The organism is Nocardia sp. NPDC049526 (assembly GCF_044465765.1).
GTDB lineage: Bacteria > Actinomycetota > Actinomycetes > Mycobacteriales > Mycobacteriaceae > Nocardia.
Genome location: NZ_JBITMA010000012.1, coordinates 1 through 53916 on the forward strand (window position 1 = coordinate 1; position 53916 = coordinate 53916).

The following is a 53916-nucleotide window of genomic DNA, read 5'->3' on the forward strand; positions in this document are numbered from 1 at the left end:
GTCTGTCCACTCTCTCCCCACCCGCCCCCCACCGGAGCGTTTATTCAGGGCGACCGTTCGCGGCCCGTCTCGCGTCCGAGCCGTCGAAGCGCATGCGACGAAGTCGCGAGTCTCGACGGCTCGGACGCGAGACACCCGGGGGCCGCGAACACGCCGCGCCCGCGCGGCCAAAGATACAGTACTCTCGGAAATCGTGGATCTTGCGGTGACCAGGGCGGTGCTCGGCGGCGTGCGGATCGCCTATCGGGATTCCGTGGTGGGCGATGGCGTGCCGGTGGTGCTGGTGCACGGCATGGGCGGGGACGGGCACACCTGGGATCGGTTCGCACACACCTTGATGCGGGCCGGGCGCCGGGTCATTATTCCCGATCTGCGCGGGCACGGGCGCAGCGCGCACACCGAGTCCTATTTGTTCGCCGAATTCGGCGTGGACGTGCTGAATCTCTGTGATCGCCTCGAGCTGGATTCGGTGGATCTGGTCGGACATTCGCTGGGCGGCTACGCGGTTTCCTGTGTCGCGCAGGAACGACCCGAGCTGGTGCGGCGACTGGTCATCGAGGAGTGCCCGATGCCGCTGCGTTCCGGCGATGAAGAGGTGAAGCTGACCCGTCGCTTCCCGACCATTCCGGAACTCTGGCACGCCACCACCAGCCTGATCCGGCATCCGCGCGCGGTGCTCGCCTTCGATCGTTCGATGACGCGCACCGCGCTCGAACAGTTCCGCAAGCCGAATCCGGAGTGGTGGGATCGGCTCTCCGACATCACCGCGCCGACTCTGGTGCTGCGCGGTGGTCCCGGCGGCATGGTCGATCCGGAGAAGCTGGCGATTCTGCGCGACACCGTCCCGGACTGCGCGGTGACCGCCTTCACCTGCGGGCACAGCATTCACCGCGACCGCTACCGCGAATTCGAGGCAGCCGCGCTGCCGTTCCTCGCGACGCTCTCACCCGCGGCTATCTAGAGTGAAGCGGTGCCCGCGAAAGACCGTCCGGTTCTGTTCTTCCCCGACGAGCAGTCGTTCCGCGACTGGCTCCTGACCAACCATGCCTCGGTGGACGGGGTCTGGCTGCGCTTCGCCAAAAAGGGCTCCGGACGTGTTTCGCTGAACCATGCCGGTGCGCTGCGGCAGGCACTGTGCTTCGGCTGGATCGATGGGCAGGCGCGCGGTGAGGATGCGGAGTTCTGGCAGGTCGGCTTCACCCCGCGGCGCAAGCGCAGCCCATGGTCACTGCGCAATGTCGGCTTGGTCGCCGAGCTGATCGAGCAGGGGCTGATGCATCCGGCAGGCCAAGCCGAGATCGATCGGGCCAAGGCCGACGGCCGCTGGGACGTGGCGTACGGCGCGGATTCGGTGCCCGCGGAGTTTCTTGCGGCACTCTCGCGAAATCCCGAGGCCGAGGCCTTCTTCCAGACTCTCGGCAACCAACAGCGCGCCGCCGTCGGCTATTTGCTCGCCGACGCCGTGAAGCCCGAGACCCGGGCCCGGCGCATCGAGAAGTTCGTGCAGAAGTTCGCCGACGGGCAGACGTTGGGCTGATGACCGGATTCGAAGGGATGCTCTGCTCGGCGGCGGCCGCGGTCGATGTGCCCTTGCCCGGCACGGCAACTCGGGTGACGGGGTGGTTGTGCGTTGAGCAGCCGGGCGCGTGGGGTCGGGATGTGATCGGTGATGAGGTGCTCGGTCAGGAGATCACCGCCGAGCTCGCCGCTCGCACCTCCGCCGCGAAGGTTCGTCCGACGCTGATCCGGCGGCCGGGCCGCAACGAATTCACCGGTGTCCGAACAGTTTTGATCGCTAGCTCGCGTCCGCAGGACATCTGGTGCGAACGCTTCGAGATCACCGACCTGAAGCAGTTGCTCGACCTGGACTTGAACCTGCTGAACGGTGCACCGCCGGGAATCGGTGCACCCGTGCGCGATCCGCTGATCCTGGTGTGCGCGCACGGAAAGCGCGATCAGTGCTGCGCGCTGTTCGGCCGTCCGATCGCCGCGAATCTGGCCGCCGACTATCCGGACCGGGTCTGGGAGTGCTCACACACCGGCGGCCATCGCTTCGCGCCCGCCATGGTGTTGCTGCCCTCCGGACTGACCTACGGCCGCGTCGACACCGCAGCCGCCATCGCGGCGGTCGAAGCCGCGGGGCGCGGTGCGGTTTCGTTGGATGGGCTGCGAGGTCGCAGCGGTCATCATCCCGTCGAGCAGGTCGCGGAAATCGCAGTTCGCGAACAGGTTTCGGCGCGCCTCGACGATCTCACCGCCCACATCGAAAATGATTCCGCCACAACCGATTCCGTCTGGTCGGTGGTAACCCATCGCGATGGCCGCCGCTGGCGTGTGACCACTCGCACCGTCGAATTCCCACCACGCCAAGCCAGTTGCGGTGCCGCGCCGAAACCTGTCACCGCCGTTGTGGTCGATCAGATCCAGCCGTTGACCACGGGCTGACCGACGATGGCCGGGCCTGAACACCTTTCGATCCGGACTTGCGGTGCGGGCCGGCCCCGGCCTCGTCCTCGGCTGAGAACGACGAACGGGAAATGGTTGCGGCAAATCCACCGCAGCCATATCCCGCTCGCGGCGACCTTTATCGCCCCCTGCGGGATGAAGGTCGCGGGCTTACCAGTGGGTGCCCGGCACCCAGCGGGCGGCGCGGCGCAGTGCGGTGCCGCTGACTCGCCGGGCCGTCGACTGATGACGCGGTTCGCGCTGCGGCACAGGGGATTCCGCTGATTCCTCGGTATCTGCCTGCTCGCCCTTGGCGGCGGGGGAGTCGGGGAGGGCCCGGTAGTAACGGTGCAGGATGCGGTCGCGCAGCTTCGGGGTGAGCAGTGCGCCGTATTCGGCGAAGGTGCCGAGCGGGACATCGATGCGCTTGGGCCGCTCGCTCAGCGCGCGCACGATGGTGGCGGCCGCCCATTCGGGGGACTCCGACGGGCCCTGATCGCCGCTCGGGGTGATCATCGGGGTGCGCACCAGCGGCATGTGGATGGTGGTGAAGGTGACGCCGTCGGCCATGGTTTCGACCGCCGCGACCTCGGCGAACTTATCCAGCGCCGCCTTGCTCGCGAGGTAGGCGGCGAAGCGCGGCGTGGCCACCTGTACACCCGCACTGCTGATATTGACGATGTGGCCGAACTTGCGCTCGCGCATCTGCGGCAGCAGCGCCAGCGTCAACCGCACGGCGCCGAAGTAGTTGACCGCCATGGTGCGTTCGAAATCGTGCAGCCGGTCGGTGGAGCGATGGATGGCCCGACGGATCGAGCGGCCCGCATTGTTCACCAGCATATCGATGTGGCCGTGCTCGTCCAGGATGGTCTTGACGGCGTGGTCGACGGAGTCGGAATCGGTTACGTCGCACTGATATCCGTAGGCGCTGCCGCCCTCGGCCCGGATCTCTTCGACCACCGCCGTGAGTTCGTCGGCGCGCCGGGCGAGCAGGAACACGATGGCGCCCTTATCCGCGACGGCCAGCGCGGCGGCCCGGCCGATGCCGGAGGACGCGCCGGTAATGAGCACGTGCCGCCCCGTCAGGTCGCGGTTGCGGCGATTGCGCCGGATCTGCCCGCGCGGGTCGGCGTCGTCAGCGAAAGCTCGGGTCATCGCTGCTCCTTTGCAGGTCGAGTTGGCATGAACTTACTCTGAAGTAAGTTTACCTGCCAAGTGCGCTCTGTTCGATTGGCGGCATTCGCGGGCCCTCCGCGGTTACACAAGCTGATCGTTTCGGGCGACCTGCAAGCAGTCGCTACGGCTACGCCTCCGGGCCCTTCGCTCACGCCGCCGTGTCACGTCGAGCGTTCGAATCGAGCCACGCCGAGGTGTTCGAACCGGCCTCGAATCTATCGAACATATGTGCGATACTCTGCGCATGGCGGACGATCGGATGGCGGAAATCTTTGCCGCGGTGCGGCTCTCCGGCAGTGATCCGGAGGCGGCGCGGCGGATGCTGGCGGAACTGTGGGACGAGCTCGGCGACGGTGGAGATCCGTTGCAGCGCTGTGTGATTGCGCATCATCTCGCCGATCTGCAGGGCACGGCCGAAGGTGCGCTGCACTGGGATCAACGCGCGCTGGCCGCGGTGTTCGGCCCCGGCGTTCCGCTCGATGAGGGGCTACGCGGATTCCTGCCCTCGCTCTACCTCAATCTCGCCGACAGTCACCGCCGCGTCGGCGACTTCGATGTGGCCTATATGCAGCTGACCATCGCTCGCGGCCACCTCGATGTCCTCGCCAACGACGCCTATGGCGCAGTGATCCGCACCAGTCTGGACAAGGTCGAGGCCGCGCTGGGCGAGAAGTCGACGGATCCGCTCCCGGTCGCCTGATTCGGCGGGTATCCGCACCTCCTTCATGATTCGAATGTATGTTCGACTATGTGAGGAGGTGATGTGTCATGGGTTGGAGCAACGGCCCGCCGACCTGGGCGGAGTTGGAGCGGGTGCTGTCCGGTCGGCCGGGGCCGACGAATCCGGACGCGATGTATCCGGGCGACGGCGGCGACAGTCCGGCGTGGTCGCGCAAGCGCGGGGATTATCGGCCCGAACCGGTCGAACCGCCCGGTGTTGTTTCGAGCGACCTGCAAGCAGTCGCTAGCGGCGGGCCGGTGGTGCCGTATGCGGAGTTGCACGCGCATTCGGCCTACAGCTTCCTCGACGGTGCGAGTCAGCCGGAGGAGTTGGTGGAGGAGGCGGTGCGGCTCGGGTTGGAGGCGATCGCGCTCACCGATCACGACGGCTTCTACGGAACCGTGCGCTTCTTCGAGGCGGCCAGGGAATGGGGTATCCCGACGGTCTACGGGGCCGAATTGTCGCTGGGCACCGCGGAAGAAGCACCGCGCCTCGGGAATTCGCTCGGCCATGTCGGCGCACCCGATTCGGCGCCGCGTACCGGCTCACCGGACCCGGCCGGACCGCATCTGCTGGTGCTCGCGCGTGGTCAAGAGGGCTATCGCCGACTCTCCAGTGAGATCGCCGCCGCCCACATGGCCGCGGGGGAGAAGGGCATCCTCCGCTACGACTTGGACGCGCTCACCGCGGCGGCGGGCGGGCACTGGCACATTCTGACCGGATGCCGCAAAGGCCATGTGCGCCAAGCCCTCGACCGCGACCTGCAGGCGGGAGACACTCGTCTCGAGCGAGCCGAGGCCGCCCTGCGCGACCTGATGGAGCGCTTCGGCGCCGACCGGGTGAGCGTGGAACTCACCCATCACGGCATTCCGGAGGACGACGAACGCAACACCCACCTCATCGCCCTGGCCGATCGTCTCGGTCTGCCCGTGGTGGCCACCACCGGAGCGCATTTCGCCGCACCCGCTCAGCGCCGCCGCGCCATGGCGCTCGCGGCGATCCGGGCGCGCCGGAGCCTGGACGATATCGCGGGCTGGTTGGCGCCGACCGGTGGCGCACACCTGCGCTCCGGTGCGGAGATGGCGCAGTTGTTCGCCGCCTGTCCGGAGGCGGTGGCGAATGCGGTGACGCTCGCCCGCGAATGCGCCTTCGATCTGAAATTGATCGCGCCGAGCCTGCCGCCGTTCGACGTGCCCGACGGCCACGACGAGGCGTCCTGGCTGCGTGAACTCACCCTTGCGGGTGCGGCTCGGCGTTACGGTCCGCCGTCGGGAAATCCCGAGGCGTATCGGCAGATCGAGCACGAACTCGCGATCATCGACGAGATGAAGTTTCCCGGTTACTTCCTGGTGGTGCACGATATCGTCAGCTTCTGCAAGGAAAACGACATCCTCTGCCAGGGCCGGGGTTCGGCGGCCAATTCGGCCGTCTGCTACGCGATCGGCATCACCAATGTCGACCCGGTCGCCGCCGAGCTGCTGTTCGAACGCTTCCTCGCACCGGAGCGCGACGGCCCGCCCGATATCGACATCGATATCGAATCCGATCGCCGCGAGGAGGCGATCCAGCACGTCTACGCCAAATACGGTCGCGAATACGCCGCTCAGGTGGCGAATGTGATCACCTATCGCGGTAAGTCGGCGGTTCGCGATGCCGCACGCGCACTGGGCTTTTCACCTGGACAGCAGGATGCCTGGAGTAAACAGGTGAGCCGCTGGACCGGGGTCGGCGCCGAAACCGGCACCGATATTCCCGCGGAAGTGCTGGAGCTGGCCACCGAAATCGAGGGTCTGCCAAGACATCTCGGCATTCATTCCGGCGGCATGGTGATCTGTGACCGGCCCATCGCCGATGTCTGCCCGGTCGAATGGGCGCGCATGCCCGGCCGCAGCGTACTGCAGTGGGATAAAGACGATTGCGCCGCGATAGATCTGGTGAAGTTCGACCTGCTCGGTCTCGGCATGCTCTCCGCACTGCACTACATGATCGATATGGTGCGCGAGCACAAGGGCGAAACCGTCGAACTGCACAAGCTGGACCTGAAGGAAACCGCTGTCTACGAGATGCTCTCGCGCGCCGATTCGGTGGGGGTGTTCCAGGTGGAGTCGCGGGCGCAGATGGCCACGCTGCCCCGGCTGAAGCCGCGGGAATTCTACGACCTGGTGGTGGAGGTGGCGCTGATCCGACCCGGTCCGATCCAGGGTGGTTCGGTGCATCCCTACATCCGTCGCCGCAACGAGGACGAGGAAGTGACCTACGACCATGACGCGCTGAAGAATTCGCTGAAACGCACCCTCGGCGTGCCACTGTTCCAGGAACAGCTCATGCAGATGGCCATCGACGTCGCCGGTTTCACCGCCGCCGAGGCCGATCAGTTGCGCCGCGCCATGGGTTCCAAACGCTCACCCGAACGCATGGAGCGTCTCAAGGACAGGCTGTATCAAGGCATGCGTGATCTGCACGGCATTACCGGCGAAGTCGCCGACCGCATCTATGAGAAACTGTATGCCTTCGCGAATTTCGGCTTCCCGGAGAGCCATTCGCAGAGCTTCGCCTCGATCGTGTTCTACTCGGCCTGGTTCAAACTGCACTATCCGGCGGCCTTCTGCGCCGGATTGCTGCGTGCCCAGCCGATGGGGTTCTACTCCCCGCAGTCACTGGTTGCCGACGCCCGCAGGCACGGCGTCCGGGTGCACGGACCTGATATCAATGCCAGCCGCGCCGAACCCACCGTCGAAAACCATGGTGAGGAAGTGCGACTCGGCCTTGCGACCGTCCGTCACATCGGCGCCGACCTCGCCGAACACATTGTCGCCGCCCGCTCATCCGGCCCGTACACATCCTTCCTCGACCTGACCGGTCGCGTGGAACTCACCGTCGCCCAAGCCGAATCCCTCGCCACCGCAGGCGCTTTGGGTTGTCTCGGCATCACCCGACGCGAGGCGCTGTGGGCGGCGGGCGCCGCGGCGGGCGAACGTCGCGACCGACTTCCCGGCACCGGCGCCGCCACCACCGCCCCCGCCCTGCCCGGCATGAGCGAACTCGAACTGGCCGCCGCCGACGTCTGGGCCACCGGTATTTCCCCGGGCAGCTATCCCACCGAATTCCTACGCCCGCAACTGGATGCGCTCGGCGTCATCCCCGCCGCCGGCTTGCTCGACGTGCCCGACGGCTCTCGCGTTCTGGTCGGCGGCGCCGTCACGCATCGACAACGCCCCGCCACCGCCGCCGGTGTCACCTTCCTCAACCTGGAAGACGAAACCGGCATGGTGAACGTCGTCTGCTCGGTGGGCCTGTGGACCCGCTATCGCCGCCTGGCCCAGAGCGCACCCGCCCTGCTCATCCGCGGCCGGGTCCAGAATGCCGAGGGCGCGGTCAGTGTCGTCGCCGAATATCTGCAGCGCATGGACCTGCGCGTCGATTCGAAATCCCGCGACTTCCGTTGAGGTTCAGAACATTCCGTTCGCATTGGCGGCCTGCTCCGGAACCGGCTGGATGACATCCCAGTGTTCGACCAGCCTTCCGTCGGCGAGGCGGAAGATATCCATGATCGCCAGCCCGCGGTCGCCAGGTTCGCGCACGCCGTGCACATGGGCTACCACGTAATCACCCTCTGCCACAACACGTTTCACTTCGACACGGAGTTTCGGCGCGCCCTCCTTCAGGCCGGTGAGGCGTGCGAGTAGTCCGTCGAAATCATCGGCGATCTCCGGATTGTGCTGGATGTAGCGCGCGCCGAAGAACTCGGCGGTGGCCTCGAAATCCTTGGCATTGAACGCGGCTTCGTAGAACGCGAGGACGGTCTGCTTATTCGATTCGAGCTTCGGATCGACGAAATTGCTGGTCATGAGCATTTCTCTGATCTCTTCGTGCGATCTGCAAGCAGTCGCGAGGGCGATAACTGAACAGCTGTAGCGCTACAACTGTAGCGCTACGTGTGTCCGGCTACAATCCCTTGATGACCTCGGATGCGACGACCCGGCGCGGTCGCAATCCACGCGGCCACGGCGGCCGACTGCGTGCGGAGATCGTCGACGCCGCGATCCGGCTGCTGGATGAACTCGGCGATGATCAGGCGCTGTCCATGCGCGCGGTCGCGCGCGAAATCGGTAGTGCCGCAACGTCGGTCTACCTGCATTTCGCCGATCGAGACGCACTGGTGTCGGCCGCGCTGGAGCACTATCACGGCGATCTGGTGCGCGCGATCGATGACGCGGAGGCCGCCGTCGACGATCCAGTCGACAAACTGCGCGCTCGCATCCGCGTCCTCGGCGACTGGGCCTATCGACATCCGGGCATGTACAAGGTGCTGCACGAGAGCACCCTCAACCAGCGCGTGGCCATGCCGTTCAAGCGGGAGCTGACCGAACGCACCGCCGCCGCGATCCGGCGCTGCATGGATGCCGGTCTCGTACCCGTCGACGACCCGGTCTCGGTCATGCTCGACCTGCGCGCGGCGGTGCACGGCGCGGTGTCGATGCGACTCAACGAACCCGGCCAGACCTGGCCGCCGCTCGCCGATCAGATCGAACGATTTCTCGTGAAACTGGTCGGTGTCCCTTCGGCATTCGGGAATGGCCCGCGTCGAGCTTCGTGACCGAATTCGCCGCAGCGGCTAACCTGCGTCCATGCGGAAGCTTGCTGTCCTGGTGATCGGCCTGCTGGGTTTGACGTTGCTGGTCGGCTGTGGTGATGACAACGACGACAATGCCGGTCCGGGCCGGTCGAGCATGGCGACCGTCGCGCCGATGGCGCCGCCACCGAGTCTGCGCGAGGGCTCCCCGGCGAAGGGGGATACCGGCGGGACCACCGTCGAGGCCCGCAAGGAGGTCATCACCGGCAGCGTCGACATAACCGCGAATGATCCGATCAAGGCGGCCGGCCAGGTGACCGATCAGGTGCGCGAGGTCGGCGGCCGGGTCGACAGCCGCACCGAACAGCCGGGCACCGATGACACCGATCCGCAGGCCACGCTCACCGTGCGGGTACCCGCGGATAAGACGGACAAGTTCATCGACGGCCTCGGCGGGGTCGGCCGGGTCACCCGGATGAGTACCAACCGCGACGACGTCACCATGCAGTGGGAGGACCTCGACGCCAGGATCAAGGCGCTGCAGGCCTCGGTCGACCGGTTGCGCGCGCTCATCTCCGGTGCGACCAATACCGCGGATCTCATTGCCGCCGAACAGGCGCTGTCGAGTCGGCAGGGTGAGCTCGACAGCCTCACCGCGCAGAAGCGGCACCTCGACGATCAGGTCGCGCTGTCCACGCTCACCATCGACATCACCACCGAGGACAAGGATTCCGATGAGGGGCCGACCAATTTCTGGGACGGCATCGTCTCCGGCTGGCATTCACTGGTCGATTGGCTGAAAGACGCGGTGGTGTTCACCGGCAAGGCGATTCCATGGCTCGGATTCGTCGTGGTGATCGGCGCGGTGGTGTGGGGTGTCGTGCGAGTGGTGCGGGGTCGGAAGCATTCGTCGGGATCGGGAGAATCCGAGCAGGGCAAGGCCGCTGCGGTCGGTGCGCCGACCGGGGCGAGCGCGACGGCAGCAGAAGCTGCCGGTGCTGACGCAGGTGCAGGATCGGGTGCGGGGACCCGGACCGGTGCAGTTGCAGGTGCCGAGACCGGCACGGGTGCTGGAACCGGTGCAGGCGCGGGAACTGAGACCGGGAAAGGCGCTGGTACCGCGAAAGGCGCTGGGACGACGGGAGATACAGGTGCCGACGGTCGTGAGGGCGACGATCAAACCGAACAGTCGTAAGGGTCCACTCGTCGAAACCCTCGATGACGGCACCCTGCAGCTGTACGTCCGCGCCCCCGCCGTGGAGGGCAAGGCCAACAAGGCCGCCATCGAACTGCTCGCCGACCACTACGGCGTCCCCAAATCCGCCGTCCGCCTCGCCGCAGGCGCGACCTCCCGCTTCAAACGCTTCGAAGTAGACCTCTGAAACCCCGCACAAGAGGTCTCCAAGTCGAGCTGCGACCCCTTGTGTCAGCCGCACACCCTCTACAGCGAGCGTGCGGCCGGCAAAAGGGGGTGCGTGGGCTGAAGGAGGATGTGCCCGTGGCGATTTCGCTGGACCACGGTCACACGGCGCCGGGAAATCCGAACTGGCGCCAGGCCTCGTAGACGGTGACGGCGGCGGCGTTGGAGAGGTTCATCGAGCGGCGGCCGGGCAGCATCGGAATGCGCAGTCGATCGGTGATGTGCGGATCGTCGAGTACCTCCGGCGGCAGCCCCGTCGGTTCGGTGCCGAACAGCAGCACATCACCCTCGCGGTACGCCACATCGGTATACCGCGTGCTCGCTTGGGTCGTGAATGCGAACACGCGCTCGGGCCGCACCGATTCCCACGCCGCCGCGAGGCTCTTGTGCACCGTCACCGAGGCCAGGTCGTGGTAGTCCAATCCGGCTCGCCGTAACTTCGCCTCCGAAAGGTCGAACCCCAACGGCTCGACCAGATGCAGCTCACAGCCGGTCCCCGCGACAAGTCGAATCGCATTGCCGGTATTTCCGGGAATCGCGGGCTCGTGAAACATCAAACGGAACACCCGTGCAGTCAACCAGGTCGCTCCAGCTAGCCCGGAATGACATCGGGCAGGTGTTGCGCGCCAGTCACATGTTTCAGTTCGTTGACGGATTCTCGGATGAGTTGCGACAGCGTGCGCTCGCCGTCGACCCAGCTCTCGAAGGCGATCTTGAATACGGCGATCCCGGCCTCGGCGGCCAGGCTCGCGGCCGGATCGCTCACGCCGCGCCCGCGTAGCGCCTCGGCCAGCGCGGCGGCGAGTGTGGCGAGCTTGACCAACTCGCGCTCCTGAAGTTCGGCATTGGCCGCGATGACGGCTTGCCGCTGCCAGGCGAACTCGCGGCGCTGTTCGAATACGGTTTCGGCGACCTCGGTGAGCGCCGTGGCGATCGCCTCGATCGGCGGCATGGCAGCGGGCGCGTCGTGTACCCCGCGCACGAGGGCCTCTTGGAGCGCGCTCGCCCCGGCGAACAGGACCTCGCGCTTATCGGCGAAATGCCGGAAGAACGTTCGCTCGGTAAGCCCCGCACGCTTGGTGATCTCGGCGACGGTCGTGCTCTCGAACCCGTTCTCGCGATACAGCTCCAGAGCCGATTTTGCGAGGCGACCGCGCGCATCAGGCTCCCATCGACTCATGTGCAGGATCCTATCTGATGACAGCGACTGTCATCGCGTGTACGTTTGATGACAGTCACTGACATCACTGCCTTCGTGCCGGCGAGGGCCTCGAGAGACTTGGAGTACCTCCGTGCGGATTTTCATTACCGGAGCATCGGGACATATCGGCTCCGCGGTCATCCCGGAACTTCTCGCCGCCGGGCACGCGGTAGTCGGCCTGGCTCGCTCGAATGAAGCTGCCGCCGCGGTGGCACAAGCCGGTGCCGACGTGCACCGTGGAGATCTCGACGATCTCGACAACCTGCGCGCAGCCGCCGCCGCGGCTGACGGCGTCATCCATTTGGCCTTCAAACATGAAGCCATGCAGACCGGCGACTACGCCGGAGCGATCGCGGCCGACCTGCGTGCCATCGAGACGATTGGCGATGCGCTCGCGGGCACCGGTAAACCCTTCGTGAGCACATCGGGCACGCTCCTGCTCGCATTCGCCGGGCTGACCCGGGTGGGCACCGAAACCGACACGCTCGATGCGGGGCCGCGGGTCGACGCCGAGAATGCGGTGGTCGCGCTCGCGGACCGCGGTGTTCGATCGTCCGTCGTCCGGCTCCCGCCGACCGTGCACAGTTCACTCGACCGCTACGGTTTCGTTCCGACCTTGATCGCCACCGCCCGTGACAAGGGCGTCGCCGCCTACGTCGGCGACGGGAACAACCGCTGGCCCGCCGGACACACACTCGATGCCGCGCACCTGTATCGCTCGGCGCTGGAAACCGCCCCCGCTGGGGCGCGGTTACATGCCGTCGACGACGAAGGCGTGCCCTTCCGCGAGATCGCCGAAGCGATCGGCCGCCATCTGGATCTACCGGTGATCAGCCTTCCACCGGAGGAGGCGGACGCTCACTTCGGTTACCTCGGTTCCGTTGTCGCGCTGGATAATCCGACCTCGAGCGCGCGGACCCGGGAACTTCTGACCTGGAAGCCGACACACCCCGGCCTCATCGAGGATCTCGACCAGGGCCACTACTTCAACGATCGTTAGCGGCCCGCTCCGGGATGGCGCATGCCATGCCCTCCGCCATCCCGGTCGGGCGCACACCCAGGCCCTGGTTGTGACGGGCGCGCTGGTTCTCCCAGGCGATGCTGGCCGTCAGTTCGGCGAACTGCCCTTTGGACAGGTGCGTCAGCAATGCGGTGCGCAGGTCCGCGAGGTCGATGGCCGGGGTGGCGGTCATCGCCTCGGCGAAGGAGATGACGAGTTTTTCCAGGTCGCTGTAGGCGTCGCTGGTGCGATAGCGCGGCAGGTCGCGCAGTTGTTGTTCGGTGAGTCCGCTGGAGTGCGCCAGCGCCGAGCCGATATCCAGGCAGAATTCGCAATTCACGAGTCCGGCCGTCTTCAGTTCGGCCAGTTCCTTGAGCTTCGGATCCAGTCTGTTGCTGAACAGCAGCGCTGTTTCGTATCCGATCGTGCCGAAAAGGATCTGCGGTCGGCGGGCGAGCCAGCCGAACAGGTCGGATCGGTTCCGCTTCGCCTGCCGAACCGCTTGCAGGTAGTGCCGAATCCGGGTGAGCGCTCGCATTGTCCGTACCCCCTTGTGCCGGATGAATCTTTCTCTCGAAACTACGCCGCGTAGTAGTTGGAGGCAATGCCTGATCGGGTGTGCCGCCGTGCGGCGAAATCTGTTGCGGAGCAGTAGCCCTGCCTCGAAGCTCGCCGTGTGAGTACTCGGCCGCGTCGCACTGGTGTGAGTCGCCGCATGTCGTCTGCAAGAATCAGAGCGTGACCGACGTTGACTCGTCTGCCGCTGAACGGCAGTCCGACCGGACCAGCCCGGGTGCGCAGTTCCTGCGCTGTCACCTGCCCATGCTGGTCGTGACGGCGGTCATTCTGCTCGCGGTCGTCTTCGTGGCCTGGGATCGCTGGCGCCGCGGCGCGCTGTTCTTCGGCGGTGCGGCCCTGCTCGCGGCCACCTTCCGGCTCTGCCTGCCGACCGCCCGGGTCGGACTGCTCGCCGTGCGCAGCAAGCCGTTCGATGTCGCCGCACTCAGCCTGCTCGGCACCGCCATCGTCTTCATCGCCGCCACGATCAATACGCTCGGCGTCGGCTGAGACCGCAGCGATTTCCGCCCCTAGTTGTGGCAGGTGTCCCGGTCGTTGTAGAGCATGATCTGGGTGACCTTGGCATCGGCGGGCATATTCCGGTAGATGCCGAGGAAGCCGTAGTGCGCCGGTTGATCGGGGACTGCAGCGGAACTCCAGTTATAGCCGATATCCAGCGTGGGATAAGCAGCGCGCACTTCGTCAACGGTGGAGCCGACGGCGATGCCTTCGGGTGTGCGGACCGGAAGTTTGCCGGGCATGATCGCCACTATTTCGCCCTTGTTGGTGAAGCCCTGCCAACCGGCTCGTGCGGTATACCGTACGCAGCCCGGCGGATCGCTGGTGTCGTCGAAGGCCGCGATTTCACCGGTGGCCTCGGCCTCGCTCCGGCTCATCCCGAGCCGCAGTTTGCCGAAGCCGAGCGGGCCGAGGACGGTCGGCGCCGATGGCAGGGTGGTCGTCGACGCCGCGGCCCGGGTGGTCTCGGTCGGCTCGTCCGAGCACGCTGTGATGCCGGTGATGGCCGCGCCGAGCAACGCGAATGTCAGTACGGCACGATGAATACGCATGGTCTTACCCCCGATGTCGTCCATGAACCGGAATGCCCGCCGAGCTGAGACGGTGCGATGTCGGCCCAGTCTGCACATCGGCGACTCCCCGAGTCAAGGCGACATCCATCGGCCGACGTACACCTTATGCGTCACCACTTCGGACTCGGTGTCGGCTGAGGCACAACAACTTTCGTCGGCGGCTACCGATTGCGGCGGCTTCCGTCGAGCGCGGTGAAACAGCGGCTTCCGTGAGCTTGCGGAGCCACCATTTCACCAGCGCCGAAGTGCGATGTCAGCTCCGGTTCGACGGGTATCGCTCGGTGAATACAGTGTGTTCGCGTGGGCGGCGACCCGGATGCGGTGCGGTGGTGTCGCTGTAACCGATCGCGACCATGACCGCGATGGCAAGGTCGGGGCGGTCCTCGATGCCGATGGCCTTCTTGACCAGGTCCGGATCCCAGCCGTTCATCGGGGCCGACGACAGGCCGAGGCTGGTGGCGGCGAGCATGACATAGGTCGCGGCGATCATCGCATTCTTCACGGCGTTCTCGCGGGTGAGTCCGCGCTGTCGCAGCGAGTGGAATTCGCTGCGCGAGTGGAACATTGCGGTGAACTCCGCATTCCACGCGCCGTTGCGAACGGCCAGTTCGGCGATATCGGCATTCTCGGTCTGCCATGCCGCCGTTTCGGCGACGAAGACCAGCACTACCGGTGCCTCCAGCGGTTGCGGCTGGCCGAAGGCGGCGTTCGACAGGTCGCGGCGGCCGGACGCGCTGGTCACCATCACGATCGACCGATCCTGCATATTCCACGCAGTGGGTGCCTCGACGGCCAGATCCAGCAGTTCGTCGAGCAGTTCGCGGGGTACCGGATCCGGGCGGTAGTGGCGGGTGGTGCGGCGGGCGCGGATCGCGGCGGGAACCGAAAGTGTCTGTGCGTTCATAATTCTTACTATCGGAGAGTGACAAACTATTAGGAAGACAGCACTTAATAGTGCGCTACACTCCGAAAGGTGCGTACGGTGATCGAGGCCAGCGGGCTGCCTGCAGATGTCTACTCGGCGAAGTGTCCCACCCGGCAGGTGCTCGACCATGTCGCTGGTAAATGGACCGTGCTCATCGTGGACGCGCTCGCCGAGGGCACCATGCGCTACACCGATCTGCACCGACGCATCGAGGGCATCTCACAGAAAATGCTCACGCAAACCCTGCGTCAGCTGGAAACCGACGGATTCGTCACGCGCACAGTGCATCCCACCGTGCCGCCGCGCGTCGACTACGACCTCACCGACCTCGGCCACAGCCTGCGCACCCCGATCGCGGCGCTGCGCGACTGGATCGAGGTCAATATCAACCGCATCGAAGCCGCGCGTCGCGCCGCGCGCTAGCCGACCTCGGCTATCGCGCGCCGACCGCGCCCGCCGTACAACCGTCGCGCCTCGCTCGGCGTAATCGTCTCCGGTCGCGCAGGCGGCTCGCCCTTCAGATGCTGCTCCAGAATCTGGCCCGCCATCGGTGCGATGAACGGCGCGGCGGCGATCAGGCCGAACGAGTTGAATGCGGCGCTGCCCCACACGATGGTCTTGGCGGCCGGTCGGACCAGCAGATCGACGATCCCCCAGCGATCGAAGCGGCCGAGCTTGCGCATCCATTTCGGCAGTGTGGCAACCGAAGCCAGGGACAGTAGCCGACTGCCGAGGGCATAACTGATGCCCGCGCCATTGCGTGGCGAGGTCCACAGCAGGTGGTGCATGCCCTCCTCGGCACGCTCGGAGGTGCACAGGCTCGGGCGGACCTTCGCGAAGTACGCGCGCACCTCCTCGCGGGAGCGTGGCACATCCTCAGGTTTGCAGGTCTGCAGTTCGGCGGCGATCGCGCACTCGTGCCAGTAGCGTGCCTCTTCCTCCGGGCTGAGCGGACCGGGGCCGAACACCTCGTACGCCTTGAGCACTGAATGCCAGCCGGTGATGTGGATCCACAGCTGGGTTTCCGGACTGTTCGCGCTGTAGCGCCGGCCGCTGATCGGTTCGATGCCGGTCATCGGCGCGTGCACCTGCATCAGATGCTCCGAGGCTTGGACGGCCGTGCGGCCGTCGGCGATCGCGACGAGCAGGAAGTAGGCGAAGGTGTGGTCCAGCCGGCTGCGCGGGTCGGTGTAGATGCCCTGCGAATCGGCGACGGCCGCGGTCAGGAACGGGTCGAAGTGTTCGAGGACCACCGCGCGCTGGAAGCCGATCACGGCGGTCGGCGCGGTCCAGATCTTCCAGCTGGGCGAATCCGGGCCGAAGAACCCGTAATCATCCCGGCGAAGACTGGTCGGATCGAAGGACATCTGCTGCTCCTTTGCCTGCTCGCCCTCCTGGATCGGCAAATGCAACGCAACCGTAGCAATTGCCGCCAAGCAATACAACGGTCCCGTAGCATTTGTTCCGGGATGGATTCCATAGCCGGAGGCCGATGCTGACAGGATGGACGCGAATGGAGGTGAATCGACAGTGACGGAATCGCGCACCGCGCCGGACCGGCCGCGCCGGCGATACGCGCCACGCCTACCTCCCGAGGAGCGTCGCGTCCAACTGCTCGACGCCGCCTACGCCGTGCTGAGCCGGGTGGAGTTGCACCAGCTGAGTATGGAGGCGGTCGCGCAGGAGGCGGGCGTCGGGAAACCGGTGCTGTACACCGTGTTCAAGACCCGCGCGGAACTCGTTGCGGCACTGCTGGAACGCGAACGCGAACGCGGCATCGAGCAGGTCGCCGCGACCCTGCCCACCGATCTGCTCGGTGCCGATCCGGTGACTGCGGCCTCGGCCGCGGTCGAAGCGTTCGTCGATGTCGCACTGGAGAATCCGACGCGCTGGCGCCTGATCCTCGCCACTCCCGGCAGCGCCCCCGACGAATACCGTGCGGCACTCGCCGATTCCCGCACCGGGGTCTTCACCCAAGCCGAATCCCTGGTCAGCATGGGCATCGCACTCGATCCGCGTTGGGCGGGAATGGATTCCGCACTACTTACCAATGCGGTCCTGAGCGTCGCCGAAATGCTCGGCAGACTCGCGGTCAGCGCGCCGGACGAGTATCCGCGCGAGCGATTGGAAGGCTTCGTCCACTCCATCGTCCAACTGCTCGTCGGCGCCCCCGCCGCACAGTCGACCGAATGACGGCCCCTCAGGAATCACGGCCCTCGCTGTTGCCGAACGACTCGAGGTGAAGAAAAGTGGCGGCCCTGGACCACCGAAATTTCAGCACCGTCCGAGCCTGTCATTCGGTTCCGCTTCGGCTGCTGCCTGATTGGCGGTGGCGTTGGGGGCGGGGAACTTTCAGTCGGCGCGACCGACTCGCGCCAACCGCATTGTCTCGGTCAGCAGCTTGGATACCGCCGCGGCTTCGGTGAGGAAGCCGTCGTGGCCGTCGCGGGAGTGCACGATCTCCAGGCCCTCACAGCCCGGCAGTCCGTCGGCCAGTTCCTGTTGAGTCCGCAACGGGTACAAGCGATCCGAGTCGACGCCGCCGACCACGCACGGTACCGGGGTGGCGGCGAGTGCGGCCGCGATACCGCCGCGCCCGCGGCCGATATCGTGTCGGTTCATCGCCTCGGTCAGCAGGACGTAGGTGGCGGGATCGAAACGGCTGCAAAGCTTTTCGGCCTGGTGGTCCAGATAGCTCTGCACCGCGTAGCGGCCGCCGTTGCGTGGATCCTCGTCGCCCTGCGCATTGTTCTCGAAGCGGTGATCGAGTTCGCCCTCGGTGCGGTAGGTCAGGTGCGCGATGCGGCGGGCGATGCCCATGCCGGTCGTCGGGGTGCGGTCGGTGTCGTGGTAGTCGCCGCCCTGCCAGTCGGGATCGGCCTTGATGGCGGCGATTTGCGTTGTCTGCGTGCCGATCTGGTCGGCGGTGGCGCGTGCGCCGACGGCGAGCACCAGTGCGGATGCGACCCGCTCCGGCGCGCCGACCATCCACTCCAGCACCCGCATGCCACCCATCGAACCGCCGACGACGGCGGCCAGGCGTTCGATGCCGAGCAGATCGAGCAGTGCCGCTTCCGCGGTCACCTGATCCCGGATCGAGATCTCCGGAAACCTTGCACCCCAAGGCTTTCCGTCGGGTGCCAGCGTCGAGGGGCCGGTGCTGCCCTTGCAGCCGCCGAGCACATTCGTCGCGATGACGCACCATTCGTCGGTATCCACCGGTGCGCCCGGCCCGACCAGGCCGTCCCACCAGCCGGGCAGCGGATGGATGTCGTCGGGCACCCCGACGACATGCGAATCGCCGGTCAGCGCGTGCTCGACGAGCACCACATTGTCCAGTGCGGGGGAGAGCTCACCCCAGCGCTGCACGGCCAGATGAACGTCCGGGATGACCGCGCCGGTCTCCAGTCGCACATCCCCGATGGCAATGATGCCGAGCCTCCCGTCCGGCGGTGGCAGGGCCACCGCGGACGAACGCGCGGTACTGGTGGGGTCGGTCACGGTCACGACTCCGCCTCGCTAGCGCTCGGCTCCGTCGCGACCGAGGGTGTTGTGTTGATGGTTCGCTCGCTGCGCTCGCTCACGACGTCGCCGCCGTGAAACCGACCCGCCGCGCACAGTGCGTCGCCGATACCGGGGGTATCACGAGGGAACGCACATCCCCGATGTTAGCTACCCGGCTGAACCGGGCCGCGGTCCGGTAGACCGGGAGTGCGGCCGCGGACGCGATGGGGTCACTCATGTCGTGCTCCAAAGGGTTGTTCGCCGGCAGGTCTTATCGAGGTGCGGGTAACGGACAACAACTCATCGGAAATACCTCCTGAAGTGCGCGCTTGCCCTCGACCATCGAGAGCCCGGTCATCACCCGGAGCACCCCACCGCTGCTGGAGGGTTGCCGTCCAGCAAGCCGGGGCTTCGCGCTGGCACTCATGACCTGACGGACATGGTAACCGGCGCGCGGTCGGCGACTGAAATCCGTTACCGGGTTTCCGCCGGTTCGGTCGCAGGCTGCCCGGTGCACACGCGCATGAACTCGTCGAACGACGTGGTGAATCCGGTGCGGGCCTCCGCGGCGGCCGCGGAGGTGTCCTCCTCGTCGAAGATCGAGTTCTGGCACTCCATGCTGAGGTGGCCGATCAGCTGCCAGGCGCCGACGACCAGTCGTACCGGTAGCGCGTCGGGCTGGGTGCCGAGTCGCTCGGCGATCACGTCGGCGATCGCGGCGTTCTTATCGTCGGCCAGTTCCATGCTCTGCGCACTGACCGTCGGACTGCTGCGCAGAATCCGCTGCATCTGCTGGAAGCGCCGGAACGACAGCGGTCCCTCGACATTCACCGCGGCTTGGTCGACGACCAGCAGGAAGGCCTCGCGCAGCGATTGCAGCTCATTGCCGGTGACCGGGAGTCCGCGCAGGCACTCGGCGATCGCGAGTCCGAAGTCCTTGACCGGCCCGAGGACGATGGCCTCTTTGCTGTCGAAATACCGATTGATCGTGCGCGGGGAAACATCCGCGCGGTCCGCGATCTGTTCGACCGTCGTCGCTTCGAATCCCTGTGCGTCGCACAGGTCGAGCGCCACCTCGATGATGCGCAACCGGGTCTGCTGCTTCTTGCGCTCGCGCAACCCGAGACCGCCGGGCGCGCTGGGCCCTGGGTTCGCTGGGGCGCGCACAGCGTCCTCGGCTGTGGCGCTCGCGCCGATCGGCGTCGATGACTCGAGCATGGCCTCATGTTAGCGCAATCGGGACGGTTTGTGTCTTTAACAGCCAAATGTCGTATTGCGACATTTTTCTCTTGACGACAAATGTCTGCCAATGACAGGATGGCTGCACGAACTTCGGACTAGGAGACCAAGGTGAGCGAGACTGCGACAGCGGTAGAAGTTCTGGAGAAACAAACGAGTTCGGCGCGCTGGTGGGCCCTGGGGGTGATCGCATTGGCCCAGCTCATGGTGGTTCTCGACGCCACCATCGTGACCATCTCGCTGCCCTTCGCCCAGCAGGATCTCGACATCAGCGACGGCAATCGGCAGTGGATGCTCACCGCCTACACGCTGATCTTCGGCGGTCTGCTGCTGCTCGGCGGACGGCTGGCCGACTACCTCGGGCGGCGTCGGATCTTCATCGTCGGCCTGGTCGGCTTCGCCGGTGCGTCCGCGGTGGCTGGTCTGGCGCAAAACGGTGCGGAACTGTTCGCCGGACGGGCACTGCAGGGTGCGTTCGCGGCGCTGCTCGCGCCCGCGGCACTGTCACTGCTCTCGGTGACCTTCACCGAGGCCAAGGAGCGTGCGACCGCGTTCGGCGTCTTCGCCGGTATCTCCGCGGGTGGTGCGGCACTCGGTCTGATCGCGGGTGGCGCGCTGACCGAATACGCCTCCTGGCGCTGGTGCCTGCTGGTGAACACCCCGATCGCGCTGCTCGCGCTGCTCGGCGCGCTGGCCTTCGTGGTGAAGGATGTGCCGACGCCGCGCACCGGCGGCTATGACGTACCCGGCGCGGTCACCGTGACGCTGGGTCTGATCGCCATCGTGTACGGATTCAGCCGCGCCGCCGAGGACGGCTGGCTGGCCGGCAGCACCCTCGGGCTGCTCGTGATCGGGATCGCCCTGCTGATCGCCTTCGTCGCCATCGAGCGTCGCTCGTCGAATCCGCTGCTGCCGCTGCATATTCCGGGTGAGATCAACCGCGGTGGCGCCTTCCTGGCCGCGCTGCTGATCCCGATCGCGATGTTCGCGATGTTCCTGTTCCTGAGCTATTACTTCCAGATCACCCTCGGCTACTCGTCGCTGAAGGCCGGTTTCGCCTTCCTGCCGTTCCCGGCGGGCATCGCGATCTCCGCCGGTGTCACCAGCGCGCTGCTGCCGAAGCTGGGTCCGCGGCCGCTGATGGTGGCCGGGGCCGTGCTCGGTGTGCTCGGTCTGGTGTGGCTGGCGCAGCTGAGCTACGGCGACAGCTACGCGGCCGGCGTGCTGCCGGCGCAGGTGCTGATCGCGCTCGGTATGGGCCCGCTGTTCGTCGGGATGCAGACCGTCGCGCTGCATCAGGTCGAGGAGGCGGACTCGGGTGTGGCCAGTGCGCTGTTGAATGCGGCACAGCAGGTCGGCGGCGCGGTGGGCACCGCACTGCTCACCACCATCTCGGTGCAGACGGCCAAGACCTTCGCGCAGAACAATCCGACGGTGGACAACCTGATGGCCCGCGCTTCGATCCACAGCTACGACGTGGCGTTCTATGTCGGCGCCGGATTCTTCCTCGCGGCGATTCCGGTGATCGCGTTGATGATTCGGGACAAGCCGGAAAATCTGATCGAGGGATCCGAGGAAGAGGCGCGGATTCCGGTCGCGGTGTGATCCTGAAATAGCGATGTCCGGGTATCCGTTGGGGTGCCCGGACATCGCTATTTCGGCAGGGTGTCGGCACCGCCGACCTACTTGTCGGTAACAATTTCGGGCGGCTTCACATGGGGGGCTGCCCGCGCGGTGAGAACAAAGGCAGCAGTACGCTTGTCTTGTTTGCACCACTCGTCTCGCGGACAACGCGGGACATATACGTTGTCTGTTGGAACAGCTGGGGTCCGCTCACAAGCGTGTTCGCCTGGCCGTGCAATAAGGGCACCATCCTAGGAGGACACGAAGATCCATGTCCAAGATCAAGGTTGAAGGCACCGTCGTCGAACTCGACGGCGACGAGATGACCCGGATCATCTGGCAGTTCATCAAGGACAAGCTGATCCACCCGTATCTCGATGTGAACCTCGAGTATTACGACCTCGGCATCGAATATCGGGACAAGACAGACGACCAGGTCACGATCGACGCCGCGAATGCGATCAAGGAGCACGGTGTCGGCGTCAAGTGCGCCACGATCACCCCGGATGAGGCCCGGGTCGAGGAATTCGGCCTGAAGAAGATGTGGCGCTCGCCCAACGGCACCATCCGCAACATCCTCGGCGGAACCATCTTCCGCGCGCCGATCATCATCTCGAATGTGCCGCGTCTGGTCCCCGGCTGGACCAAGCCGATCATCATCGGCCGTCACGCGTTCGGCGACCAGTACCGCGCCACCGACTTCAAGGTATTCCAGGGCGGCACCGTCACCCTCACCTTCACCCCCGACGACGGCAGCGAGCCGATCGTGCACGAGGTCGTGAAGATGCCCGAGGACGGCGGCGTCGTGATGGGTATGTACAACTTCAAGAAGTCCATCGAGGACTTCGCGCGGGCCTCGTTCAACTACGGCCTGCAGCAGAACTACCCGGTCTACATGTCGACCAAGAACACCATCCTGAAGGCCTACGACGGCATGTTCAAGGACACCTTCCAGGAGGTGTTCGAGGCCGAGTTCAAGACCCAGTTCGACGCGGCGGGCCTCACCTATGAGCACCGCCTGATCGACGATATGGTCGCCTCCTCCATGAAGTGGGAGGGCGGCTACGTCTGGGCCTGCAAGAACTACGACGGCGACGTGCAGTCCGACACCGTGGCCCAGGGCTTCGGCTCGCTCGGCCTGATGACCTCGGTGCTGCTCACCCCGGACGGCCGGACCTGTGAGGCCGAGGCTGCGCACGGCACCGTCACCCGGCACTACCGCCAGCACCAGCAGGGCAAGCCGACCTCGACCAACCCGATCGCGTCGATCTTCGCCTGGACCCGCGGCCTCGAGCACCGCGGCAAGCTGGACAACACCCCCGAGGTGATCGGCTTCGCACAGACACTCGAGGATGTCGTCATCAAGACCGTCGAGGGCGGCCAGATGACCAAGGACCTGGCGCTGCTCGTCGGCGGCGATCAGGGCTACCTGACCACCGAGGAGTTCCTCGGTGCGCTCGACGCCAACCTGGCCCGCGCCCTGCGCTGAGCTCCCCGCCTTTTGCCGGTCGTGAGTGCCACTGAGGTGTCGTCGCGGTCCGGCGGAAAGCGCGGGGTTGGTTTGGGCGTATCCGGTGAGTTACCCATGTGCTCACGAAATCAGTTGTCGCTCGGACGATGTTGGTGATCAGCACCGGCGCGACATACGGGCACCCGCACCACTCGGTGGTACGGGTGCCCGCACTGTTTTCCGGATCCGTAGATTCCGGCAGCCGGCACGGGAATCGGGGCGTGTTGCCCCGAGAGTGCCGGGAACAGGCGGTATGTCTGTGTGGCTTCCGGTTTCTCGAAGTTGACGTGGGGGAACTCACGTGCGGCTGGGAAGCAGAAGGAGTCGCCCGGCGGTTACATGAATACGTGACCAGTTCCGTTGCCACGCAGACCCCAGCTCCCGCCGAGGCCGAGCGGACGGACTGGCATATTCCAGCGATGCTGGCGCTGGCCCTCGGAGGATTCGGAATCGGGACAACCGAATTCGTCACGATGGGTTTGCTGCCCGATATCGCGAGCGCCATGAACGTATCCGAGCCGACGGCAGGGCATGCGGTATCGGCCTATGCGCTCGGCGTCGTCGTCGGAGCTCCGCTGATCGCCGCACTTGCCGCGCGGGTGCCGCGCAAACGTCTGCTGGTTGCCCTGATGGTGGCATTCACCATCGGAAATGCCGCGACGGTTATCGCGCCCACATTCGAAACTCTGGTCATCGCGCGGTTCGTTTCGGGCCTGCCGCACGGCGCGTACTTCGGTGTCGCCTCGCTGGCCGCCGCAACTCTGGCCCCGGTTGGGCAGCGCGCAAAGGCGGTTGCCGCGGTTATGCTGGGACTGAGCGCCGCCAACGTTGTCGGCGTTCCCAGTGCGACCTGGCTGGGCCAGCATCTCGGCTGGCGCGATGCCTTCGTGGTGGTCGCGGTGATCGGTGTCGCCACCGTCGCGGCGCTGATCCGATTCGTTCCGGAACTGCGCGGTATCCGGATCACCAACCCGATGACCGAACTCGGCGCACTGCGTCGCCCGCAGGTGCTGCTGACCCTGCTGGTCGGCGCGATCGGCTTCGGCGGGATGTTCGCCGTCTACACCTACATCACCACCACGCTGACCGATGTTGCCGGTCTGCGGCTCGGCCTGGTGCCGTTCGTGCTCATGCTCTTCGGGCTCGGGATGGTCGCGGGCAATATCGTCGGCGGCATTCTGGCCGACCGCGGCGTCGACAGCGCGATCTACGTCGCGATGATCGCGATGGTCGTCATCCTGGCGGGATTCGTTGTCGCCGCGCACAATCCGTACACGGCGGCCATCGGGGCCTTCTTCATCGGCGCGTCGGGCGCGGCGCTCGCGCCCGGCCTGCAGACTCGGCTGATGGATGTCGCCGCCGACGCCCAGACTCTCGCCGCGGCGCTGAATCACGCGGCCCTCAATATCGCCAATGCGGCGGGCGCGTGGTTGGGCGGACTCGTCATCGCGGCGGGTCTCGGCTACACCGCACCCGCGACCGTCGGGGCTGGGCTGGCCGTGCTCGGCGTTCTGCTGTTCACGGTGACCGTCTGGATCGGTCGTCGCTCAACGGTTTAGGCGCTGGGTTCCAGCGCGACGACGGGAATAACCCGATCCGTCTTGGTCTCGTATTCGGCGAAGCCCGGCATGGCTTCCACCATCGCCGCATAGAGCCGATCGCGTTCCGGGCCTCCGGTGATCGGGGTGGCCGTCGCCTCGATGGTCTCGGTGCCGATCTCCAGCGTGACCTTCGGATTCGCCCGCAGGTTGTGATACCAGTCCGGGTTTTCGGGTGCGCCCGCCTTGGAGGCGATGATCACCAAACGGTCGCCGTCGCGGATATAGGCCGCCGGATTCGTGCGCGGCAGTCCGGTCTTCGCGCCGGTCGTGGTGAGCAGCAACAGATCCTTGCCCTCGAACGGGCCGCCGACCTTGCCTGCATTCGCACGGAACTCCGCGATGATGTTCTGGTTCCAATCGTTGGCCATCTGCACTCCTCGGATCGAGAGATCGGGTCGAGGTAATCGTCGCCGATGGGCGGCCTCGTCAGATCATCTTTTCGAGAATCCGCGCAGGTCGGCGAGCAACAGAGGCATCGGACACCGCCCCAGCCGCGAGAGCCGCGCGGCGGGAACAATGCCGAATCCGACTGGCTTTCGATCACTTTCGTTTATCGGCCGCCGCTGCCGTACGCAAAAGCCGGTCGACCAGCGTATCGACATAATCGTCGGTGAGCGGGCCGGTGCCGAACAGGGTGCGGGTGTAGAGCGGGGCCAGGATGATGTCGACCACCTCGAGCACATCGGGTGCCTGTTCGCCGCGGGCGGTTGCTCGATCCAGCATGGCCTGGACCTGGTCCGCCCGTTCGGTGAGGAATCGATCGCGCGTCTGTTCGCCCGCCGCGCCGGTGTCGAGCAGCGCGAGGATCGTGCGCAGCAGCGCCAAGCCGTCGGGCCCGCTGACATCGCGCGCCGCCTTGGCGGCATAGGCACGCAGATCGCTCTCGAGCGAACCGGTATTCGGAATCGCCGACTCGGTGCCGAGCCGATCGACGGTCACCTCCATGGCCAGCGCCTCGAGATTGCCCCAGCGCCGGTAGATGCTGGTATCGGCGACGCCCGCGCGCGTCGCGACCTCGGCGACGGTGAAGTTGCCGTAGCCGCGTTCGGCGACCAGTTCGGTGACCGCCTGGTGTACCGCCGCGCGCACTCGAGCGCTGCGACCTCCGGGACGGCGGGCACGGACTCGTTCATCCATGTCCACACCTTAATGCAGTGGAGATTTGCGTTTGTGTACGGCCATCCGTTATTGTGCTCTTAACGCCGATACGAACTGCGTTTAGGAGCTGGCAATGGAACCGATCCTCTTTCCCGACAACTCCTCGTTCCGGTACGAGGCCCTGCGCACCTTCGGCCACATCGCTTATGGCGGAGCCGATTTCGGTGAGGTCGCGGTCACCGTCGAGCGGATCGTCCCCGGCGATTACGGCAGCTGGTACGACGAGTGGCCGGCCACGGCCGATCGGGTGGCGGGTGCGGCGCACAGCGTTTCGCATTCCCTCGCAGCTACGACTGGCTCGACGACACCTTCGACCGGGCGGGACCTTCCCCAAACTGCTCGAGACTTTCAGGAGATCAACATGATCAACCGCATCGACCGCGCCATTGATATGACCGGCGGCATCGTCAAAGGCATTGCCGCGGAACAGATGAGCGCACCGACGCCGTGCCAGGAATGGGATCTGCGCGAACTGCTCAATCACCTGGTGGGCGGCATGAATATTTTTGCCGCCCAACTGCAGGGCCTGACCCCCGTTCGCGACCACCACGACGACTGGCTCGACACCGACCCGCAGGGCGCTTACGCCGAGGCTGCCGTGCTCGACCGCGCGGCCTGGCATCGCCCCGACGCGCTCGAGCAGACGGTGCGTCTCGGCTTCGGCGAGGTGCCCGGGCCGATGGCGGCGGTGATCCACCTGACCGAACTCGTCGTGCACGGTGTCGATCTGGCGGTCGCCACCGGACAGGAGGGCCTGGTCGACGAGCAGTTGTGCGCGGAGATGCTGGCGATAATGCGTGACATGGGCTTCGAAAACTTCCGCGTACCAGGGATGTTCGGCCCCGAGGTCGCGGTGCCCGCCGACGCCCCCGCGCACCGTCGGTTGCTCGCCTACGTCGGCCGAGTCTGATCCCGCCGGCCCGTCGCATCGTTGTGGCGGGCCTTCGCCACGCCTGAGTGCTGCTCCAGCGGCCCAACTCGCGAACGACGCTTGCGCCGGCTGGGGCGAATCTGCTGGGTTCCGCCGTCGTCTCGCCAGTGCGAATCGCTGATCGGCACGTAGCGAATGCCGGGGCGACGAAACGTGCTCATTCTGCTCGGTCGGCCACGGGCGGTGCAGGGACGCGCTGTGAAGTGCCGTCGTTCGAAGCGGTAGCGAGCTTTCGGAGAGTGAAACACCGACGCTGACATACAGATCTGTATGTAAGTGTAGAATCGCCGGAATGACCAGGTCCGAAGCGCCCAAGCAGCAGCGCCGCACGCAGGAGCAGCGCAGCAGTGAGATGCGCACGCGGCTGCTCGATGCCACCATCGACTGCCTGGTCGAATACGGGTATGCGGGGACGACGACGCCGCGAGTCGCCGAGCGGGCCGGGGTCACTCGCGGGGCCCAGGTGCACCACTTCGGGTCCAAGACCGATCTGGTGGTCGCGGCGATCAGCCATCTGGCGCAGCTGCGCGCGGAGACCGCTATGCGGGAGATGTCCAGGGTCCAGGGCGGCGGCGATCCGGTCGGAGCGGCTTTGGACTTTCTCTGGGAGCTGCATCAGGGGCCGCTGTTCATCGCCACCGCCGAGTTGTGGGTGGCGGGCCGGACCGATCCGGTACTCGCCTCGGCCATGGAGAAGGTCGAGCCGTTCGTCAACAACGCGGTGCTGATGGCGGTTGCCCGCTTCGTCCCGGATGAGATGCGGCGCAAGGAAGCCCGCGATTTCGTCTACACCGCGATGGATGCGCTGCGCGGAATCCTGGTCTCCAACTTCATCGATCCGGATTCCGAACGGGCGCACCGGCGTTGGCGGCGGGCATCGGTGCATCTGCGGGAGATCGCGACCGCCGCGCTGGTCGCGCGACCGCTGCTGCGTCCCGCTGAATAGCTGACGGCCACCGAGCTTTTCGATCCGGCTGCCTGCCGACGTCTCGGTGCGGCGCGCGCCGAGACGTCGGACGCTTCGGCGAGATCCTCAGCAGATACTTGACCGCGATATCCGTTGCGGCGGTGATGATTCACGCGATGCCGAAGCTGGCGTGGAAGTTCACGTTCACGGTGCACGCCCGAAGAACTCGCCGTCATCCTTTGGTCGATGGCGCAATATTCACCGCACCCGGCATGTTGGTGATTGTTGCTCATGAGCTGGTAGTTCTCTTGTTTCGCGGGCGAGATCGCCTCGAACTCTTGCAGCCTTACATACAGCTCTGTATGTTTGTTTCTGTTCGGTCCGGTTGGGGTCGGCCACTGCGGGCTGCCGACTTGGGCGCACGGTCACACCGGGGCAGGTACTACGTGAGGAGTTCGATGGCGAACAAGGTCTACGTCGTGGGCGTCGGCATGACGAAGTTCGAGAAGCCGGGCCGCCGTAAGAACGAGGACGGCAGCGCTTGGGACTACCCGGATATGGCGCGGGAATCGGGTACCAAGGCCCTGGCCGATGCTGGGATCGACTATCGCGAAGTCGAGCAGGCCTACGTCGGTTATGTCTACGGCGAATCCACCTCCGGACAGCGCGCGGTCTACGAACTGGGTATGACCGGCATTCCGGTGGTCAATGTCAATAACAACTGCTCGACCGGATCCACCGCGCTTTTCCTTGCGGCACAGGCCATTCGGGGCGGTCTGGCCGATTGCACGCTGGCATTGGGCTTCGAGAAGATGCAGCCGGGCTCGCTCGGTTCCACCTGGGACGATCGCGAACAGCCGATGGCCAAGCACGTCATGGCCCTCGCGGAGATCTCCGAGGTGCTTTTCCCGGTGGCGCCGTGGATGTTCGGCGCGGCCGGTCGCGAGCATATGAAGCAATACGGCACCACTGCGGAGCATTTCGCGAAGATCGGCTACAAGAACCACAAGCATTCGGTGAACAACCCGTATTCGCAGTTCCAGGACGCGTATTCGCTCGATGACATCCTGGCTTCGCGGATGATCTACGACCCGCTCACCAAGCTGCAGTGTTCGCCGACCTCGGACGGTTCGGGCGCGGTAGTGCTGGCCGGCGAGGAATTCGTGAATTCGCACGACCTCGCCGCGCAGGCGGTGGAGATCGTCGGCCAGGCGATGACCACCGACTTCGCCTCCACCTTCGACAACACCGCCAAGAACCTCATCGGCTACGACATGAATGTTCAAGCCGCACAGCAGGTCTACCGGCAGGCGGGCCTGGGTCCGGAGGACTTCCAGGTCATCGAACTGCACGACTGCTTCTCCGCCAACGAACTGCTGCTCTATGAGGCCCTCGGGCTCTGCGGCGAGGGCGAGGCCGGAAAGCTCATCGACGACAACCAGACCACCTATGGCGGCAAGTGGGTCGTGAACCCCTCCGGCGGGTTGATCTCCAAGGGACACCCTTTGGGCGCAACGGGTTTGGCGCAATGCTCCGAACTCACCTGGCAGCTGCGCGGTACCGCGGACAAACGCCAGGTCGACAACGTCACCGCCGCGCTGCAGCACAATATCGGCCTCGGCGGCGCTGCGGTCGTCACGGCCTACCAGCGGGCGGACCGCTGATCCTGCTCGGCGAAAGCCGTAATGCAGCAACCACATTCACTCGACGAGGAGTAACGCATGGGTCATATCGAAGCCACCAAGGACGTCAACGCCACCCCCGACGCGCTCTGGGCGGTCGTCTCCGACCCGCAGACCTGGGACAAGTGGTTCACCATCCATGAGCGCTTCATGGAGGAGCCGCCCGCCACCCTGGCCGAGGGGGCCAAGCTGGTCGCGAAGATAGTCATGCTCGGCATGGCGAACAAACTGGAATGGACCGTTGTCGCGGTCGAGCAGCCGAGCAAGCTCACCCTCGGCGGCACCGGAATGGCCGGGGTGAAGACCGAATTCACCTTCGATATCCAGCCCAAGGGCGATGGCGGCAGCACCATCCTGGTCTCGGGTGACTTCGAGGGCGCACTGATCAAGGGTGCACTCGGCAAGGCGGTCGAGAAGGACGGTCGCACGCAGCTGGACCGGTCGCTCGAGCAGCTCGACGCGCTGGCCTCGGCCGGATAAGGGGCGGCGATGACAGCGGAGGCCGCTGCGGCGCGGCCGGTGGAATTCGCCGACAGCGGACTCGAAACCTGGTGTGATGACGAATATTTCGAAGTCGCCCAGGAGCGGATAGCCGAATATGCCGCCGCAACCAACGATCCGATCGAGGCGCATCTGGCGGGCAAGGTGGCCTCGCCGATCTTCGGTATCGTCCCCGTGTTCGAGGCGATGATGATGCCGGTGATCGATGTCGCGCCGATGGATATCTTCGGCCGAGTCGTCCACGGGGAGCAGGATTTCCACTTCCACCGCGCGATCCTGCCGGGGGACCGGCTGGTCTCGCGGGCCAAGGCGATCGGCTATGCCAGCCGTTCGAACGGCAGCACCATCACCATCCTCATCGAATGCCGCACCGAGGCAGGGGAATTGGTGAACGAGCAGTATCTGACCGCTTTCTTCCGCAATATCGATGCGGGCAAGACGGTCGGTGTCACCGCTCCTGCACACAAATTCGACGAGAACCTGCGAGCGCAGGATCCGGTCGCGGTGGTGCCGCAGCATGTCGATCTCGACCAGACCTACCGCTATTCGCCCGCTTCCGGTGATCCGGTGCCGCTGCATCTGGACGAGCAGGTCGCCAAGGATGCGGGTCTGCCCGGCATCATCGCGCACGGTCTGTGCACCATGGCCTTCGCATCGTGGGCTGTTCTCACCGAGGTCGCGGGCTCGGATGTCCACCGGCTGAAGCGCTTCGCGGTGCGCTTCGCCAAGATGGTCTTCCCCGGTGACGACCTGGAGACCCGGATCTGGCGGGTGGGCTCCGAAAACGGTGTCACCACATACGCCTTCGAGACCGTCCGCGGCGACGACGTCGTCCTGAGCGACGGTCTCGCCGAAGTCGCCGACCAACTACCGAACTGAGGAGCCATGGAGATGGGTGCATTGGAAGGACGGGTCGCCGTCATCACCGGCGCGGGTCGGGGCATCGGGCGTGAGCACGCGCTGCTGTTCGCCCGCGAAGGCGCGGCTGTCGTCGTGAACGACCTCGGCGGCAGCAATGCCGGTGAGGGTTCCGATGTCGGTCCGGCCCAGGAGGTCGTGAACGAGATCATCGCCGGGGGCGGTAAGGCGGTGGCCAACACCGATAACATCGCCACCTGGGATGGTGCGGGTAGCGTTGTCGCCCAGGCCCTTTCGGAATTCGGTGGCCTCGATATCGTGGTCAACAACGCGGGTATCCTGCGGGACGCCTTCATCGCGGGTATGGACGAGGCGCAGTGGGATGCGGTGATCGCCGTACATCTCAAGGGCCACGCCGCGGTACTGCATCACGCGGCCGCCTACTGGAAGGCGCAGAGCAAGGCGGGCAACCAGCCGAATGCCGCGGTGATCAATACCGCGTCCGCCTCCGGAACGACCATCCCGAATGCTGGTCAGGCCAACTACGGTGCGGCCAAGGCCGCAATCGCCGCACTGACCCTGGTCGCGGCCGATGAGCTCGCGCGCTACGGCGTCCGGGTCAATGCCATCGCGCCGATCGCGCGGACCCGGCTCACGCTGGCCACGCCCGGTATGGGCGAGATGATGGCCGCCGAGGCCGCGGCGATCGAGGACGGCGATTTCGACGCATTCAGCCCGGCCAATATCTCTCCGCTGGTCGCCTACCTGGCATCGGAAAAGTGCCCGATCACCGGCAAGGTTTTCGCGGTCCAGGGCGGCGCCATCTCCGAGCTGGCAGGCTGGCATGACGTGAAGACGATCGAGGCCGACGGCCCCTGGCTGATCGACGATATCGCCGCTCGGCTGCCTTGATTTCGCGGGAACGTTAGGAGAACGACGATGTTCGAATGGTCCGAAACCGACGAGATGATCCGCGAGGCGGTGCGCACCTTCATCGACAAGGAGGTTCGCCCGCACCTCGACGCGCTGGAGAGTGGTGAGCTGACCCCCTACCCGATCATCCGGAAGTTGTTCAGCGACTTCGGGATAGATGCGATGGGTGGTGAAGCCGTCCAGCGGCTGCTCGCCAAGGAGCGCAAGAAGGCGGAGGCGCTGGCGGCGGGCGAGCCGCTGCCCGAAAAGTCCGAAAAGTCTTCCGGCGGTAGCCCATTCGCCGGTCAAGAATCGTTGATGGCGGTGCTGATCGGGGAGTTGTCCGGCGTCTGCATGGGGCTGGTTACCGCGATGGGCGTCAGCATCGGTCTCGGCGCGACGACCATCCTCGCGCGCGGCACGCTCGCGCAGAAGGAGCGGTGGCTTCCCGATATCGTCACGATGAAAAAGGTTGCGTCATGGGCGATTACCGAGCCCGATTCGGGTTCGGACGCATTCGGCGGCATGAAGACCTACGTCAAGCGCGACGGCGAGGACTACATCCTCAACGGTCAGAAGACCTTCATCACGAATGGTCCGTTCGCCGATGTGATGATCGTCTACGCGAAGCTCGACGAGGGCGACGGCGGCGACAAGCGCGAGCGCAAGGTGCTGACCTTCGTGCTCGACAAGGGCATGGACGGCCTCACCCAGGGCAAGCCGTTCAAGAAGATGGGCCTGCACGCCTCGCCGACCGGTGAATTGTTCTTCGACAATGTGCGCTTGGGTCGCGACCGGCTGCTCGGCGAGGCCGAGGAGCACAAGGGCGGCGACGGCAGGGACAGTGCCCGCTCCAGTTTCACCGCCGAACGCATCGGTGTCGGTTTCATGGCGCTGGGCATCATCAACGAATGTCACCGGCTGTGCCTGGACTATGCCAAGAGCCGCAAGCTGTGGGGCCAGGAGATCGGCCGCTTTCAGTTGGTGCAGCTCAAACTGGCCAAGATGGAAATCGCCCGGATCAATGTGCAGAACATGGTCTTCAACACCCTCGAGCGCGGCAAGGCGGGTAAGCCGCCGACCCTCGCCGAGGCCTCCGCCATGAAGCTCTACGCCTCCGAGGCCGCCACCGAGGTAGCCATGGACGCGGTCCAGCTCTTCGGCGGCAACGGTTACATGACCGAGTACCGGGTGGAACAACTCGCCCGTGACGCGAAGTCCCTGATGATCTATGCGGGCAGCAACGAAATCCAGGTCACCCATATAGCCAAGGGCCTGCTCACCCAGTAGCGCGAAGTTCAGACCGCGCGCAAGTGTGTGCGGCTGGCGTAGATGTGTTCGGCTATCAGGGTCGCGATGCGGTCCGGAGCTTCGAGCATGGGAACGTGCCCGACGCCGTTGACGAGGATGCGGTCGGCGGAGTCGGGCAGTTCCTGCAGGAAGCGGCGGGCATACAAACGGTTGGGGATGATCCGGTCGTATTCGGCCATCAGCAGGCGCACCGGGGTCGGGAGGTTGGACAGGTCTTCCAGCGCGGGAGCGCGCACGGTGCCCAGGATCAACGGGATCATGGCATCGCAGTGCAATGCGGCGGTGATCACGGCGGCGATATCGCGGCGCGCGACCGCGGCGGCGTTCTTGCTCAGCAGCAGGAGGGCGAAGCGTTGCGCGATCGGATTGTTGATCGCGAATCCGCCGAGCCGCTTACCCACCTCGACGATCGGCACCAATGACAGGAATTTCGCGCCGACACGGAACTGGATGAGCGACGGCGACTGCCAACCGCCCGCGGGCGCGATCGCGGTCAAGGTGCGGGCCCGGCCGCGTCGGGCCAATTCGAAGCCGACCCAGGCACCGAGCGAATTGCCCGCGATATGGCAGGTGCGCCAGCCGAGTTCGTCGAGTTGCTCCTCGATCCGGTCGGCGAGGGCATGGACATCGGTGGACCAGCCGTCGATCGGTTCGCCACCCCAATGGCCCGCGAAGGCGGGGGCGAACACCTCGCAATGCGCGGAAAGTCGCAGCGCAACCTGTTCCCAACAGTGCGGCGAAAGCATGAACCCGTGCAGCAGCAGGACCGGATCACCGGATCCGATATGCAGCGCTTTGATCGGGGCGGGGGAGTTGGTGGTGCCTGACTTCATCGTCATTCACCCCTTCCTGGACTTCGATGTCCCGGGGGAGTTCGTCTGACCAGCATTGTACGGTCGTCAGGTGCCTTATATCATCTCGTCGATCAATGTGAACGGGGTCCGTGCGGCGACGGGCAAGACGGGCAAGGGGATGCTCGAGTGGCTGGCGGTCACCGAAGCCGACATCATCTGCCTGCAGGAGACTCGGGCAACCGATGAGCAGACCCGCGCCGCGCTCGCGCCCGCACTGGACGCGGGCTGGTATCTGACGCATGCGGAGCCGGGAGCGAAGGGGCGGGCCGGGGTCGGCATTCTGTCCCGTCGCGAACCCCGGGCCGTGCGCATCGGGCTAGGACGCTGGCACGACGGAACTTGGCATTCCAGTGCCGAATTCGCCGGTACCGGGCGCTATGTCGAGGCCGAATTCGATGAATTGACCGTGGCCAGCGTGTATGTGCACACCGGCGAGGCGGATACGCCGATGCAGGATGAGAAGTACCGCTTCCTCGACGAGATCGGCAGCCATATGCGCGCGCAGACCAGCGATTTCGTGATCTGCGGCGACTGGAATGTCGCGCATACCGAACTCGATATCAAGAACTGGAAGGGCAACCTGAAGAACTCCGGGTTCCTGCCGCAGGAGCGGGCCTGGATCGACGGCATGCTCGCCGCCGGATACGTGGACGTGGTGCGCAATCTGCATCCAGGTGTCGCGGGCCCGTACAGCTGGTGGTCCTACCGCGGCCGCGCCTACGACAACGACGCAGGCTGGCGCATCGACTATCACCTGGCCCGCGGCGAGGTGGCCGGCCGGGCGAAGCAGGCCGTGGTCGAACGCGCCGCCACCTACGCCGAGCGTTGGTCCGACCACGCGCCGGTCACGGTGCAGTACCGATAAAGTTCGCGCGACAAAGATGATTCGCGACATGGCAGTGCTGGAGATCGGGATCGCATGAATATTTCCTCGAAGCGGGTTCGCGCCTTCGCCGCGCTCGGTGTGGCCCTACTGGCCTTGGTGATCGCACTGCTCGCCTCGCGCGGCGGCGGGGACAGCAAACCGACCGCGGCCTCTGTCACTTCCACAACTCGCAGCGCAAGCGTGGCGGTTCCGGCGCGCGGCCCGGATGTGACCACCACATCCACCGTTCGAGCCCCCGGTGTTCCGGACCGCGCCTACGCGACTCTTGTCGAGATCGACGCGGGCCGTTGGCCGGATTCGGCGAACGCGCCCGGCACGAAGGGCGGTGACCGCTGGATGAACCGCGCGGGCACCCTGCCCGCCAAGGATTCGGCGGGCAAAGCCATCACCTACCAGGAATGGGATGTGAACCCGAAGGAGCGCAACCGTTCCCGCGACGCCGAACGCATCGTCACCGGCAGCGACGGTTCGGCCTGGTACACCGGTGACCACTACGAAACCTTCACGAGGATGCGCTGATGACAGTTCCGTTATCGCAGTTCCTTGCCCGCCCCGAGGCTCGGCGGTCCACCGACGCGGCGGCTTCGGCGCCGTCGCCGGTGGTGGGTGCCCTCCCCGTCGACGCCCCAACACTGAGCGGCGTGCGCTACGACGCACCCGTCGACTACGCGGTACGCGAACTGCGTGGGCCCAAAATGCGTACCACCGCAGGCGTTTTCGACGAATTCGCGGCCGCGTTCCAATTCCCGTACTACTTCGGCGGCAATAAGGACGCCTTCGACGAATGTCTGCGCGATCTCGATGATTTCGTCGGGCCCGCCGCCGGATACGTTGCCGTGATCCGCGATTCGGCCGATCTGCTGATCGACGAACTGGAAGAACGCACGTGGTTCACCGAAGCCATGCGTGAGGCCGCCGACTACTGGTCCACAAAGGGCTTGGCCTTCCGAGTCGTGCTCCAAGGCGAACCATCCGACCCGGAGATCGTCCGCCTGAGCCCGTAGCGCCGAGGACGGTCGAATGGTGGCTGTCGGGCTCTCGGGGGAACAACCATTCGACTACCGTCGATGCGGTGTGATGCCGATTCGGCTCAGGTGAGGCGGCGGGCGAGGTCCTCGCCGAGGAGGACGAATACGTCGGTGGTGTGGTCGATCAAGTCGTCGCGGGTGAGCGCGAGGTCGTCCTGTAGCCAGGCGGTTAGGGTTTGGACCAGGCCGCCGACCAGGTAGGTTGCGCGAAAGTCGATGGCGGGGTCGGGATTCGGGTCGGTGATGCCGTAGAAGTCGATGCCCTCGGCGGCGACGATGCGGGCGAAAACCCGCACCGTCTGATTCGTGCGGGCGCGCAGCTCCGGCGTCGCCATGCCCGCGACCAGCGCGACGTGCGCCTTGCGCGGATCGTCGGTGAGCAGATGAATGCCCGCCGAGATCGCGGCATGCGCTTTGGCGCGGGTGTCGGCCGGTGCGGTCTGCAGCGCACCGATGATCGCCCCGGCCAGTTCCTCCGCGATCCGATCGATGAGCGCGGCGAGCACCGCGTCGCGGCTGTCGAAGCTTTCGTAGTAGTAGCGCTCGTTGAGTCCGGCCTGTGCGCACAGCCCGGAGACGGTGAGCTTGGCGATGCCCTGGGTGCCGATGATGTCCAGTGCGGCATCGAGCAGCGCCGCGCGTCGCTGGGCGCGGCGCTCATCGGCGGAGACGCCGCCGTAGGTCCGTTTTGCCGGCCCGCCCGTCGTCCGGCCGCCACCCTCTGTGGAGTCGCTGGGCGATGTCGGCCTACTCGTCCTGCGGTCGCTGCTGGTCGCCGAGTCGCTGGGCGATGCCGACTTACTCGTCGTCCGGCCACCACCCTCCGTCGAATCGCTACGCGATGTCGGCTCGCCCTTCGCCCGACCACCACCCCGCACGGAAGCGCTTCGCGATGCAGTCATACCGCGATTCTGGCACGGGTGTGGTTGCGGCCGACCGGATCGCGGTCCGGTCCGGCTGCGGCCGGATCCGGGCCGGACACAATCTGGCAGAGGCTATTGCCAGATTTCGAAATCTGGTGGATTCTGTTATCAGATGCTGTGTATCCCGGCATGCGGGATGACGGGTCACGGTGCCCGACGGCACGCGCTCAACGAGGAGGCAGCGATGTCCCAGCCCGGCTACTTCGCCGATAATTCGATGGCCCGGCGGGTCATGAGCAAGCGCGCGGTGGGGCTCACCTATGGCCAGCGCGCCCTGGTGATCGGCGCGGTCAATCCGCTGCTGTATGTCGGAACCGCCGAGAACACCGAGCATCGGATGACCCCGTACACGCGACTCGCGTTGACCGGCAAGCTCTTCGAGGCCGTCTTCCTCGGCAGCAAGGACGAGGCGGATCGCGCGCTCGCCTTCACCACCAAGAAGCATGCGAAGGTCGTCGGCGCGCTGCCCGAGGACGCGGGCCCACACCATCCGGCGGGCACCGGCTACTCCGCACTCGACCCGCACCTCATGTACATGACCATGGCCTTCGCCTTCGACTCGGCCGAGGTGATGCACGATCTGCTGGTCCGCCCGCTGACCGACGGCGAACGCGAGGGTCTGTACCAGGACTACGTCCGCTGGGGCGAGCTGTTCGGCATGCCGCGCGAGGCCGCGCCCGGCAGCTACCCGCTGTTCCGCGAATCCTTCGACGACTACCTCGCCTCGGACGAGCTGTTCCTCACCGACGAGGCCCGGCTGGTCGGTTCGTATCTGGCCGGTCAGCGTGTGCCCTATCCGCAGCGCGGGCCGATGCGCCAGGTCGTCGACGCGTTCTACCTGCTGGTGCAGGGCAGTCTGCCGCCGCGTATCCGCGAGATGTACGGGATGCGCTGGGGGCTGCCCGAGCAAATCGCGTTCCGTGCGCTCGCCCAGGGCGTGCGCACCGCGCATATCGCCCCGCCGCTGGTTCCGCCGGTGCTGCGCGGGACGCTGGCCGGTCCGAGCGCGCCGGTCTACAAGCTGTTGTCCAAGCGTGAACGCGAACTGCACAGCACCGGCCGCCCGAGCATGCCCGGCATCGACCCACGCAACTGGGCGGCGCGAAATTCCGCATGACCGCGGCCCGGAGGCGGTAGCGGAGCGTAACCGCGGAGGTACCCGCGAACGCCGCCGATCGAGCACCGCATGCGAAGATCGGGACATGTCCAGTCCTGCTCAGACGAACCCGGCCGCTGAACGCAAACAGCGGGTGCTGTCCGGGATCCAGCCCACCAGCGCGTCCTTCCACCTCGGCAACTACCTTGGCGCGCTGCAGTACTGGGTGACCATGCAGGACGACTACGACGCGCTCTACTTCATCCCGGATATGCACGCGATCACCGTGTCGCAGGATCCGAAGGAACTGCGCAGGCGCACCAAGGCGGCGGCCGCGCAGTTGCTCGCGCTCGGCATCGACCCCAAGCGCTCCACGCTCTTCGTGCAGAGCCAGGTGCCCGAGCATGCCGAGCTGACCTGGGTGCTCAGCTGCATCACCGGATTCGGCGAGGCCAGCCGGATGACCCAGTTCAAGGACAAGTCGGTCAAACAGGGCGCGGAGAACGCCAGCGTCGGACTGTTCACCTATCCGGTGCTGATGGCCGCGGACATCCTGCTCTACCGTGCGCATCAGGTGCCGGTCGGCGAGGATCAGCGCCAGCATCTGGAGCTGACCCGAAATCTGGCCCAGCGCTTCAATACTCGGTTCAAGAAGACCTTCGTGGTGCCGGAGGCGCATATCGTCAAGGGCACCGCGAAGATCTACGACCTGCAGGATCCGACGTCGAAGATGAGCAAGTCGGCCTCCACCGATGCCGGTCTGATCAATCTGCTCGACGATCCGAAGATCACCGCCAAGAAGATTCGCTCCGCGGTCACCGATACCGAGCGCGAAATCCGCTACGACCCGGAAAACAAGGCGGGTGTCAGCAATCTGCTGGTGATCCTGAGTTCGCTGAGTGGTACACCGATCGTCACGCTGGAACGCGACTATGCCGGTAAGGGTTACGGCGATCTGAAGTCCGACGTCGCCGACGCGCTGGTCGAATTTGTCACCCCGCTGCGGGCGAAGGTGGAAGAGTATTTATCAGATCAGGGTGAACTCGACCGCATCCTCGACGCGGGTGCCGAGCGGGCGCGCGAGATCGCCGGCAACACTCTGGCGCAGGTTTACGACCGGGTAGGGTTTTTGGCTCGCTAGCCGGGGAATACCGCTATCGACCGCCTGTCGAACATCACCGCGGTCTCTGTTGAAGGGGCGTGACAGATGCAGGTGATCGACAACATCAAGGCGGCGTTCGAACGGCGGATCCAGTCGCGGCCGTGGCTGGATCACCTGATCCGCGCAGGCGGAAATTATCAGCGGCAACGTGGTGATTACTACGCGGCCGGGATCACGTATTTCACGGTGCTGTCGCTGTTTCCGCTGTTGATGGTCGCCTTCGCGATCGCGGGCTCCGTGCTGTCGGGCGACCCGGAAATGCTCACCGAACTGCGGAACAAGATCATTGAGAACATTCCGGGATCACTCGGCGGCCAGCTCAATGATTTGATCGATCAGGCGGTCCGATCGCGCGGCACGGTCGGCACGCTCGGTCTGCTCGTCGGTGTCTACACCGGACTCGGCTGGATGGCGAATCTGCGGGCGGCACTGACCGAACAGTGGGAACAGAAGACCCCGGAAGGCAATTGGTTCCTCAGCAAGCTTTCCGACCTCGGTGCATTGATCGGGCTCGGCTTGGCCTTCGTGGTCTCGATCGGTCTGTCCACCCTGGCGTCGAGTACCCTCGGCGCGCGGCTGCTGATCACTTTCCGCCTGTCGGAGTTGCCCGGTGCGCGGCTGATCCTGGTGCTCATTTCGATACTGCTCGGCTTCCTCGCTTCGTGGGCAGTGTTCGTCTGGATGATCGCGCGCCTGCCCCGCGAGCCGGTCACCTTTCGAAGTGCCGCACGAGCGGCAGCGCTGGCCGCGGTGGTCTTCGAGCTCTTCAAATACGTCGCGTCTTTCTACCTGCAGATGGTGCTGCACAGCCCCGCGGGCGCGGTATTCGGATCGATCATCGGCCTGATGGTGTTCAGCTACACCACCTATCGCATCCTCTTGTTCGCAACCGCCTGGGCCGCAACAGCATCGGAGAACGAGCCCGAAGCCGAAATCCCCCCACCCGACCCCGCCGTGATCAAGCCTCGCATGAGCGCGCCGGGGCTCTCGATGGGTACCGGCGCGGCCTACTTCGGCGCGGGTGCCCTTGCGGCGCTAGTGCTTTCGGGGCTGCGCCGCCGCTGACACGGAATGGTGTGAGTCGCTGGCCCGGATAGATCCGTATGGCAACCGTGTCACTCGTAAGAGTTGTTCGGCTCGCCAGCTGGACAGCTCCCGAGACCAACAACGCGACACAGGCCCAGTCCCAACGGGTTTGCCGCTGAGAACTTGTGGCCGATAGAGTTTCGCTGTACGTCGAAGACGATCCATGTGTCGATCGGGGTTGGGGAGCAAATGGACGAGTACATCGAGCGTCGGGCAGCGCACCTCAAACGATTGAACGCTGCGGTCTCCGAGGTGCGCGGGAACTCGCGATCGGCGGATGGTGGCGTGTATGTCGAAGCCGATGCTCGCGGCACGATCACGGCTCTGTACATCGAGCCGTATGCGCTGGAAGCGGGTGCTCGGCGGCTCGAGCGGCTGATCGCGGATCAGCACCGGATCGCGTATGGAAATGCTCAGGCTGAGGCCGAACGTATCTATACAGAGCTCAGCCAGGATGCGCCGACGCGGCGAAGGTAGCGGCAGTGGTCCGCGAATGCATCCTGTCAGTGAGTCTGTGGTACGCGACTTGCGAGGCGCGGCAAGTGAAATCGAAAGTGTGGTGAATCCGTGTTCGAGGTCGACCCGGTGAGGATGCGTAAGCTGGCGGCTGATGTGCGGGTCCACTCGGACACCATCGCTGGTAAGGCGCCGGTTGCGAAAGGCAGTCGCGATGATGCGCGGGACAAACTGCCGGGTTCTTCAACAGGGGTCCGCATCCAGGAGACGCTCGAAGCGCTGGACCGTGTAGTGGACTTTCATGTCGGCCGCATGCGAGAGCTTGCTGGTGTAGTCGAGCAACAGGCCACGGCCTTCGAGCAGCAAGATCAAGCCAACGCGACCCGCTTGCGTCAGGTGGGGGAGCGGTGAGCGGACTTCACGAGGATCATCCCCTCACAGTTCCTCAGGTACTGGGTTGGAATCTTGGCCCGGCCCGTGATGTGGCATCAATCGTGAAGCGCGTGTCAGGTGAGATCGATTCGGAAATGGCTGACGCGGGCCACAAGATAGCGCAGTCATACGAATATTTCGAGGGCAAGTCAGGCGATAGCGTGCGCGAGCGCGGCGAGCAGGACAAGAAGGATGGCTTCACGACCGTCGATGTCTACGAGGAGATGGCCAAGTCGATCAACTCCATCTGCGAGACCATCGAAGGGAAGATCGGAGAGATCCGAGGGTGGCTCAGAGAGGTCGAGGATTCGGACTGGGATCTTTTCTGTGAACCAGACGGCGAAGTGCTTTCGCACCAATCGAATTGGGAGACGATGAAGGAGCATTGGTGGTCTCCCGCCACTGCTGTCGCCAACAAGGAGTTGGAGGAGTTTCGCCTGACCCAGGCGATTCGTCAGGCGCTGACCCGGATTCAGGAGGCCGATCTCACCGGGTCGGAGAACCTTGGACGGCTACTCGAGAAGTTGGCCGATTCGGTAAAGCAAGGTGTGTCTGGTACTCCGTCCGATCCGAACCTCGCAAAGGTACTCATGGATTACCAAACCGAAACATCGAGTTCTAAACCGGTGATCTGGCCGTCGGATGGCGCACTGCTCGACGTCATTCGGATGGCGATACCAGATTTCAAGGCCACTCTGATGACCGAGGAGGAGTCCAGGGCTCTCGATAACCTCTACTCCAAGAAGGGGCTATCTGGTCTGAAGGATTTCTTCGATATCACCTCGCTGGCGGAGGACGAAGCCAAGAAGCGGTATCCGACCTCATACCTGGACGGGCACGGTGACGCATTCCGACATACATACTGGAATGCGTTGATGACGCAAAAGTTCGGTGAGGATTGGACCCAGACCTACACCACTAGCCATGAAAAGATCGGTGGGAACCCGCCGCATCGCGAGGCTATGGATCTGTACAACAACGAACAAGGGCGAAAGATCGGCCTGGCGAATTCGAGCGCATCTGCCGAAGAGTTGGCGCAGAAGGTCAAGGAACACATCGACAATGGGCAAGCCATCGTCCTCGGCAACCCCGTCGACCCGGCCACCGGTCTCCGGAGTCGGCCGACAATCACCTGGAGCAACACCGTCAGCGAGAGCGATACCGGCCAGCCTGCCGGAGTTGAGATTCCGTTGCCGGGGAAGAAATGATTATATGACCAAACTGAAGTACGTACTGCTGGTCTCCGTTGCCGTGTCGGCGCTGAGTGCATGCACCTCATGCACTGATCGACCGGATGATCAAACCTGCACTGGCACATTCGATTTCAGCTCTCCACAAGCTGAGCCGCTTGGATCGAACAAGCGTTTCGACGCCGCGCTGCGCGAGGTGGCAAGGGGTACGGATGGAGCCACGCTGATCGAGATAACCCGTGCGGCGGGTTGGGCTGATAGCTGGGAGCGGTTGGTGGAGGTGCGTGTGTCCACCGAAGTGGCCGACCTCAACAAGAACGCGAATACGCCAGGTCAGTGTTGGAAGCATCTCCCCACAATGGATTACCGGGAAGGACCGGAGCAGGGCTACTACCTGTTCGTCGACAATGGCAAGCCGGTGCAAGTCGTGTCTTGGAGCGGCGACCGGAAGCCCCTCGAAGTACGCGACCGCGGGGCTCTGACCGCTGAATCGGTGCTTGTGCCTCGGCCAGGGCACGACAGGCTGGAGCCTGCATCATAGGAGCCATGTTGGTGGGATTATTCGGCTGCGACACGTGGTTCAGTCGCGATTGGTCAACAGTACAGTTGTCACAATGCCCAGGAAGCGGATAGCGCCGAGGGGCGAGTCTTAATTGCACATTGAGTCACATGCAAGGGCCTGCTGTCCGCTACTGCTTCGCAGAGGCTAATCCGCTACGGAATCCGACGCCAAAACGAGTCTCTCTATCGTTTCACCTGAAGTCTCGCCAATATCATGCTGGTGATGATTCATGCGACGAACGCGGCTGGCGATATGTCATTGCCGTTAACAAATAGTGAGCGGCAACGGAATCTGACAAAATTCTAGAAGATTCGATAAAGTCACTAGTTGTGTGGGATACTTCTCGGTATGTTCATTTGGACTTGATGGTATTTACATCTGGTTTGATGGAACTCGCTGGCTAGGGGGTTAAACGATGAGTTCAGCTAGTGTCGACACGTCGCGATCAGACTTTGGACTGATGTCGGCAGAAGATTTTGTCAGCTATCACCTATTGGATCGCGTTCCGTGGATCTTCGATAACCGGAGGTCGTATGTTACATGGAAAGAACAATTGGCAAGGGACCTGCTAGTCGATCCTTACTCGATCATCGCGGTGGACGAGCAGCTTCGGGATCCTTGTTCATCGGTATCGTGTGGTGCTTTGAGTCAATCAATGGCTTGTTGCAGCTTGTCAAGCAGTTAAACGATTTTACCTTTGATTCCTTTTGTCCGACCGGTCAGTCGTTGATGTCGTCGGATTCGTAGTTGATGGCCAGGTCGGATGGGCGGGGCGGCCATTCCGGTGTAGTGACCAACCGTCCCGTCCACGGATCTATTCTGAGCACCGGATACTCGGTTTGGCTCGACAGCCCATCGCGAGTCCACAGCAGAGAGGATTGGGAGTAAACTGCCGCTGGTGATGTCGCCGGTCGATCAGCGAGAAGCAAGAGCCATCCATTTCGGAGAGCAATCCTGGCGCCGCCGGATTTGAAGAATACTGGCGAGAGTATTTCGGATTCCAGAATTCTTTCTGCTTCCTCGCTCGACCAATGGGTTAGTTCGTGACGGCCGGGTGATTTCTCCTTGCTGGTTCGTAAAGACAATTCGGCGTCATAGCCGACGACTACTTTGAAGCCTGTGTCGAGAATGAGATCGACTTGGTTCGAGTGCCATTCGGTAGCGACGATACGGCTTTGCCTCAGCGGCAGGATAATCCATCTATCCTCGTGTTCTATGATTTCTCGCTGCATTCCTTCGCCTCCCGTCAGTGTTCCAGTGCATCATGGATATTTCCGATGCTGTCTTCGGAAGGGGTGCCGTCTGGTTTCTGTACGTGGACCTCACCAGTATCGAGATCGACGATTACGTCAGGGTTTCGATTGTTTCCATCGCCGCGCCAAGCGCCTTGTGCTTTGATCTTATGGATGGCATCCTTCACTTCCTTCGGTGAAACGCCGTACTCGCTGGCAATCTTATTCACCTTCGACGTGTATGAGTTCGTGGTAAACGCGCCACCAGCGGTGTTGTGCCCGTTGATGTCGTCCGAGTCCGGATCATCGATTGTCGATGTCATGCCGATTATGGCGGCGAGGCCGGCGATCGCTTTGTCGAGGTCGATGTTGGGGAGTGTGTGGAAGGCGTCGATGGTGCCGACTGCGCCGGCGGCGAGGCTGCTGAGGCCGATGATTCGGACCATTTGGCTGGCGCGGTAAGAGGTTTGGATCGCGTTGATCGTGAGGGCAACGTCGGCGTCGATGGCGGCGGCTGCGGCGACGGCGGAGGAGCCGAGGCTGAACAGGAATGCGACTCCGGCGGTGATGGCGATCAGGCTGATGGACAGTTCCAGTGCGTTGATCGCTGTGGCATTGTCGTTGCCGAGGGCGACGGTCGCGTTCTTGTAGTCGCCGACGGGTCCGGCCATGTTCTGGGCGGCGGTGCTGACGGTGTCGGCGCTGGTTTTCAGGGTGGTGAAGTGGTCTTGGAGTAGTTGCCGATTGGTGGGGTCGTCCATGCCGTCGAACAGGGCCGAGATGGCGGTGATGCGGGCGGCGGCGCCGGTGATGGTGTCGTGGTTGGCGAAGGTGTTCCAGGTGGTGTGGGCTTTGTCGAGTTTGGTGTGGTCGCCGTTGGGGAGTTTGCCGAAGGCGGCGAGGACTTTGGCGATGAGTTTGTCCAGGAACTCTTTGAGGCCGCCGTGGTCGGTGAAGCCGATTCCGTTGTCGCCCACCGAGGACGGGAAGCTGACCTTGTACTCGCCGACCTGGCCTACGTCGGGTCGCGGTGGGGCGGGGTTGCTCTTGTTGGAGGTGCCGTAGTTGTAGCCCATGGCGTACAGCACGGCGCCGTAGTTGGTGAGGGCGTTGGCCAGGCTGGAGCAGGCCTGCATGGTCTGCCGGGCAGCTTTGTCGTAGTTCTCACCCCATTGTTGGCAGCCGGGGGCGTCGCCGGCCATCCCGACGCATTCGCCTTTGACCGCATCGTGAACCGGTTTGTCGGCCTTGCGGAGATCGTCGGCGAGGTCGTGGCATTTCTTGGCAGCGTCGTAGTATGTCTGCCAGTCGACGATCATGCCTGCCCCGACTGCAGCATGCGTCGGTTGACGTCGATGGCGCGGGTATAGCGGCCATGCGCTTTCTGCGCGGCATCGCTTATGGCGGCGACGCCTTCGGCGAATTCCCGTGCGGCCGTGACCCATTGGCTGTGAGCATCGGCGTAAGCGCTGGCTGCGGCGGATTCCCAGCTGCCGCTGTGCAGGGCAGCGACCTTGTGGTCGAGCTCGTCGAGGTGGTCGTGTAGGAACCCGGCGAGGCCATTGAGGCGCGACACGATCCGGTCGAGTTGGTCGAGGTCGACGCTGAATTGGGAGCTCATGGCAGATCCAGGCTGGAGATACCGGACGCGTTGCCGGCGTCGGTGTTCTTGTAGTTGGCCGCGGTGATGCCCAGCTTCTCGGCAAGGGAAGTCAAGGCTTGCATGAGTTGTGTTCCGCCGTCACGGGTTTCGGTCCACCCGGTGGCGAATTCGTCGGCAGCGTCGCCGGTCCAATCAGATATGAGTAGGGTCTCGACCTCGCGGGCGGCGGAATCGAGGGCCTGTTTCATCGTGTCGGCGATGATGTAGACGTACTGGCCGATCGCCTGCACGTCATCAGGCACGACTGACAGATTCTGGTTGGTTCCGGTAGGCCCCCCGCTATCTCCCATGCACCCGACGATAACGGCACTCTGCTTCGGGCGTCCACACTGCTGTGGGCTAGTCGACTGCTCGGCAGCGGTCTTCGCCTCGGGCTCTCGTCAGCCCGTGTTCCTCGTGTGCTTACCGGCTGGGGAGGTGGTGAGGGGTGGGGTTTCGATGGAGCGCACCTGCTGGATGTTCAAACGTGAAGCGATAGCGAGGATTTGGATGGTTGCCGCGCCGCCGCCACTGATGTCGGCGAATTCGAACTGGATCGCGTCGGGGTAGCCCTGCTGGTTCTCGAGGGACCATACCCATCGGACGGCGCGGCCGATGGCATCGCGCCAGGGGGCCAGCGCCGCCGCGTCGACCCTGCTCAGGTCACTGTCGCCGATGGCCGTGGTTTCGACCAGTCGTACGGTGTCATCGTCTTCGTGGACGAGCACGGACCATCCGCCGTGCTCGAATTCGAGGTCGATGCGCAGGATGTCGCGGGGCAGATCCGCGTCGAAATGGTAAGTGACGTTGTGAAGTCGGCCACCCTGTTCAGCGATTGCGGATCCTACTTCCCACATCGAACCGACTTTTAGCCGATTATGTTGCACCACGGGGTGGCTCATGCGTGCTCCAGGGTCAGTGGCTGGCTAGGTGCAGGATCGGTCGGCGTTGCGGGCGGGGATGTTGATGATCTTTCGGCGGAGTCTTTCTGCCCACGGGGCCGTGTGGACCGCTGTGGGTGTGCTGGTGGCGCGCAGCAGGTTGTGGGCGACGGCCGCGCAGGCCGGATGGGTTCTTCGAATCGCGAACGCCGACATGGTTGTTCGGGAGGAAGGTGACTTCGGCGCAGTTCGAGTGGGCACCGATGTGGCTGCTCTTGAACCACTTCGTGTTCGAGCGGTTCGCCACGAGGTGCCCCTCTGGGATCAGCGGTCGAACTCGCCTCGGGTTGTCGCGGCGGTGAAGGCTGACCATTCGGCTGGGGTGAAAACCAGTGCGGGGCCGCAGGGGTTCTTCGAATCACGAACGCCGACACCGTCGTTGGGAAGGAAGGCGACCTCTACGCAGTTTTCGGCTGCACCGCTGTGCCTGCTCTTGAACCACTCGGCACCGGCCAAATCGCTGTTCACGCATACTCCTTCGCCATCTGCCTGAGTAGAGCCCGGCTGGCAGGGCAATCCATCGCGCTACGCCGAAGACTCTCGTACGTATGATCGTATCGCTGAACCGTGGTTGATTTTGCGAGATACAAGCCACCCGTGAAATTTTCGGTGTACACCACGGGCGGATCGACCGGCTGTCCATCTTTATCCGTACCGAACTCCAGGATGACGAACGGCCCAACCGCGACTCCAACGGGGAACCCAGCGCTGAACGGCAGGATCTGCAAATTCACGTTGGGTCGGGTGCTCATATCGGCCAGGTGCCTCATCTGGGTCGCCATGACATTCGACCCGCCAACCATTCCCCGGAGAACCGACTCTCGAAGGATTACGTCGAGCGATGCCGGAAGATACTTGCGGGTGATTCTGGTTTGGCGTCGCATTCGCAACCTCACCCTGCGTGCATGCTCGTCGGCGTCGTCGTCAGGAAAGCCCGACCGGATGAGCACGCTCGCATACGCTGGCGTCTGCAGTAACCCTGGTACGAGTTCAGGCTCGTAGGTCGTCAGCCGCTGTGCCGATGCCTCCAGGCCGACATAGAAGTCGAAGTTCCTCGGCAGCAGGTCGGCGTACTCATACCACCAGCCCAGCTCGTTACCTTGTACTGCAAGCGCTTTCATTGCCGCAGTGTGGTCGGCATCGAACTCGTAGATCGTGCAGAGCGCCTCGATATCGATCTCGCGCAGCTCGGCCACCTGCCCCTTCTCCATGCGGTGGAGCGTGCTGCCGCTGCGTTGTATCAGCCTGGCCGCCTCGTGGAGCGTAAGCCCGCGTTCCTGCCTCCCATTGCGCAGATACTTCCCCAACTGACGCCGTGCCAGGCTTGGTCCGTCCTCCGACATGCCTGCCTCCCTTCAGGTTTCACTGTTCGGATCAGGAGATCACGCTGCGATCCAGTCGGCGGCAACATGGCGGATTTCCATGCGATCACGGTATAACCCCAGGAAAAGTTGCATCTGATGGCATATTCGCGGGTCTAGGTCAACACCGGCGCGTCCCGATCCTTGGGGATCTGGGACCTGTCTAAACCTCGGTAGCGACACACGGCTGGAGGAACGCTCGGGCAGAACCCGGCGGGACCGGTCCGAACCCGCAGGATCGAACCCAATCGAGACTGTCTTTGCGTCCCAATGGAACCGATTGACCGTTTCATGCGTCCAGTACAGTAAGCGGACGAACGGCGAGGGAGGGATAGCCGATGGAAGTGGGGCAATCGGCCGCAAATGCGCTGTATCAGCAAGCCACTGGGGGAACATTTCGGATGGAGGCCGATGCCGCACGTCGGTGCGCTGAGGTCTATACAAGGTTGGTCGAAACCACACTGGAACCACAGATCAAGGCCTCGCGGGACCTGCATCGGATGGACGGCTTCGGTGGATTCGAGTCCGCTCAGGAGCTGCAGAACGGGTTTTCCGGCAAGGCAAAGAAGATGACGGAGGCGCTCGAAGGGATGAGGGAAGCGGCGTTCAAGATAGCGGCGGCCTACCTACGAGCCGGACAACTGGTGGAGGAAGCCGACGCCATGTACGCGCAGTCGATCGCCACAGTCACGTCGGAGATGCAGTCGTCATGAGGCGAATCCGGAATATCTTGCTGGCCCTACTGGCGATAGTGGTCGCGCTGGTCGCGACGAGCTGTTCATCCGGCAGCGACACCCCACGGCACCCGGCCGGCTCAGGTCAAACGACGTTGTCCACTGCAACTCAGTCGGCTAGGCCGACACTGACCAATCCGAAGCTTCAGCCGCCGTCGCAGGACAACAAGTACACCGCCAGCACCGGACGTCCAAAAATCGTCTTCGACCCGTGCACATGGATCAGTGACGAGACCATTCAAAAGGCCGGATTCGACGTGGCCTCACGCGAGCGCGGCAAAGATCTCATTGCCGAGTACAGCTTCCTTGTCTGCCACTTCTCTTCTCAAATGCGTGACGTGAGTTTGCTCTCCGGAAACGCAACCTGGGAAGAAGACTTGAAGAAGGTCGGCTCCTACAGCGAGCCGATCACCGTAAACGGCCGCGAAGCTCTCCTCGTCCACGATCCCGATGCCCATCGTGGCTGTCAGGTTGATCTGCGTACAAAGGTGGGGTTCGTGCAGGTAGCGGTCGATCTGACAACCCGTGCCCCACGCGACCTCAACCCCTGCGACGGCATCACCGACATCGCCTCCACCATCGAGCCGGAGATCGGCAAGGACAACTGACGATGACCGGCCTCGATATCAACGATGTTCCCTCGGCGCTCGGTGCATTCGATTCGAGCCGCAAGCCCGACACCAGCCAGCCGAGCGCGCTTTCGCGCGGTCAGCAGCAGGGTGCGGAGCAGTACGAGACGAAACTCGCTGCCGACGGCCAGGATCCGGCGTACATCACTCGGATGGAGCAGTTCGAGGGCCATACCCACGAGGAGATCTACACCAACGCCCAGCAGATGAGTCCGGGCATCATGCATCACCAGGCCGATACGTGGATCAGCATCGCCACCGCGCTGAGCGGTGGGCTGTTCGGCGCGAATCTCGCGATTCAGAAGGCATTGGCCTCGGGCATCGAGGGTGCCATGGCCGATGCGGCTCTTGCTGCGGCGCAGACGTTCTATCGGCAGGCAAGTGATGTCGAGCAGGTGATCAATGCCTGCGGGCACCGGATAAAGGGCGTGGCGTCAGCCGCCGAAGTGGTGAAGATGACGGTGCCGCCACCGTCCGCGGCACAAGGGAGCAGAGGTTCGGCGACCTCGCTGGACCCCGCGCAGGTCATTATTTCCGCGGTCGGCGCGGGACTGGCCGGGGACGGTGACAGCCAGGAGGTCGCCTATCAGCGCGGCATCGAGGCGCTGCATCGCACGGCGATCGACACCATGAACAACAACTACAAACCGTCCTACGGCCCCGCCGGGTCAGGAGTCCCGACATTCGTGCCGGTCACCTCGCCGGGCGGCGGGGGCGACGAGGGCGTTACCGGGCCGGGCGGCGGTAGCGGCGGCGGCACCACTGGATCCGGCACCGGAAACACCGGCGGTAACAACGGCGAGTCGAACGGATCGGGGATACCGGGGTCCGATCAGGGCACGGTGAACCCCTCAGGTCTCGACTCGAATTCCACTACCGGACAACAGACCCAGTCTCCGACGACGGCCGCGAGCACCACCGCCACCTCGCCCACCGCGACAACCAGCACCCAGACGACCTCGGGACATGCGGGCGGCCTCGGCACATCCGGACCGGGCGGCACCTCCGGACCCGGCAGCAGCACCACACCGAGTCCGGGACGCAGTGTCACCGGTTTGCCTACGACCGGAAACTCCGGCGCGGCAACAGTTTCCACTGCCGCGACCGGCGCAGCCAGCACCGGCCGCAACGGTATGTCGGGCATGTCGCCCGGCGCGGGACGCAAATCGGGGGAGGACGAGTCGAACCGCAAGGTGCCCGACTACCTGATCGGCCAGTACGAAGAACTGGTCGGCCCGGACGATCCGGCGGTTCCCCCGTCGATCGGGGCCGACGCGCCCTCGGCGCAACCGGCCCACCCGAGCGGTGAGCGCGGGTGAAGTTCGAGTTCACGCCCGATGAGTTCATGCACATCTGGCGCGAGACGCGGTCGGATCGCTACCCCTTTCCGTTGCGCCTGATCGCCTCGGTGCGCTGGGAGGACGAATTCGACCAGCTCACCCGCGAATTGGACCGTCGCATGCCGCTGCACGCCAACCCGGACCTCTCGGCCGCCTTGCGGGTGGCAGCCGATCCGCGAATCGCATTGACGCTCATCGGAACTCGGCGACGCCCGCTCCGCGCATTCGGCGCGATCGACGCCGACATCGGCGTCACCCTGGTGCAACGGCCAGGCCCCACCCACGATTTCGGCGGCAATGTAGTGCTCGAGGTCGGCACCGCCGCGATCGTGCCCGCCGTATTCACGGCAGTGCTCGGCGACGTGCCGCCGGGACGTCATCCGGCCGTGGCCGAAGATGCCCAACGCCTGGTCGACAACCTCGAATCCTGGACCGGCCTCAAAGAGACAGCGTCCGACCGCATCTACCGCCTGCTGCGCGCACCGCGCTCCGGTTCCGGAACCGTGGAAATCCTTCGCGGCCTACGCGATTCACATCCTGCCCCACCCGAATACCTGAACTGGTTCGACATCGACGGCGACGGCCGCTACCACTACCGCCACCAATACAACGAATTCCACATCACCCCCTGCGACCAGTCCACACTCCGCCGCGAGATCACCCGCCTGGCACAACCCATCCCCTGATCTGCGCTCGAGCACCGAGGGTCGGCCCCGCTCGACTGCCAGATTGCTGGATGTCCAAAAACCGGGCAGCCAGTCGACGGGGGAAACAGCCGCGCACTGTCAGAAGAGCCTGGCTCGCGCTCTCGACTCGAGCGAAGCGGCGGAAAGTTCGACGGTGCAATCTGCGGGTCTACGCGATGTCGGACTCGGCGGGCCGAGACGTCGATTCTTATGGCATGTCAGGCTCTTTATCGAGCAAAGGACGATAGCGCGGGTCTTGTTCTATCGCCGCGCGGAAGCGGGGGTGAGCTTGGACGAAGACGAACCTTTCGTCATAGATGGGGCGGTACGTCACCCGCTGGGCACTCTTGCCGAACAGGTGCAGAACCACCATCAGACCCAGAAGCGAACCCGGGAACAGTGCGAGTCCCAGCGGGACGAGCAGGGGATCGATGTTCGCCACACTCACTATCACCACAGCGACGAGATTGGCGGCCATCAGCCACAGCAGCGAGCGGGCGGCCCAGCGGTATCGCCGGGCGGTGCGGACGCATCGGTCACAGACGGGCCACTCGCCGACGAGGATCGTCGAAACAGGTGCGATCTGGTTGACTCCCGTCCGCAACGCCTTGCCGAGACCGCGTTCGGCGGCTGTGCGATGAAACCGGGGATGTAGATCGGTGTCGTAGAAGCAGGCCTGCACGTGGCTTCGCGCCACCGCGGGATGGCCGTGCCCGGGACACACGTCGGGCAGAGGTTGAGCGATTTCCAGTTCGAGCGGCTCGACGCGCAGCGCCTGGCCGGTTTTCAGCCAGAAGGCACGAGTGCGGGGCAATGCCTTCTGACACCGGCGCAGCCGGATCGTCACGTCGTCCTCGTGCGTGTACGGCCGCTGATATACCAGCGGAGTCAATGGTAGTTGGGTCGCCTCGAAGCCGTCACCGCTATTGGGGCGGTAGTAGTCACGGGCCAGGCGAGGTCGCCTCACTCGAGCCATCCGCGTTGGTTGCGATCTTGGAAGTACATATCGTCGTCGTCCGGGTCCTCGGGTGTGACGATCCGGTCGCGATTGGGCTTTCGAGTTCCTGGAATCACATGACTCGCAGGGCGGTCACCGCTGCCCGCGACGGCAGGGGCCGACGGAAACGGAGTTCCCTGGGGAGTGCCGGTCGGTGATTGCTCAGCCGATGAACTCCGGAATGCCTCAGCAGGAGGCGGAGTTTCGGGATCCTGGTTCCGGTAACTTTCGAGGATTGCGTTCCCCAGTTCGGCCTTTCGCTGGATCTCTTCGGGCGATGTGGCCGCGAACTCCGCGAGCGCCTGTGGGATGACCGCGTCGCCGAGACGCGCGAACGCCTCGCTGTGCGCGAGATCGCGGAGGGTGCCCTTCCCTTGCAGGATCTCCTGCATCTGCGCCTTCAGATCTGTGTCGACGCCTGGGCTCCCGGCAATGATGTTCAGAGCCTTCGCAAGGTGACGTGACATGCCGATGTCGCCATCGGTGAGGTCCAGCATCGGTTCCTCGTGACTCATCAGATCACTCCCGGATGGTCGTAGGTTCCGCCGAGGCTGGGGATCTGAGCGTCCGCCGATAACCCGATTGCCGCGTATATCCCACCGACCGCTGCTGTTGCGGCAGTCAACAAGGTTCCGTAGAGCTTGACTTGTTTCAGAATATTGGCTTCCATCGCGGCGACAATGGCAAGGCAGACTGCCTCGAGTGCGGCGGCTGCCGCGGCGCCGTAGCCGCTCACCCTGGCAGCAACTGCGGCGGCTTTCGTCAAAAGCCACTTAATGATCCAGTCTCCGAGTTCCAGCATGAGCGCTTGGACGGTCTGCGCAATGCTGAACGATGTCCATGCAAAGCTGGCAATCCCATTGGCGATCTCTGTCAGGGGCTCGACCTGCCCGTCGAGGGCCGTCTTCAGTTTGGAGAAGTAATCGTCCGCGCTGGTAGCCGCGTTGCCCTGCCACGATGACTCGACATTCTTCATTGCTGCGTCGATGGCTTCACCGTAGGCCGTGTTGTATGCGGCCAAATTCTCTACCGCCCTGGCGGACTTGAGCAGCTCCTCCCAATCTCCTCCGAAATATTTCTGCACCAATTCGACCGGATCCCATCCGGTCAACGAGATGATGAGGTTCAAGTAATTGGCAACGCTGTACGCGTTTCCCAGGACGAAGTCGACCATTTTTCCTCCGACCGTAAACCAGGCCTCCACCTGCGGTTCCATGAGCTTCTGGGTCGGGTCGGTTGCGGTAGTACTGTCGGTCATTTTCCGGCCTTTGTCGGGTAGGTCTTGTCGAGCGCTTCGGCCCGTGTTTTGTCGACGGTTCGGTACATGTTCGCGGCATTCTTCAACTCTGTGGCGGATTCGCTTGTCTTGGAGCCCAGGCGCGTGTAATTCACCGCCAGTTCGTCACAGGCTTCTTGAAGGACGCCGATGAGAGGTTTCAGGGCCAAGCCGGCATTGCTTTCCAGATCGAGCCACTTTTTGGCGTATTCGACTGCCTTCGCGCTTCCCGCAGCGATTTCTGCCAACTGGTCTGCCGCCTTGTCGATGTCATCCGGGGCGACCTTGAATTCGTACGTCATATTCTGACTTTCTGTTGATGTGGCGAGTACCACGCGTCCCGATGCAATCCCCTACGTTCCGGCCGTGTCGGAGGCGCGTCCTCGGTGGCCGATCGGTGCGAGAACTCGACCCGGCACGCGGATAGGGTGAGGTGCGTCCCGGCCGGATTCCGGTGCCAGGGTGAACTTCTCGGGGCAGTGGGGGATTGCGTGGAAGCTGTGGATTTCGGCGCGGAGCCCCACCACCTCGGGCGCCGACCCGCCGACCGTCGAGT

The 53916-nt window shown here is 64.5% G+C and carries 61 protein-coding genes, 2 pseudogenes and 1 riboswitch; of the genes and pseudogenes, 36 read left to right on the forward strand and 27 right to left on the reverse strand.

Annotation, left to right across the window (positions count from 1 at the left end; all coding sequences use genetic code 11):
* The first annotated feature begins 193 nt into the window (after window positions 1-193).
* The 3 genes from ACIBW7_RS31900 to ACIBW7_RS31910 are packed head-to-tail and all read left to right on the forward strand — an operon-like array spanning window position 194 to window position 2445.
* A complete protein-coding gene (locus ACIBW7_RS31900; protein ID WP_397052835.1) occupies window positions 194-961 on the forward strand; it encodes an alpha/beta fold hydrolase in 768 nt (255 codons plus the stop codon).
* Window positions 962-970: 9 nt separating this feature from the next.
* Entirely contained in the window at window positions 971-1537 is a 567-nt protein-coding gene (locus ACIBW7_RS31905) for a YdeI family protein (protein WP_397052837.1), read from the forward strand.
* Window positions 1537-2445, forward strand: coding sequence for a sucrase ferredoxin (locus ACIBW7_RS31910; RefSeq protein WP_397052839.1), 909 nt, complete (start codon window positions 1537-1539; stop codon window positions 2443-2445). The genes ACIBW7_RS31905 and ACIBW7_RS31910 overlap by 1 nt, the downstream gene beginning before the upstream one ends.
* Before the next feature lie 171 nt (window positions 2446-2616).
* Here ACIBW7_RS31910 and ACIBW7_RS31915 read toward each other — a convergent pair whose 3' ends face one another.
* Window positions 2617-3600: an SDR family NAD(P)-dependent oxidoreductase gene (locus ACIBW7_RS31915; RefSeq protein WP_397052842.1), complete on the reverse strand. Its 984-nt coding sequence runs from the start codon at window positions 3598-3600 to the stop codon at window positions 2617-2619.
* Window positions 3601-3865: 265 nt separating this feature from the next.
* Between ACIBW7_RS31915 and ACIBW7_RS31920 the strand changes: the two genes are divergently transcribed.
* Window positions 3866-4321 (forward strand): hypothetical protein, encoded by a 456-nt coding sequence (locus ACIBW7_RS31920; protein WP_397052844.1) that lies wholly within the window; start codon window positions 3866-3868, stop codon window positions 4319-4321.
* A gap of 68 nt (window positions 4322-4389) precedes the next feature.
* Window positions 4390-7788, forward strand: coding sequence for an error-prone DNA polymerase (locus ACIBW7_RS31925; protein ID WP_397052846.1), 3399 nt, complete (start codon window positions 4390-4392; stop codon window positions 7786-7788).
* Between the two features lie 3 nt (window positions 7789-7791).
* On the opposite strand, the gene ACIBW7_RS31930 is transcribed toward ACIBW7_RS31925, so the two are convergent.
* On the reverse strand, window positions 7792-8190 hold the full coding sequence (locus tag ACIBW7_RS31930; RefSeq protein WP_397052848.1) for a nuclear transport factor 2 family protein: 399 nt from the start codon (window positions 8188-8190) through the stop codon (window positions 7792-7794).
* 110 nt (window positions 8191-8300) lie between these two features.
* Here ACIBW7_RS31930 and ACIBW7_RS31935 point away from each other — a divergent pair, with 110 nt between their 5' ends.
* Genes ACIBW7_RS31935 through ACIBW7_RS31945 form a run of 3 tightly spaced genes read left to right on the forward strand, consistent with a single transcriptional unit; the run spans window position 8301 to window position 10297 of the window.
* The gene (locus tag ACIBW7_RS31935) at window positions 8301-8939 is read left to right on the forward strand and encodes a TetR/AcrR family transcriptional regulator (protein ID WP_397052850.1); all 639 of its coding nucleotides are present in this window, start codon (window positions 8301-8303) and stop codon (window positions 8937-8939) included.
* Between the two features lie 31 nt (window positions 8940-8970).
* Entirely contained in the window at window positions 8971-10110 is a 1140-nt protein-coding gene (locus ACIBW7_RS31940; RefSeq protein ID WP_397052852.1) for a DUF4349 domain-containing protein, read from the forward strand.
* Entirely contained in the window at window positions 10067-10297 is a 231-nt protein-coding gene (locus tag ACIBW7_RS31945) for a DUF167 domain-containing protein (protein ID WP_364507818.1), read from the forward strand. The genes ACIBW7_RS31940 and ACIBW7_RS31945 overlap by 44 nt, the downstream gene beginning before the upstream one ends.
* 139 nt (window positions 10298-10436) lie before the next feature.
* Here ACIBW7_RS31945 and ACIBW7_RS31950 read toward each other — a convergent pair whose 3' ends face one another.
* Both ACIBW7_RS31950 and ACIBW7_RS31955 read right to left on the reverse strand, forming a co-directional pair.
* Window positions 10437-10901, reverse strand: a complete 465-nt coding sequence (locus ACIBW7_RS31950; RefSeq protein WP_397052854.1) for a tRNA (cytidine(34)-2'-O)-methyltransferase — start codon at window positions 10899-10901, stop codon at window positions 10437-10439.
* A gap of 26 nt (window positions 10902-10927) precedes the next feature.
* On the reverse strand, window positions 10928-11515 hold the full coding sequence (locus ACIBW7_RS31955; protein ID WP_397052856.1) for a TetR/AcrR family transcriptional regulator: 588 nt from the start codon (window positions 11513-11515) through the stop codon (window positions 10928-10930).
* A gap of 112 nt (window positions 11516-11627) precedes the next feature.
* Here ACIBW7_RS31955 and ACIBW7_RS31960 point away from each other — a divergent pair, with 112 nt between their 5' ends.
* The gene (locus ACIBW7_RS31960; protein WP_397052858.1) at window positions 11628-12536 is read left to right on the forward strand and encodes an SDR family oxidoreductase; all 909 of its coding nucleotides are present in this window, start codon (window positions 11628-11630) and stop codon (window positions 12534-12536) included.
* On the opposite strand, the gene ACIBW7_RS31965 is transcribed toward ACIBW7_RS31960, so the two are convergent.
* Window positions 12523-13074, reverse strand: a complete 552-nt coding sequence (locus ACIBW7_RS31965; RefSeq protein ID WP_397052860.1) for a carboxymuconolactone decarboxylase family protein — start codon at window positions 13072-13074, stop codon at window positions 12523-12525. The genes ACIBW7_RS31960 and ACIBW7_RS31965 overlap by 14 nt on opposite strands.
* A 284-nt stretch (window positions 13075-13358) precedes the next feature.
* Here ACIBW7_RS31965 and ACIBW7_RS31970 point away from each other — a divergent pair, with 284 nt between their 5' ends.
* The gene (locus ACIBW7_RS31970; RefSeq protein ID WP_084508289.1) at window positions 13359-13604 is read left to right on the forward strand and encodes a DUF3017 domain-containing protein; all 246 of its coding nucleotides are present in this window, start codon (window positions 13359-13361) and stop codon (window positions 13602-13604) included.
* Between the two features lie 20 nt (window positions 13605-13624).
* On the opposite strand, the gene ACIBW7_RS31975 is transcribed toward ACIBW7_RS31970, so the two are convergent.
* Window positions 13625-14188: a hypothetical protein gene (locus tag ACIBW7_RS31975; RefSeq protein ID WP_397052862.1), complete on the reverse strand. Its 564-nt coding sequence runs from the start codon at window positions 14186-14188 to the stop codon at window positions 13625-13627.
* Window positions 14189-14438: 250 nt separating this feature from the next.
* Entirely contained in the window at window positions 14439-15089 is a 651-nt protein-coding gene (locus tag ACIBW7_RS31980; RefSeq protein ID WP_397052864.1) for a nitroreductase family protein, read from the reverse strand.
* A 69-nt stretch (window positions 15090-15158) separates the two neighbouring features.
* Between ACIBW7_RS31980 and ACIBW7_RS31985 the strand changes: the two genes are divergently transcribed.
* The gene (locus ACIBW7_RS31985; RefSeq protein ID WP_051181591.1) at window positions 15159-15533 is read left to right on the forward strand and encodes a helix-turn-helix domain-containing protein; all 375 of its coding nucleotides are present in this window, start codon (window positions 15159-15161) and stop codon (window positions 15531-15533) included.
* Here ACIBW7_RS31985 and ACIBW7_RS31990 read toward each other — a convergent pair.
* A complete protein-coding gene (locus ACIBW7_RS31990) occupies window positions 15530-16477 on the reverse strand; it encodes an oxygenase MpaB family protein (RefSeq protein ID WP_397052867.1) in 948 nt (315 codons plus the stop codon). The genes ACIBW7_RS31985 and ACIBW7_RS31990 overlap by 4 nt on opposite strands.
* 136 nt (window positions 16478-16613) lie before the next feature.
* Here ACIBW7_RS31990 and ACIBW7_RS31995 point away from each other — a divergent pair, with 136 nt between their 5' ends.
* Window positions 16614-17303: a TetR/AcrR family transcriptional regulator gene (locus ACIBW7_RS31995; RefSeq protein ID WP_397052869.1), complete on the forward strand. Its 690-nt coding sequence runs from the start codon at window positions 16614-16616 to the stop codon at window positions 17301-17303.
* A gap of 159 nt (window positions 17304-17462) precedes the next feature.
* Here the strand turns inward: ACIBW7_RS31995 and ACIBW7_RS32000 are convergent, their stop codons facing one another.
* Both ACIBW7_RS32000 and ACIBW7_RS32005 read right to left on the reverse strand, forming a co-directional pair.
* On the reverse strand, window positions 17463-18575 hold the full coding sequence (locus ACIBW7_RS32000; protein ID WP_397053219.1) for a homoserine O-acetyltransferase: 1113 nt from the start codon (window positions 18573-18575) through the stop codon (window positions 17463-17465).
* Between the two features lie 359 nt (window positions 18576-18934).
* Window positions 18935-19045: riboswitch (SAM riboswitch) on the reverse strand.
* Window positions 19046-19088: 43 nt separating this feature from the next.
* Window positions 19089-19832, reverse strand: a complete 744-nt coding sequence (locus ACIBW7_RS32005) for a TetR/AcrR family transcriptional regulator (protein ID WP_397052871.1) — start codon at window positions 19830-19832, stop codon at window positions 19089-19091.
* A gap of 132 nt (window positions 19833-19964) precedes the next feature.
* Between ACIBW7_RS32005 and ACIBW7_RS32010 the strand changes: the two genes are divergently transcribed.
* The 3 genes from ACIBW7_RS32010 (at window position 19965) to ACIBW7_RS32020 (ending at window position 24545) form a co-directional block, all read left to right on the forward strand.
* Window positions 19965-21458 (forward strand): MFS transporter, encoded by a 1494-nt coding sequence (locus ACIBW7_RS32010; RefSeq protein ID WP_397052873.1) that lies wholly within the window; start codon window positions 19965-19967, stop codon window positions 21456-21458.
* A 289-nt stretch (window positions 21459-21747) separates the two neighbouring features.
* Window positions 21748-22965 carry an NADP-dependent isocitrate dehydrogenase gene (locus ACIBW7_RS32015; RefSeq protein WP_387293878.1) on the forward strand — a complete coding sequence of 406 codons (1218 nt, stop codon included), beginning with the start codon at window positions 21748-21750 and terminating at the stop codon, window positions 22963-22965.
* Between the two features lie 440 nt (window positions 22966-23405).
* Window positions 23406-24545: an MFS transporter gene (locus ACIBW7_RS32020; RefSeq protein ID WP_397053221.1), complete on the forward strand. Its 1140-nt coding sequence runs from the start codon at window positions 23406-23408 to the stop codon at window positions 24543-24545.
* Here the strand turns inward: ACIBW7_RS32020 and ACIBW7_RS32025 are convergent.
* Window positions 24542-24955 carry a nitroreductase family deazaflavin-dependent oxidoreductase gene (locus ACIBW7_RS32025; protein ID WP_397052876.1) on the reverse strand — a complete coding sequence of 138 codons (414 nt, stop codon included), beginning with the start codon at window positions 24953-24955 and terminating at the stop codon, window positions 24542-24544. The genes ACIBW7_RS32020 and ACIBW7_RS32025 overlap by 4 nt on opposite strands.
* Window positions 24956-25127: 172 nt before the next feature.
* The gene (locus ACIBW7_RS32030; RefSeq protein ID WP_397052878.1) at window positions 25128-25724 is read right to left on the reverse strand and encodes a TetR/AcrR family transcriptional regulator; all 597 of its coding nucleotides are present in this window, start codon (window positions 25722-25724) and stop codon (window positions 25128-25130) included.
* Window positions 25725-25818: 94 nt separating this feature from the next.
* Between ACIBW7_RS32030 and ACIBW7_RS32035 the strand changes: the two genes are divergently transcribed.
* From ACIBW7_RS32035 to ACIBW7_RS32065, 7 genes are all read left to right on the forward strand, one after another.
* The gene (locus tag ACIBW7_RS32035; protein ID WP_397052880.1) at window positions 25819-26655 is read left to right on the forward strand and encodes a TIGR03086 family metal-binding protein; all 837 of its coding nucleotides are present in this window, start codon (window positions 25819-25821) and stop codon (window positions 26653-26655) included.
* A gap of 313 nt (window positions 26656-26968) precedes the next feature.
* Window positions 26969-27622: a TetR/AcrR family transcriptional regulator gene (locus ACIBW7_RS32040; protein ID WP_397052882.1), complete on the forward strand. Its 654-nt coding sequence runs from the start codon at window positions 26969-26971 to the stop codon at window positions 27620-27622.
* Between the two features lie 419 nt (window positions 27623-28041).
* On the forward strand, window positions 28042-29247 hold the full coding sequence (locus tag ACIBW7_RS32045) for a lipid-transfer protein (protein ID WP_397052884.1): 1206 nt from the start codon (window positions 28042-28044) through the stop codon (window positions 29245-29247).
* Window positions 29248-29304: 57 nt separating this feature from the next.
* Window positions 29305-29745: an SRPBCC family protein gene (locus tag ACIBW7_RS32050; protein ID WP_397052886.1), complete on the forward strand. Its 441-nt coding sequence runs from the start codon at window positions 29305-29307 to the stop codon at window positions 29743-29745.
* A 9-nt stretch (window positions 29746-29754) separates the two neighbouring features.
* Window positions 29755-30645: a MaoC/PaaZ C-terminal domain-containing protein gene (locus ACIBW7_RS32055; protein ID WP_397052888.1), complete on the forward strand. Its 891-nt coding sequence runs from the start codon at window positions 29755-29757 to the stop codon at window positions 30643-30645.
* Window positions 30646-30657: 12 nt separating this feature from the next.
* Entirely contained in the window at window positions 30658-31536 is an 879-nt protein-coding gene (locus ACIBW7_RS32060) for an SDR family oxidoreductase (protein ID WP_397052890.1), read from the forward strand.
* A gap of 27 nt (window positions 31537-31563) precedes the next feature.
* Window positions 31564-32826, forward strand: a complete 1263-nt coding sequence (locus ACIBW7_RS32065) for an acyl-CoA dehydrogenase family protein (protein WP_397052892.1) — start codon at window positions 31564-31566, stop codon at window positions 32824-32826.
* 8 nt (window positions 32827-32834) lie between these two features.
* On the opposite strand, the gene ACIBW7_RS32070 is transcribed toward ACIBW7_RS32065, so the two are convergent.
* The gene (locus tag ACIBW7_RS32070; RefSeq protein ID WP_397052894.1) at window positions 32835-33686 is read right to left on the reverse strand and encodes an alpha/beta fold hydrolase; all 852 of its coding nucleotides are present in this window, start codon (window positions 33684-33686) and stop codon (window positions 32835-32837) included.
* 64 nt (window positions 33687-33750) lie between these two features.
* Between ACIBW7_RS32070 and ACIBW7_RS32075 the strand changes: the two genes are divergently transcribed.
* From ACIBW7_RS32075 to ACIBW7_RS32085, 3 genes are read left to right on the forward strand one after another with little or no spacing between them, the layout of a single operon-like run.
* Window positions 33751-34566 carry an exodeoxyribonuclease III gene (locus tag ACIBW7_RS32075; RefSeq protein ID WP_397052896.1) on the forward strand — a complete coding sequence of 272 codons (816 nt, stop codon included), beginning with the start codon at window positions 33751-33753 and terminating at the stop codon, window positions 34564-34566.
* Window positions 34567-34620: 54 nt separating this feature from the next.
* Window positions 34621-35106: a ribonuclease domain-containing protein gene (locus ACIBW7_RS32080; RefSeq protein ID WP_397052898.1), complete on the forward strand. Its 486-nt coding sequence runs from the start codon at window positions 34621-34623 to the stop codon at window positions 35104-35106.
* The gene (locus tag ACIBW7_RS32085) at window positions 35106-35591 is read left to right on the forward strand and encodes a barstar family protein (protein ID WP_397052900.1); all 486 of its coding nucleotides are present in this window, start codon (window positions 35106-35108) and stop codon (window positions 35589-35591) included. Before ACIBW7_RS32080 ends, ACIBW7_RS32085 begins: the two co-directional genes overlap by 1 nt.
* Before the next feature lie 86 nt (window positions 35592-35677).
* Here ACIBW7_RS32085 and ACIBW7_RS32090 read toward each other — a convergent pair whose 3' ends face one another.
* Complete coding sequence (locus ACIBW7_RS32090; RefSeq protein WP_397052902.1) at window positions 35678-36517, reverse strand: TetR/AcrR family transcriptional regulator; 840 nt, start codon at window positions 36515-36517, stop codon at window positions 35678-35680.
* Window positions 36518-36722: 205 nt separating this feature from the next.
* Between ACIBW7_RS32090 and ACIBW7_RS32095 the strand changes: the two genes are divergently transcribed.
* The 7 genes from ACIBW7_RS32095 (at window position 36723) to ACIBW7_RS32125 (ending at window position 42501) form a co-directional block, all read left to right on the forward strand.
* Entirely contained in the window at window positions 36723-37655 is a 933-nt protein-coding gene (locus tag ACIBW7_RS32095) for an oxygenase MpaB family protein (RefSeq protein WP_397052904.1), read from the forward strand.
* An 85-nt stretch (window positions 37656-37740) separates the two neighbouring features.
* Complete coding sequence (gene trpS, locus ACIBW7_RS32100) at window positions 37741-38775, forward strand: tryptophan--tRNA ligase (RefSeq protein WP_397052906.1); 1035 nt, start codon at window positions 37741-37743, stop codon at window positions 38773-38775.
* 66 nt (window positions 38776-38841) lie between these two features.
* Window positions 38842-39861 (forward strand): inner membrane protein YhjD, encoded by a 1020-nt coding sequence (gene yhjD / locus ACIBW7_RS32105; RefSeq protein ID WP_397052908.1) that lies wholly within the window; start codon window positions 38842-38844, stop codon window positions 39859-39861.
* 210 nt (window positions 39862-40071) lie between these two features.
* Complete coding sequence (locus ACIBW7_RS32110; RefSeq protein ID WP_397052910.1) at window positions 40072-40359, forward strand: YbaB/EbfC family nucleoid-associated protein; 288 nt, start codon at window positions 40072-40074, stop codon at window positions 40357-40359.
* 90 nt (window positions 40360-40449) lie between these two features.
* Window positions 40450-40749, forward strand: a complete 300-nt coding sequence (locus tag ACIBW7_RS32115) for a hypothetical protein (RefSeq protein ID WP_397052912.1) — start codon at window positions 40450-40452, stop codon at window positions 40747-40749.
* On the forward strand, window positions 40746-41978 hold the full coding sequence (locus ACIBW7_RS32120) for a DUF6973 domain-containing protein (protein ID WP_397052914.1): 1233 nt from the start codon (window positions 40746-40748) through the stop codon (window positions 41976-41978). Before ACIBW7_RS32115 ends, ACIBW7_RS32120 begins: the two co-directional genes overlap by 4 nt.
* A gap of 4 nt (window positions 41979-41982) precedes the next feature.
* Window positions 41983-42501 carry a hypothetical protein gene (locus ACIBW7_RS32125; RefSeq protein ID WP_397052916.1) on the forward strand — a complete coding sequence of 173 codons (519 nt, stop codon included), beginning with the start codon at window positions 41983-41985 and terminating at the stop codon, window positions 42499-42501.
* Between the two features lie 740 nt (window positions 42502-43241).
* On the opposite strand, the gene ACIBW7_RS32130 is transcribed toward ACIBW7_RS32125, so the two are convergent.
* The 9 genes and pseudogenes from ACIBW7_RS32130 to ACIBW7_RS32170 form a co-directional block, all read right to left on the reverse strand.
* Window positions 43242-43754, reverse strand: coding sequence for a hypothetical protein (locus ACIBW7_RS32130; RefSeq protein ID WP_397052918.1), 513 nt, complete (start codon window positions 43752-43754; stop codon window positions 43242-43244).
* A gap of 14 nt (window positions 43755-43768) precedes the next feature.
* The gene (locus tag ACIBW7_RS32135) at window positions 43769-45073 is read right to left on the reverse strand and encodes a hypothetical protein (RefSeq protein ID WP_397052920.1); all 1305 of its coding nucleotides are present in this window, start codon (window positions 45071-45073) and stop codon (window positions 43769-43771) included.
* On the reverse strand, window positions 45070-45375 hold the full coding sequence (locus ACIBW7_RS32140) for a WXG100 family type VII secretion target (protein ID WP_327095606.1): 306 nt from the start codon (window positions 45373-45375) through the stop codon (window positions 45070-45072). The genes ACIBW7_RS32135 and ACIBW7_RS32140 overlap by 4 nt, the downstream gene beginning before the upstream one ends.
* On the reverse strand, window positions 45372-45707 hold the full coding sequence (locus ACIBW7_RS32145; RefSeq protein ID WP_397052923.1) for a WXG100 family type VII secretion target: 336 nt from the start codon (window positions 45705-45707) through the stop codon (window positions 45372-45374). Before ACIBW7_RS32145 ends, ACIBW7_RS32140 begins: the two co-directional genes overlap by 4 nt.
* 90 nt (window positions 45708-45797) lie before the next feature.
* Window positions 45798-46298 (reverse strand): DUF6334 family protein, encoded by a 501-nt coding sequence (locus ACIBW7_RS32150; protein WP_397052925.1) that lies wholly within the window; start codon window positions 46296-46298, stop codon window positions 45798-45800.
* Between the two features lie 16 nt (window positions 46299-46314).
* Window positions 46315-46457 (reverse strand): annotated as a pseudogene (locus ACIBW7_RS32155) (IS1380 family transposase); the annotation flags it as partial.
* Between the two features lie 13 nt (window positions 46458-46470).
* Window positions 46471-46650, reverse strand: a pseudogene (locus tag ACIBW7_RS32160) (DUF397 domain-containing protein); the annotation flags it as partial.
* Entirely contained in the window at window positions 46602-46805 is a 204-nt protein-coding gene (locus ACIBW7_RS32165) for a DUF397 domain-containing protein (RefSeq protein WP_397052927.1), read from the reverse strand. The gene ACIBW7_RS32165 and the pseudogene ACIBW7_RS32160, both read right to left, overlap by 49 nt.
* The gene (locus ACIBW7_RS32170) at window positions 46802-47680 is read right to left on the reverse strand and encodes a helix-turn-helix transcriptional regulator (protein WP_357478538.1); all 879 of its coding nucleotides are present in this window, start codon (window positions 47678-47680) and stop codon (window positions 46802-46804) included. Before ACIBW7_RS32170 ends, ACIBW7_RS32165 begins: the two co-directional genes overlap by 4 nt.
* Window positions 47681-48036: 356 nt before the next feature.
* Between ACIBW7_RS32170 and ACIBW7_RS32175 the strand changes: the two genes are divergently transcribed.
* From ACIBW7_RS32175 to ACIBW7_RS32190, 4 genes are read left to right on the forward strand one after another with little or no spacing between them, the layout of a single operon-like run.
* A complete protein-coding gene (locus ACIBW7_RS32175) occupies window positions 48037-48411 on the forward strand; it encodes a hypothetical protein (protein ID WP_397052930.1) in 375 nt (124 codons plus the stop codon).
* Window positions 48412-48449: 38 nt separating this feature from the next.
* The gene (locus ACIBW7_RS32180; RefSeq protein WP_397052932.1) at window positions 48450-49040 is read left to right on the forward strand and encodes a DUF3558 domain-containing protein; all 591 of its coding nucleotides are present in this window, start codon (window positions 48450-48452) and stop codon (window positions 49038-49040) included.
* Window positions 49041-49042: 2 nt separating this feature from the next.
* Entirely contained in the window at window positions 49043-50380 is a 1338-nt protein-coding gene (locus tag ACIBW7_RS32185; RefSeq protein ID WP_397052934.1) for a hypothetical protein, read from the forward strand.
* Entirely contained in the window at window positions 50377-51087 is a 711-nt protein-coding gene (locus tag ACIBW7_RS32190) for an ESX secretion-associated protein EspG (RefSeq protein ID WP_397052936.1), read from the forward strand. The genes ACIBW7_RS32185 and ACIBW7_RS32190 overlap by 4 nt, the downstream gene beginning before the upstream one ends.
* Before the next feature lie 208 nt (window positions 51088-51295).
* On the opposite strand, the gene ACIBW7_RS32195 is transcribed toward ACIBW7_RS32190, so the two are convergent.
* The 4 genes from ACIBW7_RS32195 to ACIBW7_RS32210 all read right to left on the reverse strand — a co-directional run bounded on the left by ACIBW7_RS32195 (window position 51296) and on the right by ACIBW7_RS32210 (window position 53662).
* Complete coding sequence (locus ACIBW7_RS32195; RefSeq protein WP_397052938.1) at window positions 51296-51934, reverse strand: hypothetical protein; 639 nt, start codon at window positions 51932-51934, stop codon at window positions 51296-51298.
* Window positions 51935-52050: 116 nt separating this feature from the next.
* Window positions 52051-52599 carry a hypothetical protein gene (locus tag ACIBW7_RS32200; RefSeq protein ID WP_397052940.1) on the reverse strand — a complete coding sequence of 183 codons (549 nt, stop codon included), beginning with the start codon at window positions 52597-52599 and terminating at the stop codon, window positions 52051-52053.
* Window positions 52599-53342 (reverse strand): WXG100 family type VII secretion target, encoded by a 744-nt coding sequence (locus tag ACIBW7_RS32205; RefSeq protein ID WP_397052942.1) that lies wholly within the window; start codon window positions 53340-53342, stop codon window positions 52599-52601. Before ACIBW7_RS32205 ends, ACIBW7_RS32200 begins: the two co-directional genes overlap by 1 nt.
* The gene (locus ACIBW7_RS32210; RefSeq protein ID WP_397052944.1) at window positions 53339-53662 is read right to left on the reverse strand and encodes a type VII secretion target; all 324 of its coding nucleotides are present in this window, start codon (window positions 53660-53662) and stop codon (window positions 53339-53341) included. Before ACIBW7_RS32210 ends, ACIBW7_RS32205 begins: the two co-directional genes overlap by 4 nt.
* Between the last annotated feature and the right edge of the window lie 254 nt (window positions 53663-53916).

Coding starts and splice junctions, on each gene's coding strand:
- ACIBW7_RS32205 (WP_397052942.1), bottom strand. CDS start 53,342: ATGACCGACAGTACTACCGCAACCGACCCGACCCAGAAGCTCATGGAA.
- ACIBW7_RS31935 (WP_397052850.1), top strand. CDS start 8,301: ATGACCTCGGATGCGACGACCCGGCGCGGTCGCAATCCACGCGGCCAC.
- ACIBW7_RS31970 (WP_084508289.1), top strand. CDS start 13,359: ATGCTGGTCGTGACGGCGGTCATTCTGCTCGCGGTCGTCTTCGTGGCC.
- ACIBW7_RS32080 (WP_397052898.1), top strand. CDS start 34,621: ATGAATATTTCCTCGAAGCGGGTTCGCGCCTTCGCCGCGCTCGGTGTG.
- ACIBW7_RS31925 (WP_397052846.1), top strand. CDS start 4,390: ATGGGTTGGAGCAACGGCCCGCCGACCTGGGCGGAGTTGGAGCGGGTG.
- ACIBW7_RS32040 (WP_397052882.1), top strand. CDS start 26,969: ATGACCAGGTCCGAAGCGCCCAAGCAGCAGCGCCGCACGCAGGAGCAG.
- ACIBW7_RS32090 (WP_397052902.1), bottom strand. CDS start 36,517: ATGACTGCATCGCGAAGCGCTTCCGTGCGGGGTGGTGGTCGGGCGAAG.
- ACIBW7_RS32035 (WP_397052880.1), top strand. CDS start 25,819: ATGGAACCGATCCTCTTTCCCGACAACTCCTCGTTCCGGTACGAGGCC.
- trpS (WP_397052906.1), top strand. CDS start 37,741: ATGTCCAGTCCTGCTCAGACGAACCCGGCCGCTGAACGCAAACAGCGG.
- ACIBW7_RS32020 (WP_397053221.1), top strand. CDS start 23,406: ATGCTGGCGCTGGCCCTCGGAGGATTCGGAATCGGGACAACCGAATTC.
- ACIBW7_RS31910 (WP_397052839.1), top strand. CDS start 1,537: ATGACCGGATTCGAAGGGATGCTCTGCTCGGCGGCGGCCGCGGTCGAT.
- ACIBW7_RS32060 (WP_397052890.1), top strand. CDS start 30,658: ATGGGTGCATTGGAAGGACGGGTCGCCGTCATCACCGGCGCGGGTCGG.
- ACIBW7_RS32030 (WP_397052878.1), bottom strand. CDS start 25,724: ATGGATGAACGAGTCCGTGCCCGCCGTCCCGGAGGTCGCAGCGCTCGA.
- ACIBW7_RS31975 (WP_397052862.1), bottom strand. CDS start 14,188: ATGGACGACATCGGGGGTAAGACCATGCGTATTCATCGTGCCGTACTG.
- ACIBW7_RS32140 (WP_327095606.1), bottom strand. CDS start 45,375: ATGAGCTCCCAATTCAGCGTCGACCTCGACCAACTCGACCGGATCGTG.
- ACIBW7_RS31955 (WP_397052856.1), bottom strand. CDS start 11,515: ATGAGTCGATGGGAGCCTGATGCGCGCGGTCGCCTCGCAAAATCGGCT.
- ACIBW7_RS32200 (WP_397052940.1), bottom strand. CDS start 52,599: ATGAGTCACGAGGAACCGATGCTGGACCTCACCGATGGCGACATCGGC.
- ACIBW7_RS32170 (WP_357478538.1), bottom strand. CDS start 47,680: ATGTCGGAGGACGGACCAAGCCTGGCACGGCGTCAGTTGGGGAAGTAT.
- ACIBW7_RS32135 (WP_397052920.1), bottom strand. CDS start 45,073: ATGATCGTCGACTGGCAGACATACTACGACGCTGCCAAGAAATGCCAC.
- ACIBW7_RS32005 (WP_397052871.1), bottom strand. CDS start 19,832: ATGCTCGAGTCATCGACGCCGATCGGCGCGAGCGCCACAGCCGAGGAC.
- ACIBW7_RS32110 (WP_397052910.1), top strand. CDS start 40,072: ATGGACGAGTACATCGAGCGTCGGGCAGCGCACCTCAAACGATTGAAC.
- ACIBW7_RS32095 (WP_397052904.1), top strand. CDS start 36,723: ATGTCCCAGCCCGGCTACTTCGCCGATAATTCGATGGCCCGGCGGGTC.
- ACIBW7_RS31980 (WP_397052864.1), bottom strand. CDS start 15,089: ATGAACGCACAGACACTTTCGGTTCCCGCCGCGATCCGCGCCCGCCGC.
- yhjD (WP_397052908.1), top strand. CDS start 38,842: ATGCAGGTGATCGACAACATCAAGGCGGCGTTCGAACGGCGGATCCAG.
- ACIBW7_RS32070 (WP_397052894.1), bottom strand. CDS start 33,686: ATGACGATGAAGTCAGGCACCACCAACTCCCCCGCCCCGATCAAAGCG.
- ACIBW7_RS31940 (WP_397052852.1), top strand. CDS start 8,971: ATGCGGAAGCTTGCTGTCCTGGTGATCGGCCTGCTGGGTTTGACGTTG.
- ACIBW7_RS32015 (WP_387293878.1), top strand. CDS start 21,748: ATGTCCAAGATCAAGGTTGAAGGCACCGTCGTCGAACTCGACGGCGAC.
- ACIBW7_RS32045 (WP_397052884.1), top strand. CDS start 28,042: ATGGCGAACAAGGTCTACGTCGTGGGCGTCGGCATGACGAAGTTCGAG.
- ACIBW7_RS32050 (WP_397052886.1), top strand. CDS start 29,305: ATGGGTCATATCGAAGCCACCAAGGACGTCAACGCCACCCCCGACGCG.
- ACIBW7_RS32065 (WP_397052892.1), top strand. CDS start 31,564: ATGTTCGAATGGTCCGAAACCGACGAGATGATCCGCGAGGCGGTGCGC.
- ACIBW7_RS32150 (WP_397052925.1), bottom strand. CDS start 46,298: ATGAGCCACCCCGTGGTGCAACATAATCGGCTAAAAGTCGGTTCGATG.
- ACIBW7_RS32185 (WP_397052934.1), top strand. CDS start 49,043: ATGACCGGCCTCGATATCAACGATGTTCCCTCGGCGCTCGGTGCATTC.
- ACIBW7_RS32175 (WP_397052930.1), top strand. CDS start 48,037: ATGGAAGTGGGGCAATCGGCCGCAAATGCGCTGTATCAGCAAGCCACT.
- ACIBW7_RS31990 (WP_397052867.1), bottom strand. CDS start 16,477: ATGTCCTTCGATCCGACCAGTCTTCGCCGGGATGATTACGGGTTCTTC.
- ACIBW7_RS32210 (WP_397052944.1), bottom strand. CDS start 53,662: ATGACGTACGAATTCAAGGTCGCCCCGGATGACATCGACAAGGCGGCA.
- ACIBW7_RS31920 (WP_397052844.1), top strand. CDS start 3,866: ATGGCGGACGATCGGATGGCGGAAATCTTTGCCGCGGTGCGGCTCTCC.
- ACIBW7_RS32125 (WP_397052916.1), top strand. CDS start 41,983: ATGACCAAACTGAAGTACGTACTGCTGGTCTCCGTTGCCGTGTCGGCG.
- ACIBW7_RS32130 (WP_397052918.1), bottom strand. CDS start 43,754: ATGCAGCGAGAAATCATAGAACACGAGGATAGATGGATTATCCTGCCG.
- ACIBW7_RS32055 (WP_397052888.1), top strand. CDS start 29,755: ATGACAGCGGAGGCCGCTGCGGCGCGGCCGGTGGAATTCGCCGACAGC.
- ACIBW7_RS31930 (WP_397052848.1), bottom strand. CDS start 8,190: ATGACCAGCAATTTCGTCGATCCGAAGCTCGAATCGAATAAGCAGACC.
- ACIBW7_RS32025 (WP_397052876.1), bottom strand. CDS start 24,955: ATGGCCAACGATTGGAACCAGAACATCATCGCGGAGTTCCGTGCGAAT.
- ACIBW7_RS31995 (WP_397052869.1), top strand. CDS start 16,614: ATGGACGCGAATGGAGGTGAATCGACAGTGACGGAATCGCGCACCGCG.
- ACIBW7_RS31965 (WP_397052860.1), bottom strand. CDS start 13,074: ATGCGAGCGCTCACCCGGATTCGGCACTACCTGCAAGCGGTTCGGCAG.
- ACIBW7_RS31915 (WP_397052842.1), bottom strand. CDS start 3,600: ATGACCCGAGCTTTCGCTGACGACGCCGACCCGCGCGGGCAGATCCGG.
- ACIBW7_RS32085 (WP_397052900.1), top strand. CDS start 35,106: ATGACAGTTCCGTTATCGCAGTTCCTTGCCCGCCCCGAGGCTCGGCGG.
- ACIBW7_RS32145 (WP_397052923.1), bottom strand. CDS start 45,707: ATGGGAGATAGCGGGGGGCCTACCGGAACCAACCAGAATCTGTCAGTC.